The 57,311-nt window shown below is 59.2% G+C and carries 49 protein-coding genes and 9 pseudogenes (1 of these 58 running past the window's edge); 26 read left to right on the top strand and 32 right to left on the bottom strand.

Annotated features, from left to right (window positions below):
• The 3 genes in view from ACFFWD_RS03525 to ACFFWD_RS03515 are tightly spaced (at most 15 nt apart) and all read left to right on the top strand, a layout consistent with a single transcriptional unit that may run on beyond the window.
• Positions 1-41, top strand: the end of a protein-coding gene (locus ACFFWD_RS03525; RefSeq protein ID WP_376961486.1) for an EscS/YscS/HrcS family type III secretion system export apparatus protein. Its footprint begins 235 nt before the window's first position; 41 of the gene's 276 nt are visible here — the last part of the coding sequence; the start codon falls outside the window, past its left edge; its stop codon occupies positions 39-41.
• Positions 42-56: 15 nt separating this feature from the next.
• Entirely contained in the window at positions 57-878 is an 822-nt protein-coding gene (gene sctT / locus ACFFWD_RS03520; protein WP_376961484.1) for a type III secretion system export apparatus subunit SctT, read from the top strand.
• On the top strand, positions 875-1,912 hold the full coding sequence (locus ACFFWD_RS03515) for an EscU/YscU/HrcU family type III secretion system export apparatus switch protein (RefSeq protein WP_376961482.1): 1,038 nt from the start codon (positions 875-877) through the stop codon (positions 1,910-1,912). Before sctT ends, ACFFWD_RS03515 begins: the two co-directional genes overlap by 4 nt.
• A gap of 55 nt (positions 1,913-1,967) precedes the next feature.
• On the opposite strand, the gene ACFFWD_RS03510 is transcribed toward ACFFWD_RS03515, so the two are convergent.
• From ACFFWD_RS03510 to ACFFWD_RS03470, 9 genes are all read right to left on the bottom strand, one after another.
• Positions 1,968-2,633 (bottom strand): CpaD family pilus assembly lipoprotein, encoded by a 666-nt coding sequence (locus ACFFWD_RS03510; RefSeq protein WP_376961480.1) that lies wholly within the window; start codon positions 2,631-2,633, stop codon positions 1,968-1,970.
• Positions 2,634-2,643: 10 nt separating this feature from the next.
• Positions 2,644-4,095 (bottom strand): type II and III secretion system protein family protein, encoded by a 1,452-nt coding sequence (locus ACFFWD_RS03505; protein WP_376961478.1) that lies wholly within the window; start codon positions 4,093-4,095, stop codon positions 2,644-2,646.
• Between the two features lie 28 nt (positions 4,096-4,123).
• Positions 4,124-4,813 (bottom strand): response regulator transcription factor, encoded by a 690-nt coding sequence (locus tag ACFFWD_RS03500; RefSeq protein ID WP_376961476.1) that lies wholly within the window; start codon positions 4,811-4,813, stop codon positions 4,124-4,126.
• 1,598 nt (positions 4,814-6,411) lie between these two features.
• Positions 6,412-6,645 (bottom strand): hypothetical protein, encoded by a 234-nt coding sequence (locus tag ACFFWD_RS03495; protein ID WP_376961474.1) that lies wholly within the window; start codon positions 6,643-6,645, stop codon positions 6,412-6,414.
• Between the two features lie 792 nt (positions 6,646-7,437).
• Entirely contained in the window at positions 7,438-7,674 is a 237-nt protein-coding gene (locus ACFFWD_RS03490; RefSeq protein ID WP_376961472.1) for a hypothetical protein, read from the bottom strand.
• 92 nt (positions 7,675-7,766) lie between these two features.
• On the bottom strand, positions 7,767-8,885 hold the full coding sequence (locus ACFFWD_RS03485) for a branched-chain amino acid ABC transporter substrate-binding protein (protein WP_376961470.1): 1,119 nt from the start codon (positions 8,883-8,885) through the stop codon (positions 7,767-7,769).
• 1,461 nt (positions 8,886-10,346) lie between these two features.
• Positions 10,347-10,499: a hypothetical protein gene (locus ACFFWD_RS03480; RefSeq protein ID WP_376961468.1), complete on the bottom strand. Its 153-nt coding sequence runs from the start codon at positions 10,497-10,499 to the stop codon at positions 10,347-10,349.
• Positions 10,500-10,594: 95 nt separating this feature from the next.
• The gene (locus tag ACFFWD_RS03475) at positions 10,595-10,801 is read right to left on the bottom strand and encodes a hypothetical protein (protein WP_376961466.1); all 207 of its coding nucleotides are present in this window, start codon (positions 10,799-10,801) and stop codon (positions 10,595-10,597) included.
• 25 nt (positions 10,802-10,826) lie between these two features.
• On the bottom strand, positions 10,827-12,194 hold the full coding sequence (locus tag ACFFWD_RS03470) for a Fic family protein (protein ID WP_376961464.1): 1,368 nt from the start codon (positions 12,192-12,194) through the stop codon (positions 10,827-10,829).
• A 435-nt stretch (positions 12,195-12,629) separates the two neighbouring features.
• Between ACFFWD_RS03470 and ACFFWD_RS03465 the strand changes: the two genes are divergently transcribed.
• From ACFFWD_RS03465 to ACFFWD_RS03450, 4 genes are read left to right on the top strand one after another with little or no spacing between them, the layout of a single operon-like run.
• The gene (locus ACFFWD_RS03465) at positions 12,630-14,156 is read left to right on the top strand and encodes a Wadjet anti-phage system protein JetA family protein (RefSeq protein ID WP_376961462.1); all 1,527 of its coding nucleotides are present in this window, start codon (positions 12,630-12,632) and stop codon (positions 14,154-14,156) included.
• On the top strand, positions 14,149-14,787 hold the full coding sequence (locus ACFFWD_RS03460) for a DUF4194 domain-containing protein (protein ID WP_376961460.1): 639 nt from the start codon (positions 14,149-14,151) through the stop codon (positions 14,785-14,787). The genes ACFFWD_RS03465 and ACFFWD_RS03460 overlap by 8 nt, the downstream gene beginning before the upstream one ends.
• Positions 14,784-18,221 (top strand): SbcC/MukB-like Walker B domain-containing protein, encoded by a 3,438-nt coding sequence (locus tag ACFFWD_RS03455; RefSeq protein ID WP_376961458.1) that lies wholly within the window; start codon positions 14,784-14,786, stop codon positions 18,219-18,221. The genes ACFFWD_RS03460 and ACFFWD_RS03455 overlap by 4 nt, the downstream gene beginning before the upstream one ends.
• Positions 18,222-18,224: 3 nt before the next feature.
• Positions 18,225-19,400, top strand: coding sequence for a Wadjet anti-phage system protein JetD domain-containing protein (locus ACFFWD_RS03450; RefSeq protein WP_376961456.1), 1,176 nt, complete (start codon positions 18,225-18,227; stop codon positions 19,398-19,400).
• Between the two features lie 15 nt (positions 19,401-19,415).
• On the opposite strand, the gene ACFFWD_RS03445 is transcribed toward ACFFWD_RS03450, so the two are convergent.
• The 10 genes from ACFFWD_RS03445 to folE form a co-directional block, all read right to left on the bottom strand.
• Positions 19,416-20,105, bottom strand: a complete 690-nt coding sequence (locus ACFFWD_RS03445; RefSeq protein ID WP_376961454.1) for an RES family NAD+ phosphorylase — start codon at positions 20,103-20,105, stop codon at positions 19,416-19,418.
• Positions 20,098-20,778, bottom strand: coding sequence for a hypothetical protein (locus ACFFWD_RS03440; RefSeq protein ID WP_376961452.1), 681 nt, complete (start codon positions 20,776-20,778; stop codon positions 20,098-20,100). The genes ACFFWD_RS03445 and ACFFWD_RS03440 overlap by 8 nt, the downstream gene beginning before the upstream one ends.
• A 115-nt stretch (positions 20,779-20,893) precedes the next feature.
• Positions 20,894-21,124 carry a hypothetical protein gene (locus ACFFWD_RS03435; protein ID WP_376961450.1) on the bottom strand — a complete coding sequence of 77 codons (231 nt, stop codon included), beginning with the start codon at positions 21,122-21,124 and terminating at the stop codon, positions 20,894-20,896.
• A 265-nt stretch (positions 21,125-21,389) separates the two neighbouring features.
• The gene (gene ligD / locus ACFFWD_RS03430) at positions 21,390-22,340 is read right to left on the bottom strand and encodes a non-homologous end-joining DNA ligase (protein ID WP_376961448.1); all 951 of its coding nucleotides are present in this window, start codon (positions 22,338-22,340) and stop codon (positions 21,390-21,392) included.
• 2 nt (positions 22,341-22,342) lie between these two features.
• Positions 22,343-22,927 carry an alpha-ketoglutarate-dependent dioxygenase AlkB gene (locus ACFFWD_RS03425; protein WP_376961446.1) on the bottom strand — a complete coding sequence of 195 codons (585 nt, stop codon included), beginning with the start codon at positions 22,925-22,927 and terminating at the stop codon, positions 22,343-22,345.
• A 58-nt stretch (positions 22,928-22,985) separates the two neighbouring features.
• Complete coding sequence (greA, locus tag ACFFWD_RS03420; protein WP_376961444.1) at positions 22,986-23,468, bottom strand: transcription elongation factor GreA; 483 nt, start codon at positions 23,466-23,468, stop codon at positions 22,986-22,988.
• Positions 23,469-24,232: 764 nt separating this feature from the next.
• Complete coding sequence (queC, locus tag ACFFWD_RS03415; RefSeq protein WP_376961442.1) at positions 24,233-24,937, bottom strand: 7-cyano-7-deazaguanine synthase QueC; 705 nt, start codon at positions 24,935-24,937, stop codon at positions 24,233-24,235.
• A 178-nt stretch (positions 24,938-25,115) separates the two neighbouring features.
• Positions 25,116-25,772, bottom strand: coding sequence for a 7-carboxy-7-deazaguanine synthase QueE (gene queE / locus ACFFWD_RS03410; RefSeq protein WP_376961440.1), 657 nt, complete (start codon positions 25,770-25,772; stop codon positions 25,116-25,118).
• The gene (locus ACFFWD_RS03405; RefSeq protein WP_376961438.1) at positions 25,747-26,223 is read right to left on the bottom strand and encodes a 6-pyruvoyl trahydropterin synthase family protein; all 477 of its coding nucleotides are present in this window, start codon (positions 26,221-26,223) and stop codon (positions 25,747-25,749) included. The genes queE and ACFFWD_RS03405 overlap by 26 nt, the downstream gene beginning before the upstream one ends.
• On the bottom strand, positions 26,220-26,888 hold the full coding sequence (gene folE / locus ACFFWD_RS03400; RefSeq protein WP_376961436.1) for a GTP cyclohydrolase I: 669 nt from the start codon (positions 26,886-26,888) through the stop codon (positions 26,220-26,222). Before folE ends, ACFFWD_RS03405 begins: the two co-directional genes overlap by 4 nt.
• Before the next feature lie 774 nt (positions 26,889-27,662).
• On the opposite strand from folE, the gene ACFFWD_RS03395 reads away from it, so the two are divergent.
• Positions 27,663-28,943, top strand: coding sequence for an O-antigen ligase family protein (locus ACFFWD_RS03395; RefSeq protein WP_376961434.1), 1,281 nt, complete (start codon positions 27,663-27,665; stop codon positions 28,941-28,943).
• Between the two features lie 119 nt (positions 28,944-29,062).
• Here the strand turns inward: ACFFWD_RS03395 and ACFFWD_RS03390 are convergent.
• Positions 29,063-29,194, bottom strand: a pseudogene (locus tag ACFFWD_RS03390) (type II toxin-antitoxin system HipA family toxin); the annotation flags it as partial.
• 319 nt (positions 29,195-29,513) lie between these two features.
• On the opposite strand from ACFFWD_RS03390, the gene ACFFWD_RS03385 reads away from it, so the two are divergent.
• A complete protein-coding gene (locus tag ACFFWD_RS03385; RefSeq protein WP_376961534.1) occupies positions 29,514-29,579 on the top strand; it encodes an HNH endonuclease in 66 nt (21 codons plus the stop codon).
• A gap of 386 nt (positions 29,580-29,965) precedes the next feature.
• On the top strand, positions 29,966-30,421 hold the full coding sequence (locus ACFFWD_RS03380; RefSeq protein ID WP_376961432.1) for a GNAT family N-acetyltransferase: 456 nt from the start codon (positions 29,966-29,968) through the stop codon (positions 30,419-30,421).
• 184 nt (positions 30,422-30,605) lie between these two features.
• Here ACFFWD_RS03380 and ACFFWD_RS03375 read toward each other — a convergent pair.
• A pseudogene (locus ACFFWD_RS03375) lies at positions 30,606-30,753 on the bottom strand (IS3 family transposase); the annotation flags it as partial.
• 862 nt (positions 30,754-31,615) lie between these two features.
• Between ACFFWD_RS03375 and ACFFWD_RS03370 the strand changes: the two are divergent.
• Complete coding sequence (locus ACFFWD_RS03370; protein WP_376961430.1) at positions 31,616-31,933, top strand: hypothetical protein; 318 nt, start codon at positions 31,616-31,618, stop codon at positions 31,931-31,933.
• Positions 31,934-32,096: 163 nt separating this feature from the next.
• Here ACFFWD_RS03370 and ACFFWD_RS03365 read toward each other — a convergent pair whose 3' ends face one another.
• Positions 32,097-32,471, bottom strand: coding sequence for a 4'-phosphopantetheinyl transferase superfamily protein (locus ACFFWD_RS03365; RefSeq protein WP_376961428.1), 375 nt, complete (start codon positions 32,469-32,471; stop codon positions 32,097-32,099).
• A pseudogene (locus tag ACFFWD_RS03360) lies at positions 32,441-32,686 on the bottom strand (hypothetical protein); the annotation flags it as partial. The gene ACFFWD_RS03365 and the pseudogene ACFFWD_RS03360, both read right to left, overlap by 31 nt.
• 1,443 nt (positions 32,687-34,129) lie before the next feature.
• On the opposite strand from ACFFWD_RS03360, the gene ACFFWD_RS03355 reads away from it, so the two are divergent.
• The 6 genes from ACFFWD_RS03355 (at position 34,130) to ACFFWD_RS03330 (ending at position 40,188) form a co-directional block, all read left to right on the top strand.
• Positions 34,130-35,074 (top strand): helix-turn-helix domain-containing protein, encoded by a 945-nt coding sequence (locus ACFFWD_RS03355; protein WP_376961426.1) that lies wholly within the window; start codon positions 34,130-34,132, stop codon positions 35,072-35,074.
• Positions 35,075-35,669: 595 nt separating this feature from the next.
• Positions 35,670-37,823 carry a DEAD/DEAH box helicase gene (locus ACFFWD_RS03350; RefSeq protein ID WP_376961424.1) on the top strand — a complete coding sequence of 718 codons (2,154 nt, stop codon included), beginning with the start codon at positions 35,670-35,672 and terminating at the stop codon, positions 37,821-37,823.
• Positions 37,820-38,494 carry a DUF2290 domain-containing protein gene (locus ACFFWD_RS03345; RefSeq protein ID WP_376961422.1) on the top strand — a complete coding sequence of 225 codons (675 nt, stop codon included), beginning with the start codon at positions 37,820-37,822 and terminating at the stop codon, positions 38,492-38,494. The genes ACFFWD_RS03350 and ACFFWD_RS03345 overlap by 4 nt, the downstream gene beginning before the upstream one ends.
• Positions 38,495-39,149: 655 nt before the next feature.
• Positions 39,150-39,419 (top strand): hypothetical protein, encoded by a 270-nt coding sequence (locus tag ACFFWD_RS03340; RefSeq protein ID WP_376961420.1) that lies wholly within the window; start codon positions 39,150-39,152, stop codon positions 39,417-39,419.
• A 41-nt stretch (positions 39,420-39,460) separates the two neighbouring features.
• On the top strand, positions 39,461-39,775 hold the full coding sequence (locus ACFFWD_RS03335; protein ID WP_376961418.1) for a hypothetical protein: 315 nt from the start codon (positions 39,461-39,463) through the stop codon (positions 39,773-39,775).
• A gap of 44 nt (positions 39,776-39,819) precedes the next feature.
• Positions 39,820-40,188 (top strand): hypothetical protein, encoded by a 369-nt coding sequence (locus ACFFWD_RS03330; RefSeq protein WP_376961416.1) that lies wholly within the window; start codon positions 39,820-39,822, stop codon positions 40,186-40,188.
• A 738-nt stretch (positions 40,189-40,926) separates the two neighbouring features.
• On the opposite strand, the gene ACFFWD_RS03325 is transcribed toward ACFFWD_RS03330, so the two are convergent.
• Positions 40,927-41,748 (bottom strand): N-formylglutamate amidohydrolase, encoded by an 822-nt coding sequence (locus tag ACFFWD_RS03325; RefSeq protein WP_376961414.1) that lies wholly within the window; start codon positions 41,746-41,748, stop codon positions 40,927-40,929.
• Positions 41,749-42,288: 540 nt separating this feature from the next.
• On the opposite strand from ACFFWD_RS03325, the gene ACFFWD_RS03320 reads away from it, so the two are divergent.
• A complete protein-coding gene (locus ACFFWD_RS03320; protein ID WP_376961412.1) occupies positions 42,289-43,572 on the top strand; it encodes an NAD(P)/FAD-dependent oxidoreductase in 1,284 nt (427 codons plus the stop codon).
• 332 nt (positions 43,573-43,904) lie between these two features.
• Here ACFFWD_RS03320 and ACFFWD_RS03315 read toward each other — a convergent pair whose 3' ends face one another.
• From ACFFWD_RS03315 to ACFFWD_RS03300, 4 genes and pseudogenes are all read right to left on the bottom strand, one after another.
• Positions 43,905-44,489 carry an anthranilate synthase component II gene (locus ACFFWD_RS03315; protein WP_376961410.1) on the bottom strand — a complete coding sequence of 195 codons (585 nt, stop codon included), beginning with the start codon at positions 44,487-44,489 and terminating at the stop codon, positions 43,905-43,907.
• Entirely contained in the window at positions 44,486-45,880 is a 1,395-nt protein-coding gene (gene pabB, locus ACFFWD_RS03310; RefSeq protein ID WP_376961408.1) for an aminodeoxychorismate synthase component I, read from the bottom strand. Before pabB ends, ACFFWD_RS03315 begins: the two co-directional genes overlap by 4 nt.
• Before the next feature lie 149 nt (positions 45,881-46,029).
• Positions 46,030-46,353: a Dabb family protein gene (locus ACFFWD_RS03305; RefSeq protein ID WP_376961406.1), complete on the bottom strand. Its 324-nt coding sequence runs from the start codon at positions 46,351-46,353 to the stop codon at positions 46,030-46,032.
• A 164-nt stretch (positions 46,354-46,517) separates the two neighbouring features.
• Positions 46,518-47,154 (bottom strand): annotated as a pseudogene (locus ACFFWD_RS03300) (GntR family transcriptional regulator).
• A gap of 121 nt (positions 47,155-47,275) precedes the next feature.
• Here ACFFWD_RS03300 and bioB point away from each other — a divergent pair.
• The 6 genes and pseudogenes from bioB to ACFFWD_RS03270 all read left to right on the top strand — a co-directional run.
• Positions 47,276-48,315 (top strand): annotated as a pseudogene (gene bioB / locus ACFFWD_RS03295) (biotin synthase BioB).
• Between the two features lie 7 nt (positions 48,316-48,322).
• Positions 48,323-48,675 (top strand): annotated as a pseudogene (gene panD / locus ACFFWD_RS03290) (aspartate 1-decarboxylase).
• A gap of 90 nt (positions 48,676-48,765) precedes the next feature.
• A pseudogene (locus tag ACFFWD_RS03285) lies at positions 48,766-49,919 on the top strand (8-amino-7-oxononanoate synthase).
• The gene (locus tag ACFFWD_RS03280) at positions 49,916-50,287 is read left to right on the top strand and encodes an AAA family ATPase (RefSeq protein WP_376961404.1); all 372 of its coding nucleotides are present in this window, start codon (positions 49,916-49,918) and stop codon (positions 50,285-50,287) included. Before ACFFWD_RS03285 ends, ACFFWD_RS03280 begins: the two are co-directional and overlap by 4 nt.
• Positions 50,288-50,898: 611 nt before the next feature.
• A complete protein-coding gene (gene bioD, locus ACFFWD_RS03275) occupies positions 50,899-51,531 on the top strand; it encodes a dethiobiotin synthase (RefSeq protein ID WP_376961402.1) in 633 nt (210 codons plus the stop codon).
• Positions 51,531-52,037 (top strand): annotated as a pseudogene (locus ACFFWD_RS03270) (aminotransferase class III-fold pyridoxal phosphate-dependent enzyme); the annotation flags it as partial. The gene bioD and the pseudogene ACFFWD_RS03270, both read left to right, overlap by 1 nt.
• Before the next feature lie 183 nt (positions 52,038-52,220).
• On the opposite strand, the gene ACFFWD_RS03265 reads toward ACFFWD_RS03270, so the two are convergent.
• Genes ACFFWD_RS03265 through ACFFWD_RS03255 form a run of 3 tightly spaced genes read right to left on the bottom strand, consistent with a single transcriptional unit; the run spans position 52,221 to position 53,335 of the window.
• Positions 52,221-52,337 (bottom strand): transposase, encoded by a 117-nt coding sequence (locus ACFFWD_RS03265; protein WP_376961532.1) that lies wholly within the window; start codon positions 52,335-52,337, stop codon positions 52,221-52,223.
• 1 nt (position 52,338) lies between these two features.
• The gene (locus tag ACFFWD_RS03260) at positions 52,339-52,698 is read right to left on the bottom strand and encodes a transposase (RefSeq protein WP_376961401.1); all 360 of its coding nucleotides are present in this window, start codon (positions 52,696-52,698) and stop codon (positions 52,339-52,341) included.
• Positions 52,676-53,335, bottom strand: a complete 660-nt coding sequence (locus ACFFWD_RS03255) for a hypothetical protein (protein ID WP_376961399.1) — start codon at positions 53,333-53,335, stop codon at positions 52,676-52,678. The genes ACFFWD_RS03260 and ACFFWD_RS03255 overlap by 23 nt, the downstream gene beginning before the upstream one ends.
• A gap of 11 nt (positions 53,336-53,346) precedes the next feature.
• On the opposite strand from ACFFWD_RS03255, the pseudogene ACFFWD_RS03250 reads away from it, so the two are divergent.
• A pseudogene (locus tag ACFFWD_RS03250) lies at positions 53,347-54,346 on the top strand (transposase).
• A 441-nt stretch (positions 54,347-54,787) separates the two neighbouring features.
• Entirely contained in the window at positions 54,788-55,885 is a 1,098-nt protein-coding gene (locus ACFFWD_RS03245; protein ID WP_376961397.1) for an ISAs1 family transposase, read from the top strand.
• Between the two features lie 68 nt (positions 55,886-55,953).
• Here the strand turns inward: ACFFWD_RS03245 and ACFFWD_RS03240 are convergent, their stop codons facing one another.
• Positions 55,954-57,114, bottom strand: a complete 1,161-nt coding sequence (locus tag ACFFWD_RS03240; RefSeq protein ID WP_376961395.1) for an IS110 family RNA-guided transposase — start codon at positions 57,112-57,114, stop codon at positions 55,954-55,956.
• Positions 57,115-57,311: the final 197 nt, after the last annotated feature.

Here is a 57,311-nt window from a genome sequence, read left to right as displayed (position 1 = left end):
AGATATTCTCTGAATTTCCCGCACTCACGGCGAGGCACTAGCAGACCGGACCTTAGATGTATGGCCTATCATCCATCGATACGCAAAATCTCATCCAGGGGGCCATCGAACTGCTCGTCGCAACCAGCCTTTGTGGGGCGCGCCCCCTGGGCATCATGCTGGTCCTTCCCGTCTTTACTCGGCCGCACATTGGCGGACTGATCCGCGGAAGCTTGGCTGTTGCGATCGGACTACCATGCCTGATGCAAATCAAGGACGGCTTACACGCGCTAGATCCGGACACACGTCTGATCAGGGTGACCCTGCTCGGTTTGAAGGAGACGTTCGTCGGCCTGCTGGTCGGCTTCCTGCTCAGCATCCCGCTATGGAGCATCCAGGCGGTCGGTGACATTATCGACACCCAACGGGGGATTTCGAGTCAGGTAGGTCCGGACGATCCCGCAACGCGCAGCCAGGCTTCGGGGACGGGCCTTTTTCTCGGCATCACGGCGGTCACGATCTTCGTTCTGTCAGGAGGCCTGCAGACAATGGTCAGAAGCCTTTATGGCAGCTATCTGATCTGGCCCGTGTATCGGCTACTACCGGCCCTGACTGTGCAAGGAGCAATAGAATTTCTAGCGCTTCTCGATCATATCATGCATACGACGCTACTGGTCGCTGGGCCTGTGCTCGCTCTGCTGCTCCTGATTGATGTGTCGGTCATGATGCTCTTGCGCTTTGCTCCGCAAATCAAACTGAACGATCTCTCCCCGACGATCAAGAATGTCGCCTTTGGGGTCATCATGGTCAGCTATACCGTCTATCTCATTGAATACGTGGGAACGGAGATCAACCAGTCCAATGGCGCGCTCACGCATATCGATAAGCTTTTCAGATGAGCGGCACGAGCGAAGAAAAGAAGCTCCCTCCCTCCCCCAAGAAGTTGCGGGACGCGCGCAAGAAGGGGCAGAGCCCGCGCAGCGCAGATTTGGTGAGCGCGGTCAGCGCTTGCGCCGGTTTCGGCTACCTCTGGTCAAGAGCGGGCCCGATCGAAGACAAGTGGCATGAAGCGGTGCGACTAATCGACAAACTCCAGGAGCAGCCCTTCAATAGTGCGGTCCAGCAGGCGCTGGGCGGCTTGATCGAACTTGCTATGGCAACGGTCGGGCCATTCTTCGGGACTGTCGTCGCCGCAGCCATTCTGGCCAGTTTCTTGGCCAATGGTGGACCAATTTTTTCTTTAGAGCCGCTAAAACCAAAGCTCGAGAAATTGGATCCCATCAAAGGACTGACGCGGATTGCGTCTAAGCGTTCGCTCATCGAGCTTGGAAAGACGCTAGTTAAGCTGTTCGCCCTTGGCGCGTGCTTTTTCCTTGCCGTTGTCGCAAGTTGGAAGGCGCTGGTATACATGCCAATCTGCGGTTTGGGCTGTCTCGGCCTCGTCTTCACGGAGCTCAAACTGCTAATCGGGATTGCCGCGGGTGCTTTTCTGATCGGCGGAGTGACCGATCTCTTGATCCAGCGTTGGTTGTTTTTGCAGGACATGCGCATGACGCAGACCGAGGCGAAGCGCGAGACCAAGGAACAGCAAGGCAACCCGCAGATAAAAGGTGAACATCGTCGTCTCCGGCAGGAGACTGCGAACGAAGCTCCGCTCGGCGTTCATCGCGCTACATTGATATTGCGGGGGCGGGCCACGCTGATTGGGCTCCGCTACGTTCGGGGCGAGACCGGCGTTCCGGTTCTGGTTTGCCGTGGGGAGGGCGAAGTTGCTTCACGGTTGCTTGCTGAGGCGCGCGCGCTGGGCCTCAGCATCGCGGATAACCACATCCTGGCACGTCAGCTCATTCGCAAAGCCAGGCTCGGCAACGCCGTTCCTACCCAGTATTTCGAGGCGGTCGCAAAGGCACTCTACGCCGCTGGGCTTGTTTAGATCGTCTCGGGCTTTTGCTTAAGATCATCTTTAGGGCTGCGATTTGCAGCGCCCACTATCGAGACGGCTGGACGTCTCTCATGCCACCCGACGGGGCGTCCGGCGAGCCCCTGTTGTTAGTTGACCCTTCCAAGTGTCCTTTGTCGTGCGGCGCGAAGCCCCCGTATGTGGCAAGAGGAACGGCCGCCCGATCACCATTGGTTGCCATGACAGATCTATTGCCCAGCAAGTCGTGTGGATCGTTGATCATGGCTCCCAGATTGTTGCGGGTCGAGCAGCCAAGCGTCTGGTCGAAAGAATTATCGTTAATCGCAGGACCAATGATCGAAAGCGACGGACAGACAGGAGAATGTGCCTCATAGATGATCGCCTCAACCCGCACTGCCAAGCCGGCGGGTTGATCGATGTGGGGGCCGAACAGGCGGATGTTGTAAGAGGCGACGCCCATTGCCCGAGCCTCCCGGGCCACCCGCGCGATGAGCCGAGGCGAGCCGGTGACATCGAGATGGAGCGCATCTCGCCGACCACGACTCGCACTCGCAATAAAATCCCGCAGACGATATCGCTCGGTGGCACCAACGCCTTGTAACAGCAAGACACGGCTCTCCTGCTCCACGTGGATCGCTTGCTCAGCCGGCCCAACATAGATCGGCGCACTGCTTGTGCAACCGCCGACGCTTGCCGTCAGGGCAATCAGACGGCACGCCTTTCTCAGGTTCATTCGGCGATCCTCATTCGATGATAAAGCCGGCGCCGCCCGTCGCGCCTGGCGCGCTGGTAGGGGGAGCGCCGCGGTCTCGCGGCGGGCTTGCCAAGGTGTTCGTCAAAATCCGTCCCGCGTCTGAGGGCGGTCCGATGCGCTCGGTGGGGGCGCTCATCTGGCTCGGAGTAGTTCCTGGCCGCACGATGTAGGGCGTGACAATAATAACCAGCTCCGTCTCTCGCTTTTGAAATGAAGAGGAGCGAAAAAGCGCTCCCAGGATCGGCACATCACCCAACCCAGGAAACGTACTGATGTCAGTATTGAAGGTGCGTCTGATGAGCCCACCGATTGCGAAACTCTGACCGCTGGCGAGCTCGACGACGGTGTTGGCACGCCGCGTAGAAAGGGCAGGCACGGATATGCCGTTGACCTTGACTTCACCGTCTTTCGATAGTTCGCTGACCTCGGGCTTCACGCGCACGTTGATCTGATTGTTGTTGAGAACGGTCGGAACGAACTCCAGGCTGACTCCGAACTGACGGAATTGGACCGACACTTGCCGATTGTCCTGCAGGACCGGGATGGGAAATTCGCCGCCGGCCAGGAAGCTCGCGGCTTCGCCGGACATCGCGGTAAGATTCGGTTCAGCCAGCACCGAGGCGAGCTGCTCATTGGCGAGCGCGTCGAGAACAGCGCTGACGTTGATATTGCCGGCGCCAAAGCTCACACCCACCGTGCCGCCCCCGCCAGCCGCGCCGAAATCGGCACGTCTGCCGCTGCTAAGACCGAAAACAAAACCGCCATTCTGAGCCAAGGCAGAAAGGTTAATCCCGAGGTCCTTCAGGGCGCTGCGGGAGACCTCCGCGACGCGCACGCTCAAATTGACCTGCAATGACCCCGCCACCTGGATCCGATTGACGATCAGGGCATCCGCGCCGAGAAACTGCTCCGTGACCTTCTTGGCCGTATCGACGACATCGGCACTCGGCGCTGTACCGCTAAGGATGGCGCCACGCGGGGTATAGCTGACTTGGATCGGATAGTCCCCGACCTGAGCCTTCAGCATGGCACGCAGATCCTCGATTGGTTGCGTGACGACAACGCGCAATTCGGCTAGAGCCTCCCCATCGCCGTTCAAAGCGAACAGGCTGGTCCGTCCGGATTTCTTGCCAAAGACGAAGATGGTCGTGTTCGACGGCGTCTGATAGTCCGCAATCGTCGGGTCGGCAACAAAGATGCTCGCCGCCGGTGCGGGCAGATGAACGGTCTTACCCTGCGAGGAGGAAACGTTCAGCGTACCACTGATGCTGGCAGGAGCCGCATGCGGCGGTCCCCCGCGACCATCCCGCTTTATCTGAGCTGTGGCAGTGAGTGGAAATAGCAGAACGACGGTGCACAGGACGCAGGAGAGAGATCTCGGAGCGCTGGCGAGAATCGACCGTCGATTGCGGACAGCATCCCCAATTAGATGGAAATTCAAGGGAGTCGTTGCTTTCAAGTTCGATTGGCTACGCGGCGGATGCGGCGCCATTCAATTCAAGGCTGTAACCAACGCCGCGCGCGGTCTTGATCCGGAGCGTCGCACCCGACTGATTCAAATGGCAGCGTAAGCGATAGACACCGACTTCAAGCGCGTTGGCGGAGACCTCGTTGTCGAATGCATAGAGGCGATCCTCCAGTGACGCTCGCGGCACGGTGCGGCCAGCTCGGCTGAGCAGATGTTCAAGAATGCACACTTCGCGGCGCGCAATCCTTAGCAGTCGACCACCAACTGAGACTTGCCGCGCGATCGGGTCGAAGTTCAGATTGCCGAATCTAACGACGGGGACCGTCATTTGCATTGATCGTCGCAGAATGGCTCGCATGCGAGCAACAAGTTCTTCGGTAGACACCGGCTTGGGCAGGAAATCGTCCGCGCCACCATTGAAAATCGCGATCCTTTTACATAGGTCGTTGAGGTTACTCATCATCATCGCTGGCATCGAACGCCCCTCGCGTCTTAACTGCTTCAGCCAGTTCAAGCCGTCACCATCCGGAAGAATCAACTCGAGCAGGAGAATGTCATAGCTCGCGCAGCTCAGAGCCGCCGCCGCCTCATCCAGAGTGCGTGTCACATCAACGGCGAAACCGAGATTCAAGAGCGCTCCCTTCACAGCGCGCGCAAAGTCCGCATGATGATCAACCAGGAGAACTCGCATTTCATCGCCCTTCGTCCAGTCACGCCAAGATTGAGCGCATTACCGTCTAAAATCAGCGAATGAGAAGGCATGACCGCTGGGTCTTAAATGTCGGAGCCGGGATCGTCGAGGAAAGCAATAGTGGTCAGCGACCAATCGCATCTGATCCGTTGTCAGCCGACCTGCGACTGCGACGTCGGGCTCGAGATCGCGTACGCCATCGGCGACGCTCAATGAGAGCTTTGTAGCGGCAAGAAGACCGGAATCGCTTAATGCATAGAGGGCCAGTAGCAGCCCCCTCACGCAGCTGAGCGCCAATCGCGGCCGTGGGGCCGGTGATCAAACCCGCGACAACAGCATCAATGTTGCCAGTACGCCCAGCCATAACCGAAATGTAGGCGAGGATAACTGCATTTGTATCTGAAGTGATGCGAGAAATCGCCATTTGCAGCTCCCCACGTTGGCGTCGATACGCGGTCGGTCTTGATGTGACGTCGACCTTAAGTCGCCTGCCTATGACAGACGCGGTTTTGCACGGACGATGGCCTATCGTAACCGCAGCCCGCTGATGCTCCAGAGGCTGCCAGGCAGGACGAAACAACCAACACGCCCCGGCTAGATCCAAGAACGTTCTGATTGCCGATAGGAGTTAAGACCGACGCAACATCGACGGTGGAAGGTGTTCAGCGCATTCGATGCTGAATCCCAACGAGGAAACGAACCGCCATTGCGTCTGGCGACGCATCGGCGCTGCCACGTACGTGGTGTGGGCGGCGCCTGCGCTCCACCTCTCGCGACGAACAGCGGCGGAATAAACGAATCTCGCACCGCCGGGCGAGGGCGGAGCGAAGACGGCCGGCCCTGTTCGCGACCTGCTGTTCCTGTGCCAGCCGTAAGCGGGTCGGCGGTGATGTCCCTCTCCGACGCAAGGGCTATGTCGATCAGATGCCTTTGGGAGGAGTGCTCGAAGAGCCTGAAGGAGTCGAGCGGCGCGATCTTGTAGGTTAGAGACATTCGCAATTCTTGCTACCTGTCAGGAAGTTGTGGCGCGACAGGAGATCGTCGCGACTTGTCGCAAAGCCTACAATCTGACGTAACGTATGATTCAAGCCCCTCCTCAAGAAATTCTTAAAGCTCATAGGGTTCCTGGAGCGCCGACGATGCGAAAATTGTTGGAATGATGTCGGCAGTTGCTCTGATTCCAGGCAATATGGAGAGATAGCCGACGTAGCTTCGGTGCTACCGGCTCCATCGCCGATTGTCCCGAGCAGATTGATTATCCTGCACTGTTGCGCCGGCGGTACCGTGATGCTCGATGGGCTGCCGTCAATCGCGGCTCGAACACACTTACTTCGGGGACCGGCGCTCTGGACCAACACAACTGCAAACACATAGCAGCCGCTCCTAGAAAGGCGCACCATTCTGGAAGTACTACTCGTCGAAAGAAGTGCGGCCGGGGCCGGATCTTGAGTCTGAACCTAGCGAACTCATTTTACGGCAAGGCACAAACGAACCGCGTGCCTCCGAACTTGTAGAGCGCCTGACGCTTGAGAACGCGTTCGACCTGCAAGTTCAAAGCGATCAATTCGTTCTGCGTGAAGAGGCCGTTGTGCAATCGGCTACCAGCCTTCACATCCGTAGCAGCTATGGCAGGAGTCCTGCACCGTCAGCACGGCAAGACGAGTCAAGATCGTCGGATTCGTTTCACCGCCGGCGGCTAGTGTTAAGACCTTCTCTGCGAGGCACGCCTTCAACGAGGATGTCCGCTTCGCTTCGGGAACCATACGGACGGCATCGTCCAGGGCACCTTTCAGCACTGGATAAAGTGTGGTTTGAGGGGATGTATGGGTCATGGCGCAAATCCACAAAGGTAGAATCCGTCCGTTTGGCCTCCAACCGCCTGGCCAGTCTTCCTTTGAGACGGTCCGTCGCATCCGGGCGTCCTCCACATATTTTGTTCTGACGGCGCAATCGGTGTTTGGGCGTTACCTCAATGAATACAATGAATATGACTAGGCCATGTGACGATAGGGATGCACATACAACTTAATTTTGGATCCTGTTGACTCCCGCCGGCCGGATGAAGGTTCAGTGGCAGGTCAACACGCCTGAAATCCTTCAATGATTGTGAGACAGGGGATTGCCGCACGACGAACAGGATGCAAGTAGAAGGGCGTCGGTTCCCGATGGGGGCTCACGTCGCCCAGTCGTGTTTGTCGCTGTCGGCAGCTCCCAAATACGGGCTTAGGCCAGCCGCAACGGCTCCTCCTTAGCGCTGCACTCTGGCCGTTCCTTCCGCGCTGACATAGTGACCGGCGCGCCTTCGGCGGCGGTTTCGGCAGCCAGGATCGCGCCAGGTGCGGCAATGAATTGGGTCGCATGTATTCGGATGCTCCGGCGCCACCATCTCCGACGATTATCCAGAACAGTGCATCCGCCACCGCCCAGCGATCTCCGCAGGAAGTTCTTCCATCCTCTTCTTTTCCCAACCAAGGTTCTTATATGCGCCTGCATGATCGACGTCATCACCGCGTGGCGGACCGAGTTGCCACTCACTCAGCTGCGCGTCCGACCTACCGAGTGATGACGCCCACGACGGATCAGAACTGCGTGCCGCGAAGGCTTGATGCGCGGAGTTCTGGCTTTTAGACCGATGGCGGTCTGCCGATGCCAAGCTGCTCGACGGCGATCCTGGAGATCTCTGCCGGATCGCGAACGCCTGTTGCGCCGATCTCGATGATCTCCCTTGCGACGATTTCGGCGATAGGGTCGTTACGATCAACCAAGCAAAGCCTGCGCAGGGCCAGTCTGTAGGCCGACTTCAGGCGCTCTATTTCTTCCGGTCCAAGTTTGCTGCCCTGGAGCAATCGACTGATGGTCACCGCCCTAGCCCCGCCGAAGCGCCAAATGGCGAGCTTCGAAAAGAAAACGCTCCGGCGATGATCAGGGCTTTTTCATGTCGCCTTGAGATGCGTCAGGAACCCTTCGGGTTCACCTCGGCATAGCCACCTTTGTCGTCCCATTTATAAACGACATAGTCGAGCTGCTTGATATCGCCCTTGGCGTCATATTCGAGCTTGCCGATCACCGTGTCCCAGGAACCCGCTTTGATCGTATCCATTACCTTCTTCGGATCGATCGTGCCGGCCTTGGCCACGGCCTGCGTCCACACTTGCATCGCAGCGTAGGTGTAGAGCGTGTAGCCTTCGGGGTCGATGTTCTTGGCCCTGAATTTCTCGACGATCGCGGCCGCCGTCGGCTTCTTGCGCGGGTCGGGTCCGAAGGTGAAGAGCGTGCCGGCGCTGGCGGCGCCGGTGATCGAGGCATATTCCTTGTCGGCCAACGCGTCGCCGGACATCAGCACCGTCTTCAGGCCTTGGTCGCGCATCTGGCGCAGGATAAGACCCGCTTCCTGGTGATAGCCGCCGACATAGACGAGATCGATACTGTCACGCTTCAGACGCGAGACGATCGCGTTGAAGTCCTTGTCGCCCTTGTTGTAGGAATCGTACATCTTCTCGGTTATGCCGGCCTTGTTGAGGGCCTTCTTGGTCTCGTCGGCAAGGCCCTTACCGTAGGTGGTCTTGTCGTTGAGGATGGCAATGTTCTTGCCCTTGAAGTTCTTCGTGATGTACCGGGCGGCAACCAGGCCCTGCTGGTCGTCACGGCCGCAGACGCGCGCCACGTTCCAAAGCTTGCGGTCAGTGAACAGCGGGTTGGTCGAAGCCGGCGTGATCTGCAATACGCCGCCATCGGCATAGGCTTCCGACGCCGGGATCGATGACGAAGAGCAAAAATGCCCGGCGACGAACGGGATCTTGGCGCCGGCGACCTTTTCCGCCACCGAGCGCGCCTGCTTGGGATCGCAGGCATCGTCCTCGACGTCGAGCGCGAGCTTCTTGCCGAGCACGCCGCCGGAAGCGTTGATCTGCTCCACCGCCATCTCGGCGCCGTTCTTCATCTGCCGACCGAAGGCGGACTCGCCCCCGGTTATTGGTCCCGCGACGGCGATGGTAATGTCCTCCGCGAATGCTGCCGTGGAGAGAACGAGAGATGCACCAAGTGCCAGGCCGATCAGCTTAAGTGATTTCATGGGGTGTTCCTCACAAAGTGAAGGCAGCGGCGAGTAGGCTCGAGCAGAGCAACGCGAACCCGGCCGCGGTCAGTGCCAGGAAGCAGTCGGAGACAAGGTCATGATCGCGCATCAAATACCCTCGATTGCGCCGGAGAGCAGCAGTTCCGCCTTGGCTCGATAAGACAGCCCGCCTCTGCCGAAAGACCGAGCTTCTAGTTGGGAGGAGTCCGCAGAAAGCATCGTCGCCCAAAAGCAAGACGTGAACATCTGCCGGCGTCTAGGCCAGTAGGACAACGAACCGGGGTGCATACGCGAAGCAAAATTCGTCCGAGCAAGCGACCTTGACTTACAATGCATGCGCCTCGTCTTAGAGCACTCATCTCATACCGCCCCGCCAAATCAACGCACGAATTATCGGCATCAACACTAGCTGAATCACGGATCCAGGAAAGCAATAGGTCTGTCCGTGACGTACAGAGTGCGCCTCTACCCATCGCGGTTGTGGCCGGATGGCTTGATGCCTTGCCGCAAGGCCAGCCCTGGTCGCGCGTCGGCTGGCGCTTGGTGTGCACGGTCTGCGGCACCGCAGGATCTGTGAACATCGTCCCGAACTGGCATGACCGGATCGGGCGCGCCGTACCATTTAGCCAGGATTGGAGATCGTGTTGCGCCGATGAAGCTCTCCGCCGACCGCCCCTATGCCGACCCCGTGAAGGCCCCCCGCAGGATCATGGAGCATGCCCATGCCTTCGAGCCGATCCACGACGGCCGGGGTCTACATCGAGAAAATCATTGCGCACTTGCACTTTCTGGGCACGGAGCTGGCCTGAAGCCTGGCGATCGACCGCGGCGAGAGCGGCACCTAGAACCCTGCCGGCTGGCGCGGACCTGTTCGCATAGAAACCCCAGCTCCGGGGAGCAAGCTATGGCCCGTCATGTACGCTGCCACCTTAGTCCGGTTAGGTGTGCAGACTGTTTCGCCTGTCACTTTCATTACACAATACTGCCCGGCCAAGGTAATAGGCGGTCCACTACGGTCCGGAAGATGAGTGATAAAGATCTGGCCGGCCACCAGCATCACGGCCGCGAAAACAACTGCCAGCATGGAGGCAATGAGTGATTCTGCCATCGTGGTCACCAGTACAATCTGATGAGCACTAAAAATCCCGTGACGGTGAGCTTGGTTCCCTAACTCGGGAAAAAACGGCAACGTACCTGTCAGTGTTGAAGTGCAAGGATCGGCCCTTGCGGAGTTTTTCGCGTAGAAGAAGCGCGGTCTTGTCAGCCCGGCTGCGATTGCACCAGCGATATTTTCATCAGGGTGCCGGTAAGAACCGCCAGTGCGCAGCTGACCACAGCAGCTATCCAAAGTTCCGGATCGCTATGATCTTGTAGTAGTCGTGCATGACTATAGCGATGTCGTGCAGCGCCTTGGCGATACCGAGCGCGCCCTTGGTCGAACGGCCAAGCTGACGCCGTTCATCGCAAAGCTTGCAAGCGCACTACTGCTGGCGACACGTTGGCCAGTTGGCTGATGGGAATGCCTTTGCTGGCGTCCTTGACGAACGCGGTGACGTGTGCCGCCAAATCCGGCGCGGGATTGGGAACCCCTGATGCCTGAAAGGTCGCCACTGCCGCCTCCGAGGCTTCAGATGACGAATGCTATCTTCACTCGCTCACGTTGCGCGGTTCGGACGAGCGCGACCGGCGCAGTTCGTAGCGCGGAATTATCCGCTGGCATGTTCAGTGGCTTCTGGGCCATGGCAATTCAAAAATAGGTTCGTCTCAAATGTCTTCGCGTCGACCACGAGATCAGGATCGGCATGATCGGGATCGGCATCATGATCGGCACCCGCATGATCGGCACCGATCGGCATGCCGATGATTCGAAACGCCATGCCGCCGATGCCGACGATCAGGAGCAGCATCAGCATGGCGATCGAGACGGAAGCAACCGCTTCAGGGAGTGAGCGGGGCCGCGGCACGAGCTGACGCCTCATACTGGGCGAAATCCTGCCGGCTGATGCCGTAGGCGATGTGATTGCCGTCGTTGAGCGACTCGACGATCTCCCGAACCATCTCGACGAGCAGCGCCTGGGTCTCCTGATCGTCGTTGGGGAATCGCTGGCGCACGAAGTCTTCGATAGAGCTCGGTTGCTCGCCGTTTCCGATGGCCAGGACGTACGCCTTGACGCTGTTGAAAATGTCGTTCCGACGCCTGAATTCGATATCGAGCACGGCTTGCGGTCTGCCCGCGTACGCGTCGTAGCGCGCCGCGGATTTTTCGTACGCTTCGGCGAAGGCTTCCGTGATCAGGTCGGTCCTGTTGAGCTCGTAGAATGTCAGGAGGCCCTTCACGTACGACGTCTTGTCCATGTCCATGAATGATAGGGGGGCCACGCCCGCCTTCAGCAAGGGGACGTTGCAGACGAGACGGGCAGTGCGCTTGTTCACGTCGCGGAACGCTTGCAGATACGAGATGAAGACCATCAGGAACAGCGATCGCTCGAAGGGATCCTCGATTTTGTTGGCCTTCTTCGCGATGCGCTCCATTTCCTCTTCAAGGCGCTGCGGCTTGGCCAAGGGCAGATACGCGGAACCGCCGATCTCGTCGATGGGCATGCGCCGGATCGAGCCGACGTCGCGAGGATCCATGTTGCTCAGGCCGCGCGAGAGCAACGCGTGGAAGGTCTTGAACTCCCGCGGCAGAATCTCGATGTCGGCGATGTGCTGCGTCAAATAGCTGATCGCCTCCTTGTGGTTCAGGATCATCACCGTCTCGTCGCGGTCCTTGCCTTCGGCCGCCTGGCCGAATTCGATCAGGACCTGCGTATCGAGGTAGGTGTAGGTGTTCCCTTCGAGCGCCGAGGAGGCGAAGGCGAGATCGACGAGCAGCTTCTGGGCGATCGATCGGCTGTAGGTCGACGCATCGCGGCGCCGACCGCCGCCGACCTTCTCAAGCCGCGCGCGCACTTCCTCCGACAGCCAACGCGTCTCGTTGGGGACGTAGTTGCTCAGAGCAGCGGCGTTGTATCCGACGCGCTGCCGCTTCCCGGGCGGGAACGAGAAATAGTCGTGATAGGGGTCTTTCCGGTAGCGGGTCGAGCGAGCCCTACCTTCGCGCAGGACGTGGCGCTCCGCGATCAGCCGCTCGAGCCGGCGGGCAAGCGTAGCTGGGCTTACAGGGCGCCCGACCCGGGTGAGGGCCGCTGACAACTCCTGTGCCGAAAGGGCGTTCTCGGACGCGCGAAGCGTATCAAGGAGGATCTCGTCGGCCTCATCGAGATCGGGATGAGACGATTGTTGAGAAGATTTTGCCGTCGCCATTGCTAATGGAACCTGTTGAGTATAATCAAATCACCATTCTGAGATGATATATGAGAAGATGCAAGAATATCAAGGGTAATAAATTGCATGTCTATCAATGCGTTGCTGAGCTGACCTATTGCCAGTAAACTGATGCGCGGATGGATGTGTGAGAAGATAATCCGACGTTGGCGCCTCCCCGAAAGCCGCGTCGAGACGATTCGTGAGAAGATACTTTGGGTTCTGCGCCCGTCGTGCGCCGATCGTGAAAAGTGCGACCTTGGGAGCCTCGACAGCGCCCGGCTCGCGGGCTATACAAGAACATAGCGAGAACCATCCCTCAGGGTTGCACCCTTTCCACCCTACATCTCACCCGTAACCTTTCGGCAGATCATGAGTTTAGAGGCCGGCTTGAAGCATCCTTCGGGATGAAGTCGGTCCAAGGAGCAACATCCATTGTCCTTGTTCCGCCATTTGCATGACGACGCGTTTTTGGCCTTTTCGCGCGATCACAAGCACCTCTACGCGGCGTGTCTCCTCGATCTGCATGAGCGCTTCTTTTCGGGTGCGCCGGCGTTTCCGACGCCGCAGCAGGTTGTCCACGCCATCTACGACGTCATGCGCGCTAACCCCGCGTTGTGGAACGAAGGCGATGATTTCGGCAGCCTGCCTGAAATGATCTCAGCGGGGCGCCGCCGCATCCGCAAGGCGGATATCGCGCTCGCGTCAGAGAAGGGCGACAAAGCGCTCGGCCTGGCGCGGCAGCTCTACGCGCGTCTGCTCGGCTGGGGATGGCTCGAAGAGGAGGAATACGGGCTGCGGGTCACCGTGGACATGGCGATGGGGCCTCTTCTGGTCATCCAGCGGCTGGCCAGCCTCAACAAGGATCTCTCGCAGCGGTTCGGCGGACTGATAGTTCAGATCCGCCTGAATCTTGAGGCCGTCGAAAAACTCACGCCCGAGATCACCGACCGCAAGCAGCGCGAAGCCGCACTTGCCGTCCGCGAGGCGCGCAACCAGGCCGACCAGTTCACCAAGAGCCTGCGGGCCATCCTCGCCGACCTCAAGCGGATCCGACGGACGGTTATGGAGTCGAAGACCGTGGGCACTCGCCTGGAGGCCTTCTTCGAAGAGTTCGTCGACCAGCTCTTGTTGAAGGATTTCGAGTCCATTCTGACCGTCAACCATCCATACCGGTTCCGCGACGCCATCGTCGATCTCGCGCGCAGAATTTCCTACACCCCGGACACCATGCAGGTCCTCGCGGAGGAATACGCGGCAGCCAGCATGGCGTCCGATGTCGAAGACGGACGGATGGCGGCGGCGGACGACCTGTTGGCGATCGAAAGCATCTTCGAGCAGATCGGCCAGATGTTCGAGCGGATCGAGACCTTCCGTCGACAGCTCGAGGCCCGCGTCCGCAACACGATCAAATACGCCGAACGCGGAGCGCTGGGGCTCGTCGGTCGGGCCGGCGACCTGGTGCGGCGCCTCGACGCGCTGCTGCGCGACGGCAGGCACGACAAGGCGACCGTTGAATGGAGTATCGAGCCGCTGCGCTCACCCTGGTCGGAACATCACCAGGCGCCGGCCAGACAGCCACGCCGGCCCGTCGAGGCGAGGGAGCTCGCCGGGCCACCGTCGGATCCGCTCTACGAACTGCGGAAGAAGCTCCGCCTCGAGTACATCGCTCGCATCGCGCCCCGGCCCGAGGACGTCAGACGGTTCCTCGAAGGGCAGGTGCCTCCCTTCACGACCAAGGAAGCCCGCTTCATGGAGATCGGTACCGTGGACGACTTTCTCGCATTCGACTGCGCGCGCCGCTACGCCCTGACCGGCGAAGTGCCGATGCAGATCGCCACAGGCTTCGATCTTGAGCCATGCCCCGACACGCCGCCGCACGACAGCGAATGGCTACGGTGCGCCAACTTCGTGGTCCGGCGTTCGGGCGCGCTCCGGAAAGGCAAGACGACCCATGCTTAGTGAATTCGAGAACATCGAGAGCTCCGCAGGCGCGGAGAAGGCGGCCGATCTGCGGAAAGCGCTGCATTTCCTGCTGCGCCGGCAGTTCGTGTTCGCTGGCGATCCTCGCACGGGGACGGTCTACAACACGATCATGGATGGACGCTTCCGCGACGTCGTGGACGGGTTTTTCGACAGTTGCGGCTATCGGGTCCATCGCGATCCGGAGGCGCAGTGGGCGGGCATCGTCGCTATGGACGAGGACGTACCGCTGCCCCGGATGAAGCTCGACGAAACCATCGTGATGCTGGTGCTGGCCGCATACTGGCAGCAAGAGGTCAACGTCGGGGCGGTCGAGGATCGGGCGGTCGTGGTAGCCACTTTGAACGATCTCTTCGATCGCTACCGGGAGATGGCGCAGCACAGCGGCGGAGGGGCGATCTCGGCGGCCCGCTTCCGCGACATTCTGCGCGAGGCCGCTCAGCGCAGCCTGGTCGAGATCGGCGACTTCGATGACGAGCAGCAGGATTTCGAGGTCAGAATCCGCCCGATGATCAAGCTGGTCAGCGGCGGTGACGCCCTCCAGCGCCTCGAGCGCTACGTCCGCAGTGAGGAGGCTCGCTTCCCGCAGAGCGCGGGAGGCGAGCCATGATGGAACTGCGTCACCTCACGATGGTGAACTGGCATCTGTTCGATGTCGCCGACATCGAAGTGACTGGTCACGTCGGCGTGCTCGGCGAAAACCGGTCCGGCAAATCGACGATCCTCGACATGGCGCAGGTCGTTCTCACGGGCGGCAGCCGGCGCTTCCTGCGCCTGAACGCGGTCGCTGGCGATAGCGGAAAATCGCGCAGTGCCTCGAAGCGCAGCGTCGTCGACTACTGTCTCGGAACTCTCGGCGAGGATCAGCGGCGGCGCGACGAGGCGCGCACCTATATCGCGCTCGGCTTCGAAGACACGGACGGGGAGCGCCCGCCGGTCACCATCGGCATGGCACTGGAGGCCCGCAAGTCGGACACCAGGGAGACCGTGCTCGCGCTGTTCGTCGCGGTCGGCGCGGTACTGACTTCCAAGGACTTCATTGAGCAGCGCGGAAAGGCGCAGTTTCCCGCGCAATGGGAGGACGTGCGCGCCAGGATCATCGCCGCGGTCGGAGAGGCGAACTTCGTCAATCACCGCGACCGGGCGAGCGATTACGTCCGCGAATACATGCGCCATCTCCTGCCGCATTCGCCCTACGGCGAGCAGAATGCGAGCGCGCTGCAGAAGTCGATCGTCAACGCCATGACGCTCGACCACAACCAGACGGCCACGCAGTTCGTGCGGAACTACATTCTCGAGGACAGCCCGATCGGGATCAAGGAACTGCGCGAGTCGATCCAGACCTACCGCAACATCAGCGACACCATCCGGAAGATGCGCCTCAAGCTGGAGGCGCTGAAGCAACTGAGGGAAATCCTCGCCACCCTTGAGGCGACGTTCGAGACCATATTCCGCGAGCAGTGGATCGCCAAACGCGCGGAATGGCTCGCTGCCCGAGCCGCCAACCGGGACTTCAGGAACAAGCTGCGACTAGCGAGCGCCCAGCGCGACGCTGCCGCCGGCGAACTCAAGTTCCTGGACGAGGATATCAAGGCGACCGACAACGAGATCGAACGACTTACGGAGGCTATCGCGGAGCACGACGCCAAGACCGGAAGAAAGTCTCTGCAACAGACCGCCTCGGTAGCTGAGCAATCCGCGCAGCGCGCGGCGTCCGATTTCAAGGCGCGCCTTGAGACAATCCGACGACTGCAGCCGCTGTGTGCAATGGCGGGGCAGGGGTTTGATGATCTCATTCCCGCCGTAGAGCGGCTGCTTGCCGCCGCCGGTACGGGCTCCGTTACCTCCGTTTCCGACGAGCTCTCCGCGGCGGAGGCCGCCGTGACGGGCTTGGGAGCGCAGCGGCTCGCGAAGGTCGACGAAGGGCGTCAGACGATCATTGCAGAGGTTTCGAAGCTGCGCGGCCATCGGAACGAGCTGCTCGAGCGGATCCGGCAGCACGCCTCTGGAGGGCCGGGCGCGCATCTGGAGGACGATACGAAACTGCTGTGCCAAAGGCTTCGGCAGAAGGGAATGGCGCCGCGCGTTCTCTGCGAGCTGATCGAAGTCGCCGACCCGGAATGGGCGGGAGCCGCCGAAGCGCTGCTTGGCCGCGACCGCGACGCGGTGTTCGTCGACAGGCCGCAGATCGGCGATGCGACGGCGATCTTCAAGGAAGGACGGCGCGAATTCCGGCGCACATCTCTGGTGAGTCTCAACAAGCTGGAACAGTTCAGAGCCAAGCCGGAGCGAGGAATGTTTCCTTCGATCTTTCGCACGCAGGATCCGGATGCGCTGTCGTTTATCATGCGCCGGTACGGATCGGTGCGGCTTGCGGACACGCTGGACCAGTTCAATAGGCCGGGCCGCGCCATCATGAAGGACGGCCTCTACGACGACGGTCTCGTCCGCACCCATCGGTCGATCGACCCTTCGCAGCACAAGATCGGCAAGGCGGCCCAGGCGAGTGCGCTGCGCGCCCTGCAGGAGCGAGTTGAGGATCTGAAGAACTCGCTGGTACAGGCCGAGAAGGACGCTCAAATCGTCGATGGCGCCTTCACGGCGCTAAAGACCCTCTGCGACGCCCCTGCCGGCGACCTAAAAGCCTGCGCCTCGGCGTTTGCCGCAGCGCAGAGCGAAGCAGCCGAAGCGCTAGCGAGGCTTTTGGCTCTCGACAGCGCCGGCGACGGCGGCCTCCGCGACAAGAAGCAGGCCCAGCAGCAACTCAAGCAGAGAAGGCTCGTGGAGCGCAAAGCCCAGCAGGACGCCTTCAATAGGCACGACGGCGAGGTGAGAACGGCGCAAAGCAGATTAAGCGATGGCGAAAATGTACCGGGCTCCCAGCTCAACCTGAAGATCGCCTGGTCGCTCTTCGCCAAGAACCTGCCGCTCTACGCCGCGGCGAAAGGTCGCCCCGTGCACCGGGCGCGCCTCGAGGCGCGGCCGCACAAGAACGAGGCCGACCGCCATCGCGGCATCGCCGAGAAGTCCGTCAAGGATGCCGAGGCAGCGAACGACAAGCGCCGAGAAATCGAACGGGAAGTGCGCGAATTCCTGGAGGGATATTTCGGGGAGTTCGGCGTCAGCTCCCAGGTCGGCATCGAGAGCGAGCCCCTTCAGGAGGTGAAGCCCTGGATGACGCAGTTGATCGAGGACATCGAGTCCAACGAGCTGCGCCAGTACGAACGGCAGGCCCGCGAAGCGGCGGAGAAGGCCTCCACGCTGCTGCGGGGCGAGTTCATCAATGCGCTCACGGCCCGGATCGGCAAGATGGAGCGGGAGCTCCAGGCGTTGAACCGCAGCCTTTACGCGCATCCCTTCCACAACGAGCGATATTCTTTCCACCGCACCCAGGTGGTGGAATTCCAGCCGATCCTGAAAATCATCGAGATCGGCAAGACTTCTCCGGAAGCGCTCGAGTTGCTGTTCCGCGGCGACGTGCCTGACGACTTCCCGCACAAGGACACGATCCTGGCGCTGGAGGCGCTGCTGGAGGATCCGGACAAGGACTTTACCCAATTCGAGGATTACCGAAACTTCTATACGTTCGAAATTCACATGGAGGATGTCGCGACCGGCCGGTCGACCCGCTGGGAGCAGCGGCGCAGCACTGGATCCGGCGCCGAACAGCAAGTGCCGATTTACGTTGCCATCGGCGCCTCGCTCGCTGCCGCCTATGGCAGCGCGGAGCGGCGCGCCGGAAAGCCGGCGGGCTTCGCGCTCGCCATGTTCGACGAGGCTTTCTCCAAGATGGACGGCAAGAACCAGCGTCAGATGATGAGCTTCTACAAAAATCTCGGGCTGCAGTTCGTGATCGCGGCGCCATTCGAGAAGCGGGTCGCAGTGCTGGAGCACATGGACACGATCGTGGAAGTGGATCGTATCGGCGAACAGTCGAGGGCAACCGTGGTCGCGCTGAAGGAGAAGGCCAAGCGCGAACTGATGGCGATCGATCCGGACCTGATGTCCGAAGACGAGCTCGTCGCGCGCCTGGCCGCCGAGTAGCCTATGGCGCGGCGCTTCACCGACGCGAACGAACTGCTGAACGACCTGCTGGACCGCTACGAAGGCGGGGCCATGAGTCCCATCGCCCATCCGGACTACGACGGGTTTCCTTCCGTGGTGGCCGCGGACGCCTTCCTGAAGCAAATCGCGCGCGCAGCGGAGGTCGGCGCCGTCAGTCTCGGAATGGGGCGGGGAGATAGGCGAGATCAGATCGCGCACGTCAGGCTCGGGGCGGCTGAGGCGCTCTATCGTCATCTCGGTCGCGTTCCGGCCGTTCAGGTCGCGCAAGACGCCGCCACACGCCTTGTCGCCGGCTTCGCTTTGGACGGGCGCCTGGCGGAAGCAGTTCCCTCGATTGCGGATGCTTGGGGCAGAGGGAAGAGCTGGCACGGATTCGTGTCGTCCGACGTCGACAAGCTGCGCGACGGGTTCGCTCTCGCCCAGGCGATCCTGGACAAGAAGCATCTCGACGTCGACTACAAGACGTTCTCGCGAAGGACCGTGGGCGACAGCAAGACGCTTGAACGCATTGAAGGCGTAGTCATCCGGCTTCTGAGCGGCATCCTGGAATTTCCTCCCGGCGCCCGGCCTCGCGAGGCACTGCGGACGATCGGACTCGAACGCTTCGCGCCGCCGCTCCTGATCGCGGGGCGGATCGATCTCGACGGGGCCGATCTGTCAGCGATTTCTCCGCACTATCTTGGAATCACGCCCAAGGAGGCAGATCGCATCCGCTTTCGGGAGCCACCGGCCTACGTGCTGACGATCGAAAACTTCGCGAGCTTCAACAGGCACATCGCCGAGGCGGACCCCGGTCGGCTTGGAACGACGATGTACGTGGGTGGCTATCCTTCGCTCGCCACCCAGCATGCGTTAAGGGCGATCGCGGGAATGGTGTCCGAATTGACGCCGATCCTGCATTGGTCGGACATCGATCCGGACGGCACTTGGATCTTCCATACCATCGAGCGTGCCGTCGGACGTCCGATCCGCCCACATCTCATGAGCGTCGAAATTGCCGAGCAATCGGGGCAAGTGCCGCAGAAAAAGGCGACGCCGGCGCGATGCCCGCCGGATTCCGGCATCGCAGCGCTGGCAGCGTACCTGGCCGAGGAGGGCGCCAAAACGCTTGAGCAGGAGGAGCTCGATCCGATGCTGCCCTTACACCTTGTGGCGTGACGCGTTCCGAAGCGTCTACTTGCCGTCGACAAGGTTGACGCCGATCCTATCGGCGAGAATGACGAGATCCGCGTACACGGGGGTGACAGTCAGCAGATCCTGTGGAACTCCCGTCGGCGAGAGATCCGCAGCCGAGATGCGATCTCCAAAGATCACGATCGCCAGGGCGCGATCGTCCTGCCGCGACACCCAGCAGAGTCCCTCGGCGTGGGGGCACGCAGCGTGAATAGCTTCGGCCCATTTTCGGGTGCTCGGATACTCGTCCTTTTCGGTATCGATCAGCTGATTGCGTTGAATCCCGAGCTTTTTGAGTGCTGTCGCGCTGAGATCGACTAGTTTGAGAGCTCGTCGGGACGTGACCTGTGAGTAGACCTGATCTGCAAGCTTTTGCTTGTCGAAGGTCTTCAATCCGGCGGCAATCGGCACGTCATGAAAGACGGTTTCCATGGCGGCGCAATCGAAGGTCGTGCCGCCGTAGAGGGTAGGGATGCTCGAGCCGTCTGAAGCTTTGATCGGACTGAACCGGGCGTTGCCCTTCGTGCCTGGATTGAATTGGCTGCTTCCATAGATGTTCTGGTGAATACGATGGATGACCTGGCCTTTCGGCCAGATCATCATGCTCACCAGATTGGCGAGGTCGGCAGGTGGTGCAGACGCACCCGGCGGGATTTTCGGAGGGACGGCACCGGACTTCTTCTTAGCCATGGAGCACGCCAGCCACCTCGTCCTCCGCCGCTGCAACGACACGATCGGGCTTGCTGATCAGCAAGTCCTGCGGTCGTTTGCCGCCGAGAAAGCTATTGGCCGACGCAAACCAGTAGGCGAGGCCCCAATCGTCCTTCTTTCCGCGGAAGACCTCCAGCACCCGTGCCAGGCCCTTTGTTGGCCGATAGTCGGTCGAGGAGTCGAAGGCGTAGCCCGGAAAATAGTCCATTCCGTGATGACGTATGGCGAAGATCTGCCCCTCCTTCTTCCACTTGTTCGGTTGGGCGCTGGGGTTGCTGCTGCTAAACCCCGCCATCTCGGCGATCTCTGTCGCGGTCATCCATTCGCCCGACTCGATCACACGCTTGCGTGCTTCCGCCGTCATCCGGGCCTCAATCAGCTTGTGCTGGGGCGGGGGAACGTCGGGGACCAGAGCTTCGATAATCGACCGAAACATCGCGTCTTGCCGATGCTCAATGATGCTGGAGACCAGCGGAGCAAGATTGGCAACCGTATCCAAAAGTGCTCGGACGGCTGCCTTGTTGCTGTGCTGCAACGTCAAGGCGACGACCTGCTCCGCCGGCAGTCGGGCAAGCCTGCGTCGTACTTCTTCGGGGGTCCCGCTAATGGTTCCAACACCCGAGAGCTCGAGAGCTTTGTCAGCGGTAGTCATGGCTTTGCTCCAGATGATGATGGTTATCAATATAATGAAATAACCTAAATCATCAAGGGCGGTTCCGGCCGATCCTGCTCCCCTTGCCGAGGCCGAAGTTGCGGGCTCCATTGGACTATGGTGCCGGGTGGCCTGCCTGCGGACCGCTGGCAGGCCAAACATTTTGTGCGGGGAAGTCTAAAGAGTCGAAATACCCCTCGAGCTCTACAACCGCTCGGCGTTCCCATTCCTCCGCCTGCGCAAGCAATGAGCACCGTTGAATCGGCCGAAATGTTGCAGCTTGGCGGCACAGCGAAGCGATCGCGCGGTAGCGGCGCACGTTTTCCATAACGGCCAACCCCGTCATTTTTGGATCTCCCCACTCCGTTTCCGGGCGCGAACTTGCGGCAGAACGATTTTCGATTCGTTAGCGGCCGGTGCGGAAAGCGCGAATGGTTGGCAAAATCTTGCGAGTGGAAAATGACTAATCGTACGGCTTCAGAATTTGGGCTAGGCCAGATATGACTGCGTCTGGAATACAGAGCGCTTGCTGTTCCGCCGGAACGCTGAATGGGGCAGGCTATCCTCTCAACCGGCTGTTGAAGGCACTCGGTCACCAGGAGGGTAACCCATCATGACTTGCGCGGCCGCCCTTGCTCGCGCACGACGTCCTTGGCTCGCTTGTCCGCTCGAAGCCCGAGGTATACGGGCTGGCGCATTTCACCTGAGCTCGTCCATTCCGCGAACTTTACCTCGGCCACCAGGGATGGCTTGACCCACGTCGTCACAGCTTCGTCCTTCACCTTCGCAGGGAACGGAGAGTTCGCTGTCTTCAGCTTCGAAAGCTTGCCGTGCAGCTCCGCGAGAGTCTTGTGGCTAAACCCGGTGCCGACATGGCCGATGTAGCGCCATTCATCGCTTTCTCGCAAGGCAAGGACCAATGCCCCGAAAAACGGCCTGGTGCGTCGGGGCGCCGTGAACCCGGCAATGACAACCTCTTGACGTTTCGCCGTCTTGATCTTCAGCCAGTCGGTCGTTCGCCTTCCAGACGCGTAGGTGCTGTCGGCCCGCTTGGCCATGATGCCCTCGAGACCTCGCCGCTCGGCCTCACGGAAGAACTTAGTGCCAAAGGTCTTGCCGTGACGACTGAAGGCAACCAGCTTGTGACGGGGCAGAATGGCTTGGAGCCGCTTCTTGCGCTCGAGCAGCGGAAGACCGCGCAAATCCTCGCCATCCTCGAACATAAGGTCAAAAGCACAGTAGAGAAGCTTCGCTTCGTGACGCAGGGCGTTCTGGAGCAACTGAAAATGGGAAACGCCGTCATCACCAATCGCAACGAGTTCACCGTCGATGACGGCATCGCATTTCACGCCTTCGAGTGCCTGAGCCACTTCGATGTAGCTGCGGCTGATGATTTTGCCGTTGCGGCTGTAGAGGGCGACCCTGCCACCCTTTGTTTCGGCAACCATGCGGAAGCCATCATACTTGTCCTCGAAGACCCAGGCTGGATCGTCGAACGGCGCGTCGGTCAGCGTAGCCAGCATCGGTTGGAGGCGCTTCGGTAAGGTCGATGTCCGGCCCATGCTCAGGCGGCCCTTTCGCGAACGTTGCGGAAGGTGATCGAGTAGCGGAGGGGCTCGACGCCGGGAATGCTGTGTTTCCATTCGGTCCGTGCAGGGCCTCGCAAGAGATAAATCGAACGAGGTTCTGCAATCAGGTTGCGCCGCTCCCAGCGCTGACCTGCCTTCCAGCTAAGCCAAAAGGTACAGGGGGAAAGAAGCGGAGTGCCGACGACGTCGCCGAATACTGAGCGATCCCTGTGCCAGCCGATCGCCGCGCCCTCGGAATATTCAGTGATGAGAACCTGCTGGAGGCTACCGGGTACGACGGCTGCGAAGCCCTCGGCTCGCGCGCAAAGCTGCGAGAGAAAATCCGGCATGTCCTCAGCTTTGGTCAATCGTGCGCCGCAAAAATCATAGCGCCAACCGAGCGACACGATCCGTCGCTTCCCCGTAAAGCCGTGAAATTCAAATTCGCGAAACGGCAAAAGCCTGATGGGCTGCAAAAGAGACTGCTCTTCTTCCCGGCTAAGGAAATCGGACGTGTACCTAAAACCCTGAGGAAAAGCGTTATCTCCGAAGAGATCAGGTGTCTGATTATCGTTCCGCACGCATTTTCCTCCGGGCGGAAGTCTTCACTGCACAGGCAATGGTGAAGGCTGTCGCATGTCATGAGATCGAGACAATCTGAATTTCCTGACCCGACATCTCGATCACGTCTCCGACCGACTTGCCCATCAAGAGCCTGGCAATCGGTGAAACGAAAGAGATCGTCCCCTTCTTCGGGTCGGCCTCGTCCTCGCCTACAATGCGATACGTCTGGACGCGACCGTCGTCGCGGCTGAAGGTGACCGTGCTTCCGAAGCCCACGGTGTCGAAAGCCGTCGGATCCGGAACGACCTGAGCCGTTCGGACCCGCGCTGTGAGATATCGCACGTCTCGCAGCGGCGCCGCACTTTGTCGGCGCCGCTCGTTGACATCCTCGATCCTTTGCGAGATCTCGTAGACTTCCTGCGCCTGCTTCAATTGGGCGTCCAAGGCCTTCATGCCGGCCGCGGTGACGAGATTCCGGTGAGGCGAGATCGGGCGGTCCGGCAGCAGCGTCTCGGATGCGGTCTCGGCGCTGTCTTCCTTGGTGAATGCGACGCTCACGTGCGGAACTCCTGCAGCTAGGCACGCCCCTGCGCGCCAACTTCTCTCTTTCCAGATAACGGCCGAGGCATCCGACAGCCAATCCTTGACAAATCACGACGTGGTGGAACGGAAGGGAACATGAAACCTCCTCTAGGGTCGTATGCAAAAAAGGACGTGGTTGGGTGAGTTTTGCATAGAGTGCCAGAGGGAAGGTTGCATCATATTGACGGCCGGGGCCGCCGCGAACGCTTCGTAGAACGTAGGACTTCGCGCAACGGGCCGCCAGCTGACGACGCACGCCGCCTAATCTCGTCGTACAGATTTTGACGACTGTGCATTACGGGGATCTCTCGCTGTCGTTTCTGACTGCCGGATGCGCCGTTCATAGTGGGCAGCCAGCTGCAATAGCCGCTTCTTGATGAATGGGTCGGCCTTCTCCGCTAACGCACGGACCGTTCGTACTCTCTCTTTGCAGAACTCGTCGTCCATTGGCGTCCCAGATTTCGCGCTCGCAGATCTTACTGTGGGCTTGCTCAGGTTCCATGTGATACAGATCACTCTGCCGTGTGTTACTTTCGTCATTTCGAACGCCGAAAGGTGCGGCGTGCCCGACAAGTCGACAAAGCCTCAAATCATATTTGCCGTTGTCGTCCTGCTTCTGCTGGCGATTGCCTCCGTTTGGGCGATGGATAATTTCGTCTTCAATCGATAGGACGGGCCGGCACTTCAGTTAGCGATCGGCTTCCACGCGTCGCCGAAATTATAGATCGCCTGGACCATGTCTAACACGAAAACTCCCGCCAGCCCTTTGCACGCACCGCGCAGGCGGGACATTCACCGCAGCCAAACCCCCAGTCGTGCCGGGCACCGCGTTCGCCGAGATAACAGGTGTGTGAGTGCTCGCGGATCAGGTCGACCAGTTCCGCTCCGCCAAGCTCGGAGGTAAGCCGCCAAATCGCCGCCTTGTCCAGCCACATCAGCGGCGTGTGGAGATGAAAGTCCCTCAACATGCCGTGGTTGAGCGCACTGTTCAGCGCGCGGATGGTCACGTCCCGGCAATCGGGGGCGCAGGAATAATCTTTCTCGCACATGCCGCCAACGATATGAGAAATCCGGCGCGGGTAGGCGAGCGCCGCGGCAAAGGTCAAAAAGATCAGATTGCGGCCTGGCACGAACGTGTTGGGCATCCCGTCCGCGCCTATCTCGATCGCCACCTCGCGCGTCAGCGCGGTCTTTGATATCGCAGCCAGCGTGGGGATCTCCAGCGTATGGCTGTCGCCGAGCTTGCTCGCCCAGTCTAGGCGCAGCTTCTTCAGTCCGTCCAGCAACTGATCGCAGCAGGCCAGCTCGATCGCATGGCGTTGGCCATAGGCAAAGCCGACGGTCTCAACCCGGGCAAAGCGCGACAGCGCCCAAGCGAGGCAGGTGGCGGAATCCTGTCCGCCAGAAAATAGAACCAGCGCGGATTCGGATGTGAAATCGGTCATTGAGAGGATTCACTTAGAATGTGGACAGTTGGAATCCGGCGCGCTTGGCAGTGGCGAACAACGGCAAAGAAGCCTGCGATGAATGCCGCCGTCCCTTTATTGAGTTCAGACTTAGAGGACGCAATTCATGATCGTCTCTAAGGTGAAGTCGCAGAACGCTTGAACGCGCACGGGTTCTTTACCGCACGCCGAGAAACTTGTGCGTCTGAATGCTGACACGCCAGTCGCGCACAGTCGCCTCCTGAATGCAAAGCTTCGTCGCCTTCCGGCTTTGGCTTAACGGCTGTAGCCATATCATCGGCATGGACTCGCGCGGGATGTTGAGGGCCAGGAGCTTCTCGATATCGGCAGGCTTGCCCACGCAATGTTTGATCTCGTTGCCACGCCGCAGGGCTTCATCCAAAACAACGAGCCCGCCGGGCATGCCAACTTTCGGGCTGATGGTCACCCACGTGCAGGGGTGCACCTGAATGGCATGGGTGCCCGATGTCTCCAACTGCACCGAGAAGCCAGACTTGATAAGCAGCGTCGTCAATGGCCGAAGGTCGTACCCCGCGGGCTCGCCACCCGTGATCACGACATGCCGAGTCCTAAACCCCTGTGCGGCGAGCAGTATTTCCTCGGGCGACATCATAGCCCAGGTGTTGGCGTCCTCGACCTTGGCCGTGATCTCGGCTATCGACACTTGGCGCGCTGGATCTGCGACCCATGTGTGCTTGCTGTCGCACCAGGGGCAACCAACCGGGCAGGCCTGTAGCCGCAGGAACACGGACGGCGTGCCGCTCTTGCAGGCTTCGCCCTGGATACTTTCAAAGATCTCGTTGACCGGCAGCACGGCTCGTTCCCCGATAGATCGCGCTGTTCGCGCCGTGCTCTTTGACTTCGACAGATGCCAGCCGGCAGCGGGGAGCAAGTCGCTCTGTCAGCAGCCACGTGCTCGCGATGCCGTAGACGTGCTCGGCAAACTTTTCGCAGCCGACAGCAGGTAGCACAACAATATCCGCCACGCCGCGCCGCGCCGCTTCGTGGAACCATTCAAGCTCCGGATCGTCCGCAGCTACGACGGTCTTATGGTCAAACGTGTCTTCGAGGATCGCTTTCAGCTCTTTGAGGCCGCCAAAATCGACGACCCAATTCTTGTCGTCCAGGATGTCGGCCTCGAACTCGAAGCGAAATGACAACGAGTAACCGTGCAGCAGACGACAGTGTGACAGCGCGCGCCACTGGCGAAATGTAGCGGATAGTCCGATTTCATGGCCGTATGTCTTGGTCGATAGGTAGGTCACGGTTGATCCTTGATGAGTGCCATAAATTCGCTGCGCAATGTCCTGTCGTCGCGGAAAGCACCGCGCATGATGCTGGTTATCATGATGGTGTCAGTCTCGCGAACACCACGCCAGATCATGCATTGGTGCTGCGCCCTAACGATGACGGCCAATCCCTTCGGCATGATACGGCGTTCCAGTTCGTCCGCCAGCATAACAGCGGCCTCCTCCTGGATGTGCGGGCGCGACATGATCCAGTTGGCAAGGCGCACAAATTTGCTGATACCAATCACTTTTTCACCGGGCACCACGCCAACCCACATGCGGCCAGTCATGGGTACGAGGTGATGCGAGCACGTCGAGCGCACGGCGATGGGACCCAACGTGTAGAGTTCGTTCAGGCCGCTCGCGTTCGGGAAGTCCGTAACCTCAGGCGCAGGCTCAAAGCGCCCGGCAAAAACCTCGCGCACGTACATCCTGGCAATCCGCTTTGCGGTCGCTCTGGTGTTGTGGTCGCGGCTGGTGTCGATAACAAGAGCCTCAAGCACAGCTTGCACATGCTGCTCGACCTCGGCTTGGATCACCTCAATGTCACCAGGCAGCAGGTATTCTGCGATGTTGTCGTTTGCCGCAAACGACGCGCCGGCGTCGAGCAGGCGTTCACGAATTGCTTGCGTAGAGCTCATCAGAAATCCTGTGCCCGGAGCTTCGCATTTAGTTTCCGTGAACGACATGATCTGCGGTCGTCGTGAAGAACGACGGAGGGACCCGCGATGGACAAAGCTTCAATTGGGGGAGGTGCCTCCCCGGGGCAGCATTGGGTATCAATTTGCATACGATCGAGAACTTTCATCTCTCCTGCGTCGGTGACCGAGAGACCACTATTGTCGAAACGGTCATTTATCGTCTCCGTGCAATCAGCATGCCGCAAAAGCACCTGTGCGAGACTTGCTTGAGGAAGAGAAAATCAATGCATTGTGCCGCGCCGGCGGATCATTTGCGCCTTCGTGTCGGGATCCAGACATACACGCCGACAAGCGGACACGATTGAAGCGCCAGCAAAAGCAGACAAATCGTACCCGCCCGAAGCCATCAGACACGAGCGGACTCATGATTGCAGCGCGCCGGCTCCTTACCTCGCCGAATCGAAGAGGTAGTGGCCTGACCGCTTTCTTGTCGACGCGGTAGATACGGCCGAGGATGTCCGCGACAAGGCGACGCCGACCGGCAAGCCGGGTCCATCGTCGACAATCCAAAGTGATCGAGCAGCTCGTGATCGGCAGGCCGTACCGGCCTGGCGGTCAAGCCCGAGGCGTGCTGCGAACCTGCGCGCGGGTCTCTTTTTTGCGGCAAGAACGCACCAAGCGAGGCGGTTCCTGTGCAAATCGACCTCGCCGCGGAGCTATGGAGTGATTTTCGCGCGGAGCATGCGGGCAAAACGTACTGCAATGGGGGGTGATTTGCAGATTTCATTTGTCCGAGCGACTTTGCTCGGCATTCTGGTCTCGGCGAGCTCGCTTGCTGTCCTGGCGCACGGTCTATTCGGTGCCGGATCCGTGGTGACCGGCCTGTTGCTGGCCTGTCCTGTGACGCTCCTGGTCGCGCTGGGTGAATGGCGCGTTGTCTCGTTCAACCTATGCGATGGGCTGTTCGTTGCCTTTGTGGCGTCGGTTGGCGTGTCGCTTCTTGTCAATGGCCATGGAAGCGACCTCAAGGAACTGGCGCTTCTGGTGATCACGCTGGGCGGCTACCTGGCGGGGCGCCTTTGCGGCGCGCGCGAGATCCGGCGGGGATTGATGATGATCGGGTCCGCGGTGATGGCGACCGGCGCGCTGGCGACGCTGATTGCCTTGGTCGAGCAATGGTCGGCACCGCATGGCAAGCCATTGGTGTTTGGCCAATTCGACGCCGCGCCGGCGCAGTTCGCGATGTTGATGGGTCTATGCCTGCTGGCTTGGCTGACGAGCCTCTCCCGTGCTTCCGGCGTGATCGTGCTCGGCCTCCTTGCTATGGTGCCGGCTGCGATCTTCGCCGCCTCGATGGTGCGCTTTAGCTTTGTGGCGCTGGCGCTGGCGATGCTCGTCGCCGCTGTGCTCGGTCCGCGCGTACAGAGCCGGAAGGTGATTGCGGCGGTGGCCGCTCTGGCGCTCTTTGCGATCGTCGGCGCGCTGGCGCTGCGCTCGCAGACGACGCGCATATTTGTCGACCATGCGTTTAATGCGGCCGCCGGCGCCTGGTCGATCGCCTGCGATGCGGTCGATCGCGACAATTCGATTGCGATCCGCGGCCAGATCTATCGGGATGCCTTGCGTCTCTTGCCGGCGGCAGGTCCGTTTGGAATCGGTCTCGATGGCTTTGAGGCGAGGGGCTGCATCAAGGGTATCGGCGTGCATAACGCCTTCCTGCAGGTGGCGCTTGAGTTCGGCTGGCTCGCCGGGTTCGCGCTGTTGGCGCTCGTCATTAGCGCCTGGCGTGCAGTCCGCGAGCTCGCGCCGATTGCGCCCGAATACCGCTTCGTTGCCGCCGCCCTGGTCTACGTGGCGATGGTTTCGCTGATGCATGGGCGCATCAGCCGCGAGCTTGTGCTGTTCTTGCTGCTCGGCTATGCCTCGAGATTGTGGAGCGAGGGGCGAGAGGTCGCGGCCAAACTGTTGTTGCGGATCGCCGGAGGTGGAGGCGAGCAAGTGCCTCCTAGTCGGCGGGCGCGACATTGGCGTCGACGACTGGCCTCTTGCGGGTGACGATCCCGCCCGCCAGCCCGCCCATGGCGCTTGCGTTCTCCAGTTCCCTTACCGAGACTCAATCGAGCAGCGTCCGGGCGGGGTTGAGATCGACTTGGATTCGCCCAAATGAGTCTTCGTCACAGCGCCAGCGCTCGCCGGAGATCGTCGTGCTCAAAGGCGCTGGCCATACGGTTGATCTCGTCCGACCGCGCCCCGACTGCCTTGGCGATGTTGCGCCATGTGGCAGTGACTCTCGCGACTTCTTTCACGCGTCGATCGCGCCGCTCTCCCTGGCCAGGACGCCTTTAGCCTGAAGAACGCGTCTCAAGTCGTCCTGAAATGCGCGAATAGGGAGTTATCGTCTCGACCCGATCGCTCTCGACGACCGAGAGGATCCTGTCATTGGCTGCCGAATCCTAACCCAGCGGTCCTTCTGGCCAGGGGATCCACGGCTACCATTGCAGAGAGCTGGTCTCCAAACATCGTGACTGGTAAAGGATTCAGCACCGAGGAAGGAGATGGCCAATATCTATAGACTGCGGTCACAGAGCGATTGAGCTCGGTTCCCGAGAGTCAAAATGCGGTAGAGTGCATACACCTTTGAACGGTTTCCTTCTACGTACCGACATCCATCGGCTTTTTGACCTGGGATAGGTGATCGTCTCATCGGATTGCCGGCTCGAGGTCAGCGGCCGCTTGAAATACGGTTTCGACAATGAAGTTCGCGATGATCATGGTCCTATCTTGGAGAGGCGAGCTTAGCTTCGTGATGAAACCCTGCGACGAGAAAGCCATCGGTTGGATCGAAATTCAGTTGTGGACGCCGATTGACAGGCGAAATCGCGGATCATCAGGCGTTTTCATACAACCAAGACCCACAGCAGAGATCAGCTGATTGGAAAGTGCTCCAACAGGCTCTGGTCCGAGGTGTTCCGCGAATCTCAGCTAGCTTTGTCTCTGTCTAGCGGATCACAAAGGTCACGCTGACACTCGTGGCGGAGAATGATTCAATTCCGATGCGGAGCAGACAGGAGAGAAAGATGCCGGTCATATCCACACGCCGCGCTGAAGTCACAGATGCCGGAACCGTCGCCCGCTTCGTTTATGCTCTCCAAGTCGAGCTCTTGGGCCGTATGGCCCCCGGGATCGAAGTCGTCACGCAAAGCGCAGCGACAGTTCTTGCGGATGTCAGCGTCGTCGCGGTGATCGCCTGCGGAGACAACGAGCCGGTTGGCGTCATGGTTCTAAACGAATGCACTGCGATCTACGCGGGCGGCAAGTTCGGAGAAATCTCGGAGCTCTATGTTCGCCCCGACATGAGATCGCAGGGCATTGCGCCTCATCTGATCGCGGTCGCTCTGTCCGAAGGACGCGCGCGAGGGTGGAAGCGGCTGGAGGTCGGAGCACCGTGGCAGCCGAAATGGAAGCGCACCCTCGACTTCTATCTGCGCAACGGCTTCGAGGAAGTCGGTCCCCGGCTTTGCCGCATGATATGAGCCGGTGGTGCCAGCTTAGGATAGTCGTCAAAAGGTCCCTAGATGACCAAGAAGCTGAGCAGATCAATCATCCAAACGACTCCCGCGTCGGGAAGCGAATCGGCGCGCTAACCTGGAACCCAATGCTCTTCGTCGAAGAGGTGCATCAGGTTCAGCCAGTCGACCTGTTAATCGGCCTGGAAATGCGCGTCACGCGGATGCCGGAGAGCGAGGTGTTGGCCAGCAGCGCCAGGCGCTCACGGGTACAATCGTGGACGACGATCAGGACGCGGAAACGGCGGGCGGAGGTCAGACTGATCCGATACGAAGTCGAGCGACCACCAGTCGCTCGGCATCACGGCATGTGCCCCCGCACTGGAGGACACACAGGCCGTTGACTTGACGTCCTTAGAGCCCGCACCACCGGTTATCGCCGACGCTCAAAGCGTCCCCATTCTCGCCTCGCCCCAACGGAGATTGAATCGCTTGCACCCAAGGAACATCTGCGCAACCCAATCCACATGATGCCTGGATGGCTGAGCGCGAGAAAGAAGTAGCCCCACCTAAGGGTGGCTCAAAGCCAATGGGCTTGCGCGAGTGCAATTTCTGGTTTAGGAGCCGGTTGATTGACTGGAAAGAGTAATTGTCTGTGCGTTCTGGACTTATGTTTTTGTGGTGGGGCTAATGGCACTCCTGTATTTGTCCGGTCCTGAGAACGACGACACTGTCTTGGTGTGTTCCGTCAGGTGCCCTAACTAGGATCCAAAATTTCAGATGCCGGCCCGTCCATCGCACATTCCCAGCTACCAGGAGAGACAGGCCCTTCAGACAATCCGAATGGGTAAGCCGAGTAATGCCGGTCGGAGACTGCTTGCCACGCTGCTTCGGAAGGGTTGGATAAACATGACTGAACATGGATCTATTGACTTAACCGACGCCGGTCATCAGGCGTTAAGAATCAAGATTCCGACGAAGCGTTGATTCACCTCGAAGTATGAGGTCGCCCACCTCATCGCCACCGAGACTCTTTTCAACATCGAAGGCAAGAACTGGAAGACGATGTTCTCGGAAAGAGTTTCTGCATGCCGTGGCCGGACGCAGCGGACGCCCTTAGCGGCGTTCGCCTTTAGCGCGCCGAATTTCTCAGAGGACGAGGCAGGCGAGCGAAATGTCCGATAGTGCCCATGCCCGCCGATTTACTGGAACATCTATTTCATGCCCGAGCTTACCGATTGCTACGACTGCGCAACCCCGATTTCCTTCAGCGCGAAGAACTGCCCGCACTGCGGATCAACAGAGCCGGCCGGTCCGTATCGACATAGCGAGAAGGAGAGGAGGAGACTCGGCGCAGAGGCGAGAAACGACCACACGCTGATCGTTGCGATGCTCAGCCTCGGACTGATCGGTTGCCTCTACGGATACACGTCACATTCGGGGATTTGGGCGCTGTGCGCCGTGATCGGCTATGGATTTCTTGGTGCCGCTGTTGGCGCCCCACTTGCCGTACTGCTCATCCTCTTGCGATCCGTGTGAGCCCCTAGCCGCCTGTGGGAATCGTGGATAGCGCCAGTAGTATACTCGCGCCTAAAGGGCGCCTGCCGGCCTGCGCAAGAGGCAGCGTGCATGATCTGCCGGCTGAACGCCGATGGAGTCTGTATGTAATCAGTCACATTTGGGGCCTTGTCTGATCCTCGACTTAAACCAAGACGGCCGTGAAAATCAGCCCGTCGACGAACATAAAGCGACCGCGAAGCTCACGCGTACCGCCGCAAGTATGCGGTAGCGGACAAGAAAGACGAGCTCGGAATGCGTTATCCTTTGCAGTAAAGGTGACCATAGCGTCCTCGAACCCCAGCCAGGCCCCGGTGAGCGGAAACCACGCCTTGAAGATGCTCTCCTTGGCGCTGAAGAGCAGGCGATCCCAATGGACGTTCCTGGGGGCGCCGGTGACGCGATGTACGCCAACAGATCCCGTGGCAGCCCTCCAAAGTACTCCCAAGCGGACGCAACAAGTGATACGGACTTCTGGACAACCATCACGTCGGTGCTTTCGAAGGGAAAGCTGCGCCACATCCAGTTCAGCCGATTGAGAATTGCCGATTCCGGTATAAGAACCCCCTTCGCCTTCCCGGTGGAGGACGACGTGTATATAAGGCTCGCAATTCCCTGATCTGATGGTTTGTCGCCGCACTCCAAATCGTGCGCGGGCGTGCTGCACCCTTCCAGGTTCGATAGACAGACCGACGGCATGTCAAAACCAGGGGCGGTGCTAGTCGCGTGAACCAAGAGCTTTGCCTGACTATCTCGCAGGATAACGATCTCGACCAGGTGACGCCCGCCATCGGGCGCGTCGTGAACATCTATTGTCCTTGTAGCGGGCTCAGTTCTTGATAGGACTCGCAGGCTGCAACATCGTTAGGGTCGAATGTGCATAGCGCCCGCGGGCGTCACTATGAGGATCAGCACGGTCCTGCATCCAGCTGTGCTCCTCGCATTCGTGGATCGCTCCGACTTCCTGCGGCACGGAGATTACCCAGCCCCGCAGAATTCGGTTCGCGAGCGACCTATCGTTGAATATGAGCATCGAGAGCGCTCCTACCCAGGACGAATTCGATCGGACCGTCTCCCGACACTAACAAGAGCAGCGATTTCGAATCGGTACCTATGGCTTTTCCACGTGGTGCCGGCGGTCCCAAGGGCTCAGCTAGGCGCGATCTGAGGATGGACCTCCGTCATTCGCGGAATCTCGGATCGGCCTTCAATGAATTCCAAGACGGATAGTGTCGGTCGGCGAGTCGAAAATCCACCCGGCACATGCCGTAGGAAGAGTGACGCGCCCTCAATGACGTCCAATTGCCGGTCCGATGGCTTGCAACATTCCGCGTACGGCCGAATCTCCGAGCCGCAGCCGCAGAGTTCGTCGTCCTTGCACTCGCACAGCCGATAGTAGGCTTGGACCAAGGGATCGGCGCCGACCAGACTATATTGCTTTCCTGGCCAACGGCCGAAGGCTTCGAGGTACAGATGACGGGCGGCCCAGACGCTGTAGAGATCGAGCAGTGTTCTCAGATCGCCGCCGTCAAACCAGACCCCGTCAGTTGGGGAGAAGGCGCAGATCGATCCGTCTTGGAAATTAGTGTGTCGCGGTCCGATCCAACTACACGAACCTGCCGCGGCCCAAAATCCCCATGCTCGTGGACCTACTCCTGACCGGTACGGAAGAGCGACGAGAAACGTGGCTTCCCGCTCCAAGCCCGGGATGATCGAGCTTCTCGCAAGGAGCCACATTCCGTCGTTGTCGGGGAAAGTCCGAAGCGAGGGGTACGCTTCGGTAACGCATTTTAATTGGCCCTCGTACGCGGCCCGGAGCACGTCGCTGCCGACCCGTGGTGGGGGACTGGCCGGCCGTGATCCACGGGTTGGCCCTTGCCGTCGGGCGGACCTTTCCCGTGATCGGGCTGCGGATCTTGTCTTTCCTTGTCGTTCATTACCGAACTCCTTGACTGAGGTTGCTAGCTGGGTCTCTCCGTCCAGGGCCACGAGCCCGTGAACATGTACTCGAAGCGGTCGGTGCTCGTCCAAGGCGGCCCCGATCTGCTGCAACACGGCCCGCGCCTCCGGCGCCAAAGCGGCTTCACCTGGAATCGGAAATGTGCGAATCTGTGTCACCAGCACATGCTGAACCTCAAGCCCCGTCGTGTCAAGGCGTGTCATTCGCACGGAGCGCAGATGCCCACATTTGAAGAAAAGTTAGTCGGAGCCATAAAAAGGAAGCGCGAGGCCGAAGGGCTGAGCATCCGCGCCCTCTCAGCCGCGATAGGAGTAAGTTTCTCCACGCTGGCTCGCATTGAACGTGGAGAAGGACAGCCGGACAACAACTCGAAGATCCGGCTTCTGCAGTGGCTCGGCGCTGAGGCAGACGAAGCTGGGCTCAGCTTCGATAACGTGGCGTTCGTGCATTTCCGTGCGGGGAAGAATATTCAGTCATCCACTGTGCGCACCTTGCTAAGGGCGGCCGAGTGTTTGGTGCAATCGATGGAAAGCCCCAGCAATTGGAGCGGACAGGACGTTACCGAGGATAACTCATCCGCCAACGGCGATTCGCTATCAAAAGAAGAGCTTGAGCGGGCTGCAGAAAAGTTCAGAGCAGATTTAGGTCTTTCGCACAGTGAGCCGCTGGACAGTCTTCGGATCGAGGCAGACGGCGTCCGGGTGATTCCGGTGGGAAAGGCAGACTGTTTGGACGCCGGCATTATAGGTCAGCTCAGGGGAAAAGCCGGCGGCGAGTGGTCCGCAATGAGCGTGCCGCTTGATCCTGATAACGAGAATTGGGCTGTGCTCTTGAACGATACCCACACCGTGGAGCGTCAGCGCGTTACGCTGCTGGAGGAATTCTGGCACATCTTGCTCGGGCACAAGCTCACTAAGATTGCCAGGATCGCTGACGCTTACGGACGAACCTATGACAGGGCCGAGGAACATGACGCTTACTATCTCGCCTCGGCGACGCTCCTACCGAAAGTGGCCATTGTTGATGCCGTGAGCAAGAAGCGCTCCTCGGAGCAGATTGCTACGATATTCGGGACGTCATCTGAGCTGGTCGACTACAGAATCAAGCGACTTGGCCTCTGGCGCGAACACGTGGGCAAGCAGATTAGACTGTCGTCAGACTGAAACCCGCGCCCACCAGAGTCTTGGGAGAATGAAGGTCACGTCGAGTCGCTTGCTACTCGTCGCTGGACTGCAAAGCCTTCAAGCCAACTTCAGCAATTCATATGCACGTAGCACGACCATATTCGTTCGGACATCCAGCAACAATCAATGCCAGTGGCTTTGACCTCTTCATCGCTTGCCCGGTAAAGTCCATTAAGGGATCGTTCACCAAGAGAGCGCCCTTGTTGGGGCGCCGCCGGCATGGGCAGCGTGGCACGGGTGCGGGAAGAACATCATGGAAGCGATTGGCACTTCATAGGAGAGCGAGTCTCTTAAGGCAGTGCGAACAATGCAAGTTGCGCGCTTCGACGTATCGATAGTTTGGTATTGCGAGACACGGCGTTGCAGGGCGGGGCAAGACAGGAGGCGAACACGCTCAGGAGAAGGCTCAGCGTCGTTGAAGACGAAGGGCTTAACTGATAGCGTTATGCCGATTACTTGAAACGATCGCTCGGGCGCGCCCATCTCGACGCGGCGTGCTCGCCCGCAACCCGCCTATGACATAAACCCGTGCATCGGCACCGAGGATAAACCAAGGCAGCGATAGGATTAATTCGTGGATATCGTTTTCGGCGAAAATTCGAGCACGGTAGCAGCGCGCTCATTGCAGGATGCGTTGAAGAACCTGGAGATATCCGGAACTCTTTATTTGGGCTATCCCGTGCTATCAACGGCTGACGCGAAGGTCTTTGTTGATGCGCTGCTTGTGAGCAAGTCACACGGCCTTATCGCTTTTGACCTTTCATCTCACGTTGACCCTCATCCGAGCGACGAGCAAATCGCCGACATTACCGAACGGCAAAATCAGATTTATGCCTCCATTTACAACAAGCTGAATACACATCGAGACCTCCGCAAGGGAAGGAGTTTGGGCGTTACGATAAATGTCCTTACGTTTCATCCTTCGCTAGAGCGGACCATCAAGGAAGACGACGTTGTTATCTGTCCGCCCAATTCCCTTCCGGAGGTGCTACAGGATTTTGATCCAATCGAAGAAGTACTCCTGCGGCCGCTCAATGCGGCAGTTCAACGTGTTTCGACGCTTCGACCACTGAAGCGAAGAGAAAACGTAACCAAGGTTGACTCTCGCGGGGCTATTCTCAAGCGAATTGAGAAGGAAATTGCTAATCTCGACCAATGGCAAAATCGTGGGGCAATTGAATATGCAAATGGTCCACAACGCATTCGTGGGCTAGCCGGATCAGGCAAAACAGTCGTCCTGGCATTGAAGGCGGCCTATTTGCATGCTCGGCATCCTGAGTGGAAAATAGCCGTGACTTTCCAGTCGCGCTCGCTTTACCAGCAGTTTCGAGACCTGATCCGCCGGTTCATGTTCGATCAGATTGAAGATGAGCCCGATTGGTCGAGTCTTCTGGTCATGCACGCGTGGGGCAGTAATCGGGATCAGGGAATTTATTCATCCATATGCAATCTGTACGATGTCGGAGCTATGGATTGGAGAACCGCAGACTCGAAGTACGGAAATCGAGCTTTCGAAGGCGCATGTGACGAGCTCAATGCCGTCATTAACGAGCAAGGCCCGAAGAGGCTATTTGATGCAGTGCTTATCGACGAAGCTCAAGATTTTCCGACCTCTTTCTTCCGTATGATTTACAAGGTCGTTCCGAGCCCACACCGAATCATGTGGGCTTACGACGACCTTCAGAATCTTGGCGATTACGAGATGCGATCTGAGCACGAATTGTTCGGATCGGATTCAGCGGGAAGACCTCTGGTTACACTGCGGAACGAGGCCGATCGGCCAAAGGAAGACATCGTACTTCCGGTTTGCTACAGAAATACGCCGTGGACTCTTGCCACTGCGCACGCGCTTGGCTTTGGTCTTTATCGACCGCAGGGGCTGGTTCAGATGTTCGAAGAGCCCTCGATCTGGCCCAGGATCGGCTACGAAATCGTGAAAGGTCGTTTGCAGCTCGGACAGCCCGTCTCGGTTCGAAGGAGCCCCGAATCTTATCCGAGCTATTTTGTCGAGCTTCTCAACCCTGATGATGCGATCAGGTGCGAGGCGTTCGACAGCGACGCCGCCCAATACGCTGCGTTAGCCGATGCAATATGGACCAATATTCACGAGGACGAGCTAGATGCAACCGACATCCTGGTCGTGCTCCCCAGCGCCTACACCTCTCGCAAGACTGGGGCAAGTGTTATGGCTGCTCTTGCGGCGCGGAAAATCAATGCGCATCTCGTCGGAGTTACGACCAGCAGAGATGAATTGTTTCTTCCGAACTCCGTTGCAGTTACCCACATCTTCCGTGCCAAAGGCAACGAAGCTCCAATGGTCTACATCGTGAATGCTGAGTTCTGCCAACTGGGCTTCGAGCTTAGCCGAAAGCGCAATATTCTGTTCACCGGCATCACTCGCTCCAGATGTTGGGTTCGACTGTTCGGCGTGGGCCCTTTGATGAAGGCGTTGAAGGAGGAAGTTGAGGAGGTTCGCAAGCGCCAATTCGAGTTGGAATTCAAGTATCCCACTGAGGAGGAGTTAAAAAAGCTGGCGCGCGTTCACCGCGATATGACGGACGAAGAGCGAAAAGATTGGGAACGAAAGATTAATAACGCGGAAGAGCTATTTAGGGCAGTGATCGATGGGGATTTACCTATAGAGGCATTGCCGCCGGAGCTTCAGAAGAGTCTCATGGCGATCACTAGACGCGGCGCCGAGTCCAAAGGGACCAAGGCGAAGAAATGAGTGTCGAGGCGCTGTGCAGGCGTATCACCGATTTCGGTTTCCAAATGCTCGCCAATGATTTCGCGCTGGACGCTCGTCAACATAAGATCGAACAGCTCTCGGCAGCACAAAAGACGCTGATGTGGGTCAGAAACCCGCTAAATTCGTTGATGAGCGGAAATCCTGCGAGATTGGCCGACTACCTGACTATTCTGGAGAATCAGGAGTACTCGTATTTGATGCGAGACGGAGGAGTCCTTCAGATATCATATGTATTCAAGGGAATGGAGATCGAGCGCCATCGACTTTGTTACCATCCATGTCCCTTTGCTGTAACGTTTGGCGATATACGCGACTTTGAAGGGGGATTGCTGGAACTTATACAGAATTCCTATATGGATCGGTTAGAAGACAGCGTTCTCATGCGCACGCCCATAAGGTTCGACTTTGCACCTGACCAAACCGCTCCTCATCACCCCGCGTCGCACATTACTTTGAACGATCCTTCCTGTAGAGTGCCAGCCAGGTGTCCACTCGCTTTTGATACCTTCATGAAGTTCATACTTGAGAACTTTTATTCAGACATTTGGGAGCATCCAACGATACGGAACGCACTTGTCTTTCGTCAGGAGCCGGACTGCTTGTCCGCCCACGATAGGACACGCGCGCATCTTCATTGGTCGCACCCCTGATACTGCGTCCTGCGAATTTTTGATCGCGAAATCTTGCATATGCGCCAGAGGTTTCGAGCGAGGGCCGCGATCTATTTAAATGACGCAGAGAGGGCCGCCCAGAGTGGGATAGGCAACCCCAATGGTGCTCGCGCCCTCCAGGGTAAGCAGACCGGAGACGCTGAAGCCGTGGCTAGAATTAAGGAGAAGGCCCTACAGTGCGCCATAGACCTTCAGGGCATCATGAGGGCATGTGCCGCTCAGGCTTCACGAGCATCCGAGCCATCACTGAGGAGCAAACTAAGCAAGGTAGTTAACGCACCGCGTGGGGGCACACGACACCCTACGGCGGTCGCGCGGCTTCTCGGTCGCCTACCAAATGCAGCGGCTTAGTCCGCTTCCACGGCAGCAGAGCGCGAAGCTCGATGCTCGTAGGCACGCCTGCGGCATACGTTCATTTGGCTTGGGAGGACCTAGAGGCCGCAGGGGCACCGGGAAGCTCCTCGTAGGACACAAGCGCAGCAGTATGACCTATCGGCACTACTGAACGGGCCGCGCGCCAATCTGTGAAGGGCCATTGAAAAAGGGACCACGGGCCGAAAATCATGGAGGCGATTTCGGTGCGCTTAGCAGGCCCTTATCCGATCGAGCTCGACACAGCGAAGCGAGACCTGCCTTGAGGCTGGCTTCCGCTCTTTCGAATTTGTCGACGTTGATTCCACGCTGCCTTGTGCTTTCGGTGCTGGCCGAATTGACCGGCTGCAAGTATGGCACAGGCACCGAATTTCCGTGGGGCGCGCTGTCCGGGCTCAAGCGCGCGATTGCGCGCCTCCATGATGTGCCGCGCCTCACCGCAGCAAGCACCCTTGCGCTTGTGCTGCTCGCATTCAAGCGCCACCTCACTCCGTCGCGAACTTGGCGAAGTCGCCGTAAATCCGTGGGGTAGTGAGGGCAGATAAGCCCCCTAGGGAAGATGAGGAGGCAGACATGGATTCCGATCGCCAGCATGCCGTGACCACCAGATTGTTCGAATATGTGAAGAGCCCGTCACTGCGGCACCTGCGAGACCCGAACAGCATTCACAAGCTGGCACGAGAAATCGTGCAGGCGCTGGATGGGGCTAGCTCAATTTGGGGGAAATGGGGCGGACCTCGGGAAGAGGTTGTCAAGGCCGCAGCTCCCTGCTGGGTCCCGATCGAAGATCTCCGGGCGTTTCTGAACGCATTGCCTGGCCCGCCTCTGACGAAAACGGACGTCGAGCAACGACTTCGTGCTATCTGGGAGGGCAAGAGCAAAAGCTAAACTCTAAGGTGCTCGAAAGCCCGTAGATTCTTGGAGTCTCACAGATGGATATCAGGGGCGTTTTCGCCTTTGCTGACAAAGTACTCGATCTTGTTGGGGCTTCGTCGTATTCCGCGCGGGCCTTTATTGGTGGTCTCAATAAGGACTGGCCCCCCTGGGGGTTCGTGCAAAAAGCTTCAGCCCCCGATCGTTGTGAACTCCCAATCGAAAAGTACTGTGAATTCAGCGATTGGAAAAAAGCATGGCAGGAATATCGAGATGATTATGGTGCCAGAGCGTTCTTGATCAGGAATTTAGAGATCAAGAGCATACCCGGAAGAATTATGATAGATTTCGATCAGCCAAGCGAGCAGGTTGTACCCGACATTGGCATATCGCGCGTGATTGGATATCGCGACACGATCGTCGAATGAGGACGCGGATATCGTTGGCCACCAGCTGGACCGAGTTCAAGGCGACCAGAGGACCAAGTCGAAGCCGATCAGGGGCCGCGCATCGTCTACGGATTCTAGGCGCCCAACGCGGTAATCACGCCGATTGAAAGGCTGTGCCGGCGATCTTGACCTCCAACGAGATCGCGACTGTGGGTACCCGCAAAACGTGGGACGAGGCGAAGGAGGTGTGAGATACGCGCCTCGGGAGCCGATCGGTGGACCGCTTGAAGGGCACACGATGCGGGTCAAAGCGGTTACTCTTGTACATCGATGGCAGCGCAGCCGCACGCGCTCGCAAATCAGCACGCGCCGACGGGAGGCGGAAATACGATCGTCCCGATTGGCCTCGGACCGTGCGCGCGCTCGACAATAAACAATCGGGGACCGTCGCTGACCTCCACGTGGTCCTCGTTGATCGGCTCGCTTTCGAGATCCAAATACTGCTCCGGTGCCGGCGTAGGTGTCTCACCGGCATGAAAGAGCCGGCGCGATGCGCAAGCGTATCCTGGGCGATCAGGACATGCACTGTCGCCATAGCAGCAAGTGTCCAATTCGCCAGCTAGCGGGCCGCGGTACTCCTTATGCGGGGAGCCAAATTCACCAGCAGTTGCATGGTCCACGAGTGTGGTCCAAGATCGATCTGACGGTCCATCGTCTGCGGTGAAAAGCCCGTTAGAATCAAACTGTTGGCAGATTTGCCAAGTCTGGCTGGGGAACCTACTTCGCGCACCAGAGATCGATGATCTCTTTGAAAGCATTGCGAAGTCGTGGTTTTAAGTGCTGAAGCCGTTTTGTATCGATTTGTGGCCGGACAGGTTCGTCTATGCGACGGCAGTCCAAATATGTTGCATAGTGTAGTTCTATCTGTAGCGCCTCTGTCGAAGCGTTGTGGTGTTTCCTAATCAGATAGCCTCCTGAGAACGGTTCGTTGCAGACGACCCGAAAGCCTCGTCGTTCGAAGGCATTGACGGCAATGGTCGTTGTCTCTTGGTGACACGATGCACCCCGGAGATCACCGATGCAGATATCGTCGTCAATGGGCCCAAAAAACGAGTGCAGATCTAGAAGCAGAACTCGGTCACAGGATGTTAGCGCGCGTCCAAGAATATTGGATAGCTCCTCATGGTAAGGTGAATGGTACTTGACCAGTCTTCGAAGGAGGCTCTGGGCATCCGGGGCCTCTCGATAAATCGGCGTTCCATCAAACATCGAATCCGAAAAGACGGACTTCCTGAACGAGCCAAAGAGCAATCCTTCCGGATCTCGATTTAGGTCCGTGACGTACCGACTATGTGTAGCCGCAATAGTCGTAACGCCCAACTCCGGTAGAAAATCGTAGACCTGCGGGAGGTACCAGTCCGTGCTTCTTAGCCATGCTCGATGAAGCGGCGTAAATGCACGCGCGATTGATGGCGGCACAAATGTGCCGCTATGCGGCATACTAGCAACGACGGGAACTGTTTTTCCGGGTACGGGTTGTTCGATTCGATACAATTGCTGGGAACATCTGCTCGCTCCTCCAGCGAGTACGTCGGTCATGGGCAGCATACCTCACTATTAGAACATCCGAGCATTGGCTCGCACACCGCCGAGCGAGAACGAACAGACATGTCAGCCATCGAACAGACGTGTCGGTGATGGAGCAGACGAGCCAGGTCTGTCCATTTCACTTTTGCCATTTCGTGCTCAAGATCAGTGTCTTCCGCTTGCGCGAAGCAGCACGCAAAGAGCACGGCGCAGCTTGCGTTGGTAAGAGGTGCGTCAGTCCCGGTTGAGGCATCGGTGCTGCAGTTGCGTTGTCCCCCTCTCGTAAATGACGTTAGCAAACGACGTGCCAGATAGGTAATCGGTGAGTGCGGATGTAGACTGGCGTAGTGTCCCGCCTCGTGCCGGAGTGAGGGGAATGGTAGGATGAAGAGCTTCACAAGAAACCAGCAGTTGGCCAATGCTCTCGTTGCGTTACAGATAGCCAATTGAGGGTGAGATCGCGTGCACGATGTGGGATTTGATCTCTGCGGGAATTGCGCTGATCTTTCGGTCGATGTCATTCATAATTCCGGCCCTGAAGGAGCTTGTCGGATGCGGAGCGATCCGAAATCGCACGGGTTATGGGAGCTGACGGCTCCGGCGCCGCCAGTTACCGGTCCTCTTGTGGGCGATGCAAAAGCCGACGTGGTTGTGATTGGCGGCGGATATACCGGACTCTCCTCGGCCATTCACCTTGCGGAGGGAGGCGCGCGCGTCAGCCTGCTGGAGGCATCCGAAATAGGATTCGGTGCTTCCGGGCGCAATGTCGGGCTGGTTAATGCGGGCATGTGGGTGATGCCCGACCCGCTTGCGGGTACTCTTGGCCCTCCGTTTGGGGAGCGGCTGATCAATCTACTCGATCGTGCACCGCGAGAGGTTTTCGAACTGGTCGAGAAGCACGGCATCGAATGCGAGCTTGAGCGCGCGGGCACCCTGCATTGCGCCGTCGGGCGCAAGGGCTTGCAGGAAATCCAGATGCGGGCCGAACAGTGGCAGAAGCGCGGCGCTCCCGTCGAGGTGCTCAGCGCGGAGGAGACGCGCAGAAAAATCGGCGGCGGCAACTACACCGGCTCGCTGCTCGACAAGCGCGCCGGCACAATACAGCCTTTGGCCTACGCGCGAGGCCTCGCACGCGCCGCGCTTGCCGCGGGAGTGAAGGTCTTCACGCAGAGTGAGATTCTCACAGTCAGCGACACCGGCTCGCGCTGGAGGATCGGCACGGCAAAGGGATCTGTAAATGCTGAGTGGGTGATCGTCGCCACCGACGCTTACGGCAAAGGACCCTGGTCGCAGGTTCGGCAGGAGCAGATCCATCTGCCTTATTTCAATCTTGCCACGCGGCCCTTACCGGACCATCTGAGAACGTCAATCCTGCCCGAACGGCAGGGGGCCTGGGACACAAGGCGGGTCCTTTCCTCGTTTCGCTTCGATCGTTCGGGGCGTCTGGTGTTCGGCAGCGTTGGCGCTCTTGAGCGTTTTGGCGCCTCGGTTCACCGGGCCTGGGCGGTGAGGTCGCTGCGCAGGCTATTTCCGATAGCTCTCGATGTCGAATTCGAAGCCGGCTGGTTCGGGATGATAGGGATGACGTCGGACAATCTGCCGCGCTTTCACAAACTCGACCGCAACGTGATCGCCTTCAGTGGCTACAACGGGCGCGGTATTGCGCCCGGGACTGTTTTCGGCAGTGTGTTGGCGCCCTATGTCCTTGGCGATGTTCAGGAAAAGGATCTGCCGCTTCCGGCCGAGCCGGTTGAAGAGCGACGCTTTCGTGCCGTCCGCGAGGCCCTCTACAGAGCGGGGTCTCAGCTGGTTCACCTCACTGAAGCCCGGCTCTAAGCCGCCGCTACTAATCGGGCCTCCCGAAGTCTCTCAACAAGTCCTTCAGCGCTGCGTCAAGCGGTTCGCGGATCGCTCGCGACGGATGATCAGGGGAACGCGCTGCTCCAACTTCACGCAGCCGAATAGGCCTTCCCCCAGCTGAGAGTTCGCCGCACAAGCTTTCCCCAGCCCAATGCACCAAGCAAATCCGAGGAATCACACCTCACGGGTCGGGCGAAGCCATTTCAGCCGCCTGCCAGAAGAGCTTAGTAACCGTCAAAGCGGCAGCTGCTCATGCTTCGCTTCCGCGAGCTAAGCTGCGGGGCATGCGCGACACGGTCTTCCGATTCTCACGTGGAGTAAGTCGCGGCGAGTTGCAGGAAGTTCATAAGCACCAATTGCCCTTGTTGGGTAAGTATCGATTCCGGGTGGAACTGTACGCCATAGGTCGGTTGATAGCGATGGGCGAGGGCCATGATCTCGCCTTCGCCCGAGTGCGCTGTCACCGTGAGATCGGGCGCGCATGACTCATCGATCTCGACAACGAGAGAATGGTAGCGGCCGACGTTAAGCGGGGACGGGAGATCCTTAAACAGCGCTCGGCCATCATGCGTTACATACGAGGACCGACCGTGCATGGGGCGACGTGCACGCGCCACGCGCCCGCCGAAAACGCTCCCAATGCATTGGTGCCCGAGGCAGATGCCGAGAATCGGGACGCGACCTGAAAGTTCGCGGACGACGGCGGTGGATATCCCGGCCTCCATTGGTGTGCAGGGACCGGGGGAAATCACTACTGCACGCGGCCTGAGGCCAACAAGATCCGTGAGGCTGATTGCATCGTTCCGGATCACTTCCGTTGCTTCACCAAGCTTACGGAAATAGCGAGCAATGTTGAAGACGAATGAGTCGTAGTTGTCGATGATGACAATCAAAATGCACCAGATGTTTTGGCACCAAAAGCGTCAAAGATTCGCCGTGCCTTGGCGAGCGTCTCCTCATATTCAGCTTCCGGATCCGACATCGCCGTTATCCCGCCACCTGCATGAAACACAGCCACGTCGTCGTCGATCGTCACGGTGCGGATCGCAACGTTCGTGTCCATCTGCCCGTTGAAGCCGATGAAGCCGATCGCCCCGCAATAGGCCTCTCGTGCCACACGCTCGATGTCCGCAATGATTTCCATCGATCGCACCTTTGGCGCCCCGGTCACGGAGCCGCCGGGAAAGCAAGCTCTAAGCAGGGTAACGGCGTCTTGGTCGTCTGCAAGTTCGCCCCTAACGATCGATACGAGGTGATGCACTGAGGCATAGGATTCGAGGCCGCACAGCGCTGGAACCTCGACCGAATGCGCAGTGCAAACGCGTGACAGATCGTTGCGCAGGAGGTCAACGATCATAACGTTCTCGGCATGGTCCTTTTCGGACGAAAGAAGGATTTCGGCGCGGCGCTGATCTTCCTTATCATCAGCGGAACGCGCGATCGTGCCCTTGATGGGGCGCGTTTCCACCTCTCGTCCGTCAAGTTTCAGGAATCGTTCCGGCGAGCTCGATGCAATGGTCAGCTTGCCGTAGCGCAGGAGGGCCGCAAAGGGCGCAGGGTTCAATGACCGCAGGCGGCAGTAAAAGGCAAGCGGATCAAATGAGGGCGACAGAGTGGCGCAAAAGCGCTGCGCGATGTTCGCTTGAAGGACGTCTCCAGCCAGAATCAAGTCGATGACGTGCTGTACCGCTTCAATGTAGGCCTTACGGCTGAAGTTCGAATGCCACGCGGGAGCCCGGCCAGGGGCGTTGTTCCGCGGCGATTTTGGGCTGGAAAGGAGCGCTGCAAACTCATCGGCGCGACGACGTGCACGCTCGTTCCGATGTGCAGGATCCTGCTCCGGCCATCCGGTGGAAACGATCCAGCACCTGTCATGACGGTGGTCGAAGCTGACGACCACGTCGTAAAAATGCAGGATGGATTGGGGCAAACCCTGACCGGGAATTGCCGGCGCCGGCAATCGCTCCAATGTCCTGTTCAGATCGTAGGCAAAAAAGCCGGCCACACCTCCCTGGAATGGCGGCACATCGGGGCGATGCTCTGCTCGGTGCTTGGCGAGAAGGCAGCGAAGAACGCCCAATGGATCGCCCTCGATAGCCTCTCCGTTGCAACTCGCCCGTCCGTCCGTGACCATATAGGTGCTGAACGGATCGCAGGTCAGATAGGAGTAGCGCCCGAGCAACTCATGCCTTGCTGCGCTGTCGAGAAACGTAAGGTGCGGTCGATGCGCGAGACGTCGCATTGCTATGACAGGCTCAATCCACTGCAGTTCGCGGACGTGCATCTGACTGTCAATGACTGACGACTGGCGTAGTGTGAGACGCGCTGCGATTGGATCCACCGGAGCGACGGCGACGATCGTCCGGGACCTGCAAGCTCTTGAGACGGATTGTCAGCTTAACCCCCGCCAGTGGAACCGGATGCGACCAGTGCCTAGCTTGTCGCTGCGTTTGAGGTGAAACGCGCATCCGTGGATACATTGTAGTCGGCCGCAAACCGCAGCTCCCGGAGCGGTCGCACCCGCCTAATCGATTCCTGGTACAGATCATGCGCTTTGTAGGCTGCGAGTTCCGTCTCGTTGTCGAACTCACCATAGACCACGACGTCGATATCGTTGCCGAGCTGGTCGCTCTTGCGGTTGCGAGCAACCTCGAGCCGGCGCGCATGTGGGATTGTGGTGAGTACCGATAGGCCTTCGATGATCTGGTCGATATGGGCCTTATCCTTGGCGGTGAACAAGACGATGTGACGAATCATGGATGGCCTAAAGGAGTGATATCGCAAGAGGAGCGCATAACTATCTTGGGAGCGCGCCCGCCGCAATGGCCGCAGCCGCAAGCCGCGGCGCGCCGCAAGACGGTGGTTTGATATCCCTCCGATAGCCTGCGGTCTGCAATGGAACTCGCCAGACCTCATTCGCCTCAGGACGCGAGAAGGGCAAGGCGTTCAATCGTTTGAATGTGACGCGCGAGCAGGCTACAGGCTTGATCGACGTCGCGCGCTCGCAGGGCTTTCAGAATCAGGCGATGATCCTGATAGAGGCGCGCTCGCCAGCCGTGGGTTCGCGCCATCGCGAACACCAATCGAGAATTTGCAAGCTGTAGTTCGTCGAGACTTGCGAGCAAACGCGGCATTGCGCAAGGCGCCACCAGGGCGTGGTGAAAGGCGCGGTTGGCTACCTCAAAACCCTGAATTGTCTGAGCATTGTCTCCTTCAATCAGGGCGAGCTCGATGCGTGCCAAATGGTGAGAGGTGAGCGTTGGCGCCGCATTGCGCAACGCGACCACTTCAAGCGCGGCGCGCATCTCGGCGATCTCCTTCACTGAATTGGTGTCGAGCGGTGCAACCCGCACACTGCGACGGGGCTGAGCTACGACAAGATGTTGGGCCTCCAGTTGCCGAAATGCCTCGCGCACCGGGACGTGGCTTGAATTGAACTCCCGCGCGATATGATTCTGCCGGAGTGGGGCGTCCGGCTGCAGCTCGCCGCTGATGATGCGCTCACCAATTGATGCCGCAATGCGTCCCCGCGGTCGTCGTGTTCTCGTCAGTGATCATAGATTATCTATCAGAAAGACGGATGCGTCCGCATACGACGTAGGCTAGCATCGCTGAGTCAATGATGTCGTAGATAATGTTCAGCATTATCTATGATCAGTCGGGATGGGAAGTACCTCAAATGCTTGCGGCTGTGGCAATGGAACGAAACGACGGCAGTAACCGCGGGCCGATCCGCAGTTATTGGGAACGTGCCGAGGCCGAAGCTCTCTATGGCCTGCCGTTTGCCGACCTGATGTTTCAGGCGCAGAGCGTTCATCGCGACAATTTCGATCCAAACCACGTCGAAACGGCAAGTTTGCTCAGCATCAAGAGCGACGGCTGTCCGGAAGACTGCGGCTACTGCTCGCAGAGCGTGCATTATGATACTGGCCGAAAGGCCACCCGTCTGATGGATCGCGCCGATATGGTCGCCAGCGCGCAAGCCGCCAAGGACGCCGGCGCGACCCGCTTCTGCATGGCAGCTAGCCGGCCCAGTCCAAAAGACCGCGATCTCGATTCCGACTGCGACATGGTCGGCGCGGTCAAGGATCTCGGCATGGAAATCTGCGTCACGCTCGGCATGCTGACACGTAGGCAAGCGATGCGGCTCGCCGAGGCCGGGCTCGACTTCTACAACCATAACATCGACACCTCGCCCGAGTTCTACGGCAAAATCACCAGCACTCGCACCTTGCAGGATCGCATCGACACGCTTGCACATGTGCGCGATGCCGGCATCAGGCTGTGCAGTGGCGGCATTGTCGGAATGGGCGAGCGCGTGGAGGACCGGCTCGGCATGCTCGTGCTGCTCGCAAATCTCCGCCCGCATCCGGAAAGCGTACCGATCAACCTATGGAATGAGGTCAAGGGCGTGCCGGTCAATGAAATCGCGGAGCGTCCTGATCCGATCGCGATTGCGCGCCTGATCGCGACGGCCCGGATCATGACGCCGAAGAGCGTGGTGCGGTTGTCAGCCGGGCGGCAGTGTATGACCGATGAACTGCAGGTGCTGTCCTTTTTGGTCGGCGCGAATTCGATCTTCATCGGCGATGTGCGTTGACCACCAGAAACCCACAAGCTGACCGGGACGCCAATTCGCTGAACCGACTCGGGATCACGTCCGCACCTTGCCTGCGAAAGCAACCAGCAGCGATCACCCGTGTGGAAATTCCAGTGTAGGTGAGAAATGCTGATTACGTTGATGAAGGGAAAAATCCACCGGGCGTCGGTGACTGAAGCCGATCTGCACTATGACGGCTCGATATCGATTGATCGTTCGCTGCCGGACGCGGAAGGATTTTTGACCAACGAACGCGTCGAAATCTACAACATCGAAACTGGAGCGCGGTTTGCCACCTATGTGATTGAGGCGCCCAGGGGTCGGGCACGATAGGTCTGAATGGTGCGGCTGCGCGACTGGCGATGACCGGAGACAAAATCATCATCGTTGCATATGCCTGCTTTGAAGGGGCGGAAGCAAGAACCTTCGAGCCGCGCGTTGTGCTGCTAGATCGAGAAAGTCGCATCTTACCCGGTTGAAAACGTTAAGGCCGATGTTGGCGCCTTCTGTTCTTTGGGCGGCCGTTGGAATTTTTGCGCGATAGATGGCGACCGACCTGGGAGTGAACGATGAGCTCGACCCATACAGCCAAAGTGACCGATTATGTCGCGGCCTTGCGCGACCTAAAAGAAGACGACCGGCTGCGCGGCCTCAAGCCGCGCGAAGGGATCGATTTTTCGTCCATCGATTATCTTGCGCTCGCGAGCGCGCCGCCTATGAAAATGGCCGTCGTGACCGCGCTCGAAGCCGGCACACCGGTCGGAGCCGGCGGGTCGCGGCTCCTGCGTGGCAATTGCGAGGAGCACGAAAGTCTCGAAGCAGAAGCAGCAAAGTTCTTTGGGGCGGAGACGGCGCTTTTCTTTGGTGGCGGTTATGTTGCGAATTTTGCCGTCCTGACAACGCTGCCGCAGCGGGGGATCTACTCCCTCTCGATTCTCTCGTGCACGCGAGTATTCATGAAGGCGCGCGAGCAGGCCGGGCCGATTTTCGCATAAGTGCCCACAATGATCCTGAGTCGGTCGAAAGCACAATTCGTGACTGGCGGGACCAGGGCGGAACGGGCCGCGCCTGGATCGTGGTCGAAAGTCTCTACAGCATGGATGGCGATTTCGCGCCACTCGAAGACCTCGTCGCGATCGCGGAGCGCTACGATGCGTTCCTGGTCGTGGATGAGGCCCATGCCACCGGCGTTTACGGCAAGCAGGGACGGGGGCTCACCGCGCCCTATGAGGGACGCGAAAATCTCTTGGTCGTTCACACCTGCGGCAAAGCGCTGGGTGCTGCCGGCGCGCTTGTCACTGCCTCCGGCGTGCTGCGCGACTTCATGGTCAATCGCTGTCGGCCGTTTATCTTCGCGACCGCGCCCTCACCATTCATAGCCGTCGCCGTCCGTGAGGCGCTCTTGATCCTGCAGGAGGAAGGCGAGCGTCAGCAACGCCTGGCCAACCTGGTTGCGTTCACGCATCGGGAGATGGGTGTGCGCGGTTGGCGAAGTCCATCGAACTCGCAGATTGTGCCCTATGTCGTCGGCAACAACGCGTGGGCAATGCGGCTTGCGTCCGCACTGCAAGCTCGCGGCTTTGATATCCGCGGAATCCGGCCACCAACCGTGCCAGTGCGCACGGCCCGCTTGCGGATTTCACTGACACTCAATGTCGGGGAGGACGACGTGCGTGCAATGCTCGATGCTCTATTCGAGGAGACGAGAGGTGAAGCTCGATGAGGCAGCGGATCGTGGTGGCTGGTAAAGATACCGGGTTCGGAAGAACGGCTCTATCTGCGGGGCTCGCCGATCTCCTCGGCGCGAACTGTTGGACGTCGATTGGGCCCGGCCTCTATGGAGAAGCCGATAATGGACGCGTCGCACAATTGGGGAACCTTCCAGTCGACCGCATCGTGACGGAGCTTAATCGTCTTCGAATGTCTACTTCGCTCCATCATTCCTCGGAAATCGACGGAGTTCGCAGCGATACGGCTGTCGCTCGATGTGCAGGATACCGGGGAGGAGCGGCTCGTGTGGAGACGGGTTGCCGGCGGACGGGGCCGTCGCTCACGGGTCGCGTTGATCTGCGCGGCCTTATGGGTTGGTGAACAGTTTTCGGAGCGGTAGTGCAGCATCATTTCGAGAGCGCCAAAATAGTGAGCTCAGTAATAGTGAGCTCAGTGCACCAAACGCGCGTTCTTGGCCAGATTCCGTACAAAACGTTCTGTTCTGTAGCGATTGAGATGCACCTTTGCCGAGCGTGAGCATGTTTGTCCGATGCGCACAATATTTCTGTACAGGCAACAATCTCAACCTGTCACAACGCATGCAATGCAACTCATGCGAGGGGTACAATGGTCTGGGCCGCAACGTTCTACGATTCGACTTATCAGTTAGCAGCCGATGGACATGCTTTAGGTCAAGAGTGATGTAGGGAACGACGGTGATTGGTCTCTCGCGAAGCAATTTAGCGGCCACTGTTGAGATGGAACGATCTGGAAAGCCGTTCTGAAATGGTGAACAACCTTTGCTCGGTTCGGCGGTAGGTCACGTTGAGCCGATCGCAGACTACCGATCTCCCCAAGACCAAGGCGGTCCTCTCGATGGTACCCATTTACGAATTTCACTAACACTCAAATCGCTAAGTTGAATTGAATTTGGAGGATGACGTGCGTGCAATGCTCGATACGCTGATCGAGGAGAGAAGAGGTGAAGGTCGATGATTCAGCGGATTGTGGTAACTGGTACAGACACCGGGATCGGAAAAACGGTTTTTTCCGCGGGGCTCGCCAACCTTCTCGACGCAAACTATTGGAAACCGATCCAGGCCGGCCTCGAAGGAGAGACAGATAGCCAGGTCGTCGCACGGCTGAGCGGCCTCTCATCGGACCGCATCTTGCCGGAGCTTTACCGTTTTCGAACGCCTGCGTCGCCTCATCATTCCGCGGAAATCGACGAAGTTCGTATTGATGCGGATTCGCTCGATGTGCCGAACGCCGGCGGGCGGCCGCTCGTCATCGAAGGCGCTGGCGGGCTGATGGTGCCGCTGAGTGGCGGCACACTTTACATTGACGTCTTCGAACGATGGCGGCTTCCAGTCGTGCTCTGCGCAAGCACCGCATTGGGAACGATCAATCACTCGCTGCTGTCGATAGAGGCTCTGCGAAAGCGCCAGATCGATATTCTTGGAGTTGCTTTTGTCGGCGAAAGAAGTTCGGAGGCTGAGAGCGCAGTTTGCGAGATCGGGCGGGTACGTTGGTTGGGACGGTTGCCGCGGCTCACTCCTTTGACGCCGGACGCGCTGCAGTCCGCGTTCAAAGCCTCATTCCGCCGAGATGATTTCAAGCCATGATGCCAAAGATGGGGTCGCCGATCTGGCATCCGTTCACGCAGCATGCGCTTCAAGACGAGATGACAAGGATTGTGCGCGGCGATGGGGCCCATCTCCATACAGCAGATGGGCGCCGCATCATCGACGTAATCTCATCCTGGTGGATCGTGACTCATGGTCATTGCCATCCCCAGATCGTCAGCGCGATTCAGGAACAGGCGGGTAAGCTCAACCAGATTATCTTTGCCGGGTACACCCATGATCCAGCCGAGGAGGTTGCGGCAGCACTTTTGAAACTCGCGCCCCGTGGCCTTGACCATGTCTTCTTCTCCGACAGCGGCGCAGGCGGTGTGGAAGTCGCCTTAAAAATTGCGCTCGGCTATTGGCACAACATCGGCAAACAGCGAATACGCATTGTCGTGATGCAACATTCCTATCACGGTGATACGATTGGGGTGATGTCGGTTGGCGCCCGAGGCGTATTCAACGCGGCGTACGGACCCCTGCTGTTCGACGTTACCTCAGTAGTCGTCCGTTCTTTAATCGCGGGCACGGTATCAACCCCGATAGACAAAAATGGTTCATGCGATGCGCATCTCTGCCTGGAATTCGGTGCCATCGGTCCAGATCGCATGGAGGACGACAGCCATTTTGCGAGCGACGGCAACCTTGGCCTTATTGGCGCCGATGCGTTTGGCCAGCTTGCTGCCCTAGCGCTTGAGCGCAGAACCTCGGCTGACAACGGTCAGCAGGATGTTCGCGGCCTCGAACAAATAAGTTCGCATCTGGTGGTTGCCGCGCTTGGAGATGCGGCCAGTGCGATCCATCTCACCGGACTGATAACGAGGCGCCCACGTCGGCGTAATGTTTGAAGCGAGTGGGGTCGTCGATGGTAACGACGAAGGACAGGGCAGTCAGGGGACCGATATCGGGAACGGTCATCATTCGCCGAACAGTTTGGTCGCCTTTTGCCACTGCCATCAGTTGTCGATCGAACTTCTCAATTTGCTCAGTCAAACAGGACTGGGCAAGGAGCAGCGGTGCGAAAATATCTTGTAAATCCGGTGCTTCAGCAAGCACGGCGTCGACTTTGCAAGCCAGGTTGGTCGAGCCGGCCTTGCCGAGTACTATTCCCGACCCCTTGCACAGACCGCGCATTTGGTTGTCAATATCTCGCCGCAGATTCACCAGCTTGGTTCGAGCCGCCTAGCATCGAACGGGTTTTCCAGCTCTCCGCCCCCTTCACGGCGGCTTCCCGGTACCATCCCATGCGCGCCATTTCGGCCAACCCTTTGGCATCGTTCTGGTCCGACTTGTTGAAACGCATTGATAACGCTGCGTTGGCATGACACGCATCAAGGCAAATCACCGGAAAGGCCAGCGCCCTGAGTTGGTGCCAAAGCCAATTGGATAGCGAGCCCGTCTCAAAAACGATCCGCTCAGCATTGCCGGCATGACGCCGCAAGAGTTTAGCGATGGCCCCAGGATTGGTCGCACGCAACCTTCGAGTGTCACGCCGCAGTTTGGTCCAAAAACGCAAATGCTGGTTTCTTCCATAGAGATGTCCAGACCAACGTACTGCTTCATAGCGCTGCTCCTTTCGATAATCGACTGAGGTCGATCCTACCGATCCTCGTGTCCTCAAGAAGGCCTCAGCCGCGATTACGCTATGTGAAGAATGCAGATGAGCCTGATAGATAGGCAGAAGTTGTCTCGCTAAAGGATTCGATTTTACCGAAAAGCTGGGTGTTGGGCTGCGGTTTCTTGCGTTTTTGGATTTTGCTTTCGAGCGATTTGTGATTCCCTGACGGCGGGTCATCGGCATTGGGGACAGCGATGAGCAAACCGTGTGATGATCGCCAGAAAGACCTGTTGCTTCCGGCGCTTGATCAAATCATCGACATGGGCCACCCGCTGGTGCGGTTGGCGGGGTTGATCGACTGGAAGTTTCTGGATGACCGCTTTGGTTCGGTGTGCCAAATCGGTCCGGGGCAACCTGGCCTGCCGCCGCGGCTTGTTGCCGGCCTGTTCATCCTGAAGCATATGCACAATCTCTCGGATGAGGTGCTGTGTGCCCGCTGGATCGGCCCTATTATCAACACTTCTGCGGCGAGTTGAGCTTCTGCCACCGGCTGCCTTTCGATCGATCGTCGATGACGCGCTGGCGCCAGCGGCTCGGCGAGAAGCAACTCGTCGCGCTGATCCAGGAAAGTCTGTCGGTGGCACACAAGACTGGCGCCATTGGTCCCAACGACCTGGAGCGGGTGGCGGTCGATACCACGGTGCAGCCCAAGGCCGTTGTGCATCCGACCGACGCACGGCTGATGCACAGGGCCATCACCAAGTTCGTCGGGTTCGCCAAGCGCAACCGTGTGCCGCTGCGCCAGAGCTATCTGCGCCTGGCGAAGCGCGCCGCCATCATGGTCGGCCGCTGCACGGCAATCCCTTCGACGGCCACACGCTCGGCCCCGTGGTCGCCGACATGGCGAAGCTCACCGGCGTGGAGGCTCGCCGCATCCGTGTCGACAAAGGGTACCGCGGCCACAACCACCCGAACCGGCTCAGGGTCTGGATCTCGGGTCAGGTCCGTCGCGTCACGGCTTCCATCCGGCGCGAGATGAATCGTCGTGCGGCTGTCGAGCCCGTCATCGGTCACGTCAAGGCCGAGCACCGCATGGACCGCAACTATCTCAAAGGCTGCGTCGGCGACCGTATCAACGCCGTCCTCGCCGCGGCCGGCTACAACTTGTATGGGGTTGTCTCCTGTCAAGAGCTCTTAGCAATTCTTCTCCCTGCCCCGAGGGTGCAGTTGTGTGCGTCAAGTTCAGCAAATTGATCGGTGGGGGCCGGCGAAGCCAATCCCCTCGGAGCCGCCGTCGCTCGCTTACCCAAGCGCAGCGCTGGCGAGCGACGGCGGCAGAGAGGGGGGCCATCCCCTTGGTGGGCCTGAGCATGGTCAGGCGGCTGGGCCTAACCACGAACTCCATGGCATGGCGACTGGGAGACACATTCCGAGGGAGCTTGCATATCCGGCGGGCATCGCGCCGCGTACTTGTATGCGGTCGAACGCAATCTTCGACCATGATGCAGCAATGCGCATCTCAAGCGAAGCTGGGACGGCGGGCCCATTCTTCGGCGAGGTCATATGGACCAAGTTGTAGCGCGGGTCACCGCCGCCTCGGAGTAGCAGGGGAATCGCATGTGCGCGCGTGCAAGTAGTTGCCAAATCGGAGGAAAGGGATTCTGAAGGTAGCTCCTGATCTGGAGGGAGCGGCCGATGGAGCGATTTGCCGAATGCTTTTCCGAGTTGCCGGACCCGCGGGCCGACAACGCGCTGCATGACCTGACCGAGATTTTGTTCATCGCGCTGATGGCGACGCTGTGCGGGGCAACGAGTTGCACCGACATGGCGCTGTTTGCCCGGATGAAGGCCTACCTTTGGCAGGATGTGCTGGTGCTCAGGAACGGCCTGCCGAGCCACGACACGTTCAGCCGGGTGTTCCGGATGCTCGACCCGAAGGCGTTTGAGACGGCGTTTCGGCGCTTCATGACGGCCTTTGCCCAGGGCGCCAAAATCAAGCGGCCGCGGGGGGTGATCGCGCTCGACGGCAAAGCGTTGCGACGCGGCTACGAACGCGGCAGGAGCCACATGCCGCCGGTGATGGTGACCGCCTGGGCGGCGCAGACGCGCATGGCGCTTGCCAACGTGCTGGCGCCGAACAACAACGAAGCCGACGGTGCCTTGCAGTTGCTTGAGCTCCTGCAGCTCAAGGGCTGCGTGGTCACGGCCGATGCCCTGCATTGCCACCGCGCGATGGCCAAAGCGATCGTGGCACGGGGCGGTGACTACGTGCTGGCGGTAAAGGCGAACCAGCCCGCTCTGTTGGAGGATGCCAAAGCCGCAATCCGCGCCGTCAAACGCAAGGGTAAGACTTCGCTCACCGCCACCGATGCGGACCATGGACGCGCCGACAAGCGTGTTGCTCTCGTTGCGCCGGCTCCCGGCATGGCCAAAAAGCACGACTTCCCGGGCCTCAAAGCTGTCGCCCGCATCACCAGCAAGCGTGGCCAGGACGACACGGTCGAGCGCTACTTCCTGATGAGCCGTCCCTACAGCCGCAAAGACGTCCTGCGTATCGTCCGCGCTCATTGGGGCATCGAAAATAACCTGCACTGGCCGCTCGACGTCACCCTCGACGAGGACCTCGCCCGCAACCGCAAGGACAACGGGCCGGTCAACCTGGCCGTGCTCAGGCGCCTGGCCCTCAACGTCGCCCAAGCCCACCCGGACACGACAGTCTCCCTGCGCGGCAAGCTCAAGCGCGCCGGATGGAACGATGCGTTCCTCTTCGAACTCCTCGGTCACATGCGATAGCCCTGCTCGGAGTAGCAGGGTTCAACGGTTGCATCGCCAAGCCCCAATTGAGGTGTCTCGTCTCGCGTTCATGCTACCGGGCGTAACTTGATCCCGACAGGTATTTCCCCTGTCGTCGTCAGGCGCCAGAACGCAATGAGCAATTTACGCGCCAGCGCCACGATCATGGTTTTGCGCGTGCCGCCGCGCGCGTCGGCCGCGCGAGTGCGGAACCATTGGGCTAATGCGCTGTCCTTTTGGAAAAGGAGAAAACGCCAGGCCAGCTGGATCATCCCACGCCGTACCCGGGCATTGCCAGCGCGTGCAAGGCCTTTCTCCCGTCTTCGCTTGCCGCTCTCATCGGGAGCGCCGGTGAGGCCCGCGTAACGCGCGACCGCTCTGCGATCTCTCAATTGCCGGGAGAGGATCTCATGCACGAGCATGTCCGCTGTTTCGATTCCAACGCCAACAATCCGCGTCAGCAATTTGACCATCGCGTTCGCTCCGCTCTCGGAAACCTGCAAACGCTGTAATCGAGCCGCCTCGATCTCCCTGATCTGCTCCCTGACGAGGCGAAGGCGGACCATGTCCCGGCGCATCTCGGCGACAGTGTTGGGCGGCAGAGGTACCCCTTCCGGCGTCCGCAGCGTCTCGAGCCGCTTTGACGCATGACGCAGCGTCGGCTTGAAATTGCGAATACCCAGGCGAATGAGACATGCCTTCATTCGATTGACAATGCTGGTTTGTTGGCTGACAAGGTTCTCACGCTCGCGGTTCGGACGCCGGGCGTCCTCTTCATCGAGACTTGGGATTGCTGCCATTTGGCAATGGTTCGGCTCGCCGCGTAGCCAACCGAGGAGAGCACGCTTCAAATGCTCGGTGTCGAGCCGATCGGTTTTAGCCCGCCGGTGCTCGCGGGGGACGGCGACGCTTGTTGAATGGATAACGAAGGCCTCGACGCCACGAGCCCGCAGCCAGCGCGCCAGCCAAAAACCATCGCGACCGGCCTCAAAGGCGACCGCTATGCGTGTGATCGCGTGCCCAAACTTTGCCGCCTCCTCGCGCCAGCGGTGTAGCAACCGGAGCAGCGCATCTTCGTCGGCGCCAAGCTTCTTCAACGGATGACGATCCAGCCCGGGGACGATTCCGGCGACAAGCCAGCTTGAGAGGCTCATCTCAATGACCGCGATCAACGTACTATTATGCTCCAGGACCGTGGAAGACCGGCCGAGATCGTTTGCCTTTTGCATGGGGTGCTCCATTGCTCATGACCAGCCTCAATACTCTCACGCCTGTGCCGGTCACCCCATAGTATCTTCGGCCCGCTCCTGCGATGGCTCGCAGTACTCTTGCGTGCCATCATCCGGGCCTTCGCCGAAACTGTCCCGTTGATCTGAGGCCGGCAAACTGGACCGTTTTTGGCTAGAGTTTTTCGCACCGATTCCCT

Origin of the sequence: Bradyrhizobium erythrophlei (assembly GCF_042430365.1) — a bacterium.
Classification (GTDB): Bacteria; Pseudomonadota; Alphaproteobacteria; order Rhizobiales; family Xanthobacteraceae; genus Bradyrhizobium; species Bradyrhizobium erythrophlei.
Note: the sequence above shows the minus strand (reverse complement) of the source record. Positions and strands in the feature narration are given on the sequence as shown.

Excerpts from the sequence above, each read along its gene's own strand:
- sctT (WP_376961484.1), top strand. The coding sequence starts at position 57 with ATGTATGGCCTATCATCCATCGATACGCAAAATCTCATCCAGGGGGCC.
- ACFFWD_RS03515 (WP_376961482.1), top strand. The coding sequence starts at position 875 with ATGAGCGGCACGAGCGAAGAAAAGAAGCTCCCTCCCTCCCCCAAGAAG.
- ACFFWD_RS03510 (WP_376961480.1), bottom strand. The coding sequence starts at position 2,633 with ATGAACCTGAGAAAGGCGTGCCGTCTGATTGCCCTGACGGCAAGCGTC.
- ACFFWD_RS03500 (WP_376961476.1), bottom strand. The coding sequence starts at position 4,813 with ATGCGAGTTCTCCTGGTTGATCATCATGCGGACTTTGCGCGCGCTGTG.
- ACFFWD_RS03495 (WP_376961474.1), bottom strand. The coding sequence starts at position 6,645 with ATGACCCATACATCCCCTCAAACCACACTTTATCCAGTGCTGAAAGGT.
- ACFFWD_RS03485 (WP_376961470.1), bottom strand. The coding sequence starts at position 8,885 with ATGAAATCACTTAAGCTGATCGGCCTGGCACTTGGTGCATCTCTCGTT.
- ACFFWD_RS03475 (WP_376961466.1), bottom strand. The coding sequence starts at position 10,801 with ATGCTGATGCTGCTCCTGATCGTCGGCATCGGCGGCATGGCGTTTCGA.
- ACFFWD_RS03470 (WP_376961464.1), bottom strand. The coding sequence starts at position 12,194 with ATGGCGACGGCAAAATCTTCTCAACAATCGTCTCATCCCGATCTCGAT.
- ACFFWD_RS03460 (WP_376961460.1), top strand. The coding sequence starts at position 14,149 with ATGCTTAGTGAATTCGAGAACATCGAGAGCTCCGCAGGCGCGGAGAAG.
- ACFFWD_RS03455 (WP_376961458.1), top strand. The coding sequence starts at position 14,784 with ATGATGGAACTGCGTCACCTCACGATGGTGAACTGGCATCTGTTCGAT.
- ACFFWD_RS03450 (WP_376961456.1), top strand. The coding sequence starts at position 18,225 with ATGGCGCGGCGCTTCACCGACGCGAACGAACTGCTGAACGACCTGCTG.
- ACFFWD_RS03445 (WP_376961454.1), bottom strand. The coding sequence starts at position 20,105 with ATGGCTAAGAAGAAGTCCGGTGCCGTCCCTCCGAAAATCCCGCCGGGT.
- ACFFWD_RS03440 (WP_376961452.1), bottom strand. The coding sequence starts at position 20,778 with ATGACTACCGCTGACAAAGCTCTCGAGCTCTCGGGTGTTGGAACCATT.
- ACFFWD_RS03435 (WP_376961450.1), bottom strand. The coding sequence starts at position 21,124 with ATGACGGGGTTGGCCGTTATGGAAAACGTGCGCCGCTACCGCGCGATC.
- ligD (WP_376961448.1), bottom strand. The coding sequence starts at position 22,340 with ATGGGCCGGACATCGACCTTACCGAAGCGCCTCCAACCGATGCTGGCT.
- queC (WP_376961442.1), bottom strand. The coding sequence starts at position 24,937 with ATGACCGATTTCACATCCGAATCCGCGCTGGTTCTATTTTCTGGCGGA.
- folE (WP_376961436.1), bottom strand. The coding sequence starts at position 26,888 with ATGAGCTCTACGCAAGCAATTCGTGAACGCCTGCTCGACGCCGGCGCG.
- ACFFWD_RS03380 (WP_376961432.1), top strand. The coding sequence starts at position 29,966 with ATGCCGGTCATATCCACACGCCGCGCTGAAGTCACAGATGCCGGAACC.
- ACFFWD_RS03370 (WP_376961430.1), top strand. The coding sequence starts at position 31,616 with ATGCCCGAGCTTACCGATTGCTACGACTGCGCAACCCCGATTTCCTTC.
- ACFFWD_RS03355 (WP_376961426.1), top strand. The coding sequence starts at position 34,130 with ATGCCCACATTTGAAGAAAAGTTAGTCGGAGCCATAAAAAGGAAGCGC.
- ACFFWD_RS03345 (WP_376961422.1), top strand. The coding sequence starts at position 37,820 with ATGAGTGTCGAGGCGCTGTGCAGGCGTATCACCGATTTCGGTTTCCAA.
- ACFFWD_RS03335 (WP_376961418.1), top strand. The coding sequence starts at position 39,461 with ATGGATTCCGATCGCCAGCATGCCGTGACCACCAGATTGTTCGAATAT.
- ACFFWD_RS03330 (WP_376961416.1), top strand. The coding sequence starts at position 39,820 with ATGGATATCAGGGGCGTTTTCGCCTTTGCTGACAAAGTACTCGATCTT.
- ACFFWD_RS03325 (WP_376961414.1), bottom strand. The coding sequence starts at position 41,748 with ATGACCGACGTACTCGCTGGAGGAGCGAGCAGATGTTCCCAGCAATTG.
- ACFFWD_RS03320 (WP_376961412.1), top strand. The coding sequence starts at position 42,289 with ATGCGGAGCGATCCGAAATCGCACGGGTTATGGGAGCTGACGGCTCCG.
- pabB (WP_376961408.1), bottom strand. The coding sequence starts at position 45,880 with ATGCACGTCCGCGAACTGCAGTGGATTGAGCCTGTCATAGCAATGCGA.
- ACFFWD_RS03305 (WP_376961406.1), bottom strand. The coding sequence starts at position 46,353 with ATGATTCGTCACATCGTCTTGTTCACCGCCAAGGATAAGGCCCATATC.
- ACFFWD_RS03280 (WP_376961404.1), top strand. The coding sequence starts at position 49,916 with ATGAGGCAGCGGATCGTGGTGGCTGGTAAAGATACCGGGTTCGGAAGA.
- bioD (WP_376961402.1), top strand. The coding sequence starts at position 50,899 with ATGATTCAGCGGATTGTGGTAACTGGTACAGACACCGGGATCGGAAAA.
- ACFFWD_RS03265 (WP_376961532.1), bottom strand. The coding sequence starts at position 52,337 with ATGGATCGCACTGGCCGCATCTCCAAGCGCGGCAACCACCAGATGCGA.
- ACFFWD_RS03255 (WP_376961399.1), bottom strand. The coding sequence starts at position 53,335 with ATGCCGATGACCCGCCGTCAGGGAATCACAAATCGCTCGAAAGCAAAA.
- ACFFWD_RS03245 (WP_376961397.1), top strand. The coding sequence starts at position 54,788 with ATGGAGCGATTTGCCGAATGCTTTTCCGAGTTGCCGGACCCGCGGGCC.
- ACFFWD_RS03240 (WP_376961395.1), bottom strand. The coding sequence starts at position 57,114 with ATGCAAAAGGCAAACGATCTCGGCCGGTCTTCCACGGTCCTGGAGCAT.